General features: G+C 64.8%; 49 protein-coding genes and 1 tRNA gene (2 of these 50 only partly in view). 28 read left to right on the forward strand and 22 right to left on the reverse strand.

Going from position 1 to position 57,671, the window contains the following annotated elements; all coding sequences use genetic code 11:
• The 6 genes from ACE3OV_RS13430 to ACE3OV_RS13455 all read right to left on the reverse strand — a co-directional run.
• Positions 1-1,368, reverse strand: the 5' end (the start) of a protein-coding gene (locus ACE3OV_RS13430; RefSeq protein ID WP_374327781.1) for a hypothetical protein. 1,971 nt of this gene lie to the left of the window's left edge; 1,368 of the gene's 3,339 nt are visible here — the first part of the coding sequence; it begins with the start codon at positions 1,366-1,368; the stop codon falls past the left edge of the window.
• A 15-nt stretch (positions 1,369-1,383) separates the two neighbouring features.
• Positions 1,384-2,064, reverse strand: a complete 681-nt coding sequence (locus ACE3OV_RS13435; RefSeq protein WP_374327782.1) for a hypothetical protein — start codon at positions 2,062-2,064, stop codon at positions 1,384-1,386.
• A 124-nt stretch (positions 2,065-2,188) separates the two neighbouring features.
• Entirely contained in the window at positions 2,189-3,505 is a 1,317-nt protein-coding gene (locus ACE3OV_RS13440; RefSeq protein WP_374327783.1) for a hypothetical protein, read from the reverse strand.
• Positions 3,506-3,508: 3 nt separating this feature from the next.
• Positions 3,509-4,681: a hypothetical protein gene (locus ACE3OV_RS13445; protein ID WP_374327784.1), complete on the reverse strand. Its 1,173-nt coding sequence runs from the start codon at positions 4,679-4,681 to the stop codon at positions 3,509-3,511.
• Positions 4,682-4,765: 84 nt separating this feature from the next.
• On the reverse strand, positions 4,766-5,290 hold the full coding sequence (locus ACE3OV_RS13450; RefSeq protein ID WP_374327786.1) for a hypothetical protein: 525 nt from the start codon (positions 5,288-5,290) through the stop codon (positions 4,766-4,768).
• A gap of 199 nt (positions 5,291-5,489) precedes the next feature.
• Entirely contained in the window at positions 5,490-5,903 is a 414-nt protein-coding gene (locus ACE3OV_RS13455; RefSeq protein ID WP_374327787.1) for a secondary thiamine-phosphate synthase enzyme YjbQ, read from the reverse strand.
• Between the two features lie 141 nt (positions 5,904-6,044).
• Here ACE3OV_RS13455 and ACE3OV_RS13460 point away from each other — a divergent pair, with 141 nt between their 5' ends.
• Genes ACE3OV_RS13460 through ACE3OV_RS13470 form a run of 3 tightly spaced genes read left to right on the forward strand, consistent with a single transcriptional unit; the run spans position 6,045 to position 8,000 of the window.
• Positions 6,045-7,004, forward strand: coding sequence for a tRNA dihydrouridine synthase (locus tag ACE3OV_RS13460; protein ID WP_374327788.1), 960 nt, complete (start codon positions 6,045-6,047; stop codon positions 7,002-7,004).
• Between the two features lie 4 nt (positions 7,005-7,008).
• Positions 7,009-7,674, forward strand: coding sequence for a tRNA (guanosine(46)-N(7))-methyltransferase TrmB (locus tag ACE3OV_RS13465; RefSeq protein ID WP_374327789.1), 666 nt, complete (start codon positions 7,009-7,011; stop codon positions 7,672-7,674).
• Positions 7,671-8,000 carry a YkgJ family cysteine cluster protein gene (locus ACE3OV_RS13470; protein WP_374327791.1) on the forward strand — a complete coding sequence of 110 codons (330 nt, stop codon included), beginning with the start codon at positions 7,671-7,673 and terminating at the stop codon, positions 7,998-8,000. The genes ACE3OV_RS13465 and ACE3OV_RS13470 overlap by 4 nt, the downstream gene beginning before the upstream one ends.
• Here the strand turns inward: ACE3OV_RS13470 and ACE3OV_RS13475 are convergent.
• The 3 genes from ACE3OV_RS13475 to tal form a co-directional block, all read right to left on the reverse strand.
• Positions 7,997-9,622, reverse strand: coding sequence for a methyl-accepting chemotaxis protein (locus ACE3OV_RS13475; protein WP_374327792.1), 1,626 nt, complete (start codon positions 9,620-9,622; stop codon positions 7,997-7,999). The genes ACE3OV_RS13470 and ACE3OV_RS13475 overlap by 4 nt on opposite strands.
• An 84-nt stretch (positions 9,623-9,706) precedes the next feature.
• Positions 9,707-12,946: an ABC transporter substrate-binding protein gene (locus tag ACE3OV_RS13480; RefSeq protein WP_374327795.1), complete on the reverse strand. Its 3,240-nt coding sequence runs from the start codon at positions 12,944-12,946 to the stop codon at positions 9,707-9,709.
• Between the two features lie 9 nt (positions 12,947-12,955).
• Positions 12,956-13,993, reverse strand: a complete 1,038-nt coding sequence (gene tal, locus ACE3OV_RS13485) for a transaldolase (RefSeq protein ID WP_374327797.1) — start codon at positions 13,991-13,993, stop codon at positions 12,956-12,958.
• 330 nt (positions 13,994-14,323) lie between these two features.
• Here tal and acnB point away from each other — a divergent pair, with 330 nt between their 5' ends.
• The 23 genes from acnB to ACE3OV_RS13600 all read left to right on the forward strand — a co-directional run bounded on the left by acnB (position 14,324) and on the right by ACE3OV_RS13600 (position 44,287).
• Positions 14,324-16,921, forward strand: coding sequence for a bifunctional aconitate hydratase 2/2-methylisocitrate dehydratase (acnB, locus tag ACE3OV_RS13490; RefSeq protein ID WP_374327799.1), 2,598 nt, complete (start codon positions 14,324-14,326; stop codon positions 16,919-16,921).
• A gap of 442 nt (positions 16,922-17,363) precedes the next feature.
• Complete coding sequence (locus ACE3OV_RS13495) at positions 17,364-18,797, forward strand: hypothetical protein (protein ID WP_374327800.1); 1,434 nt, start codon at positions 17,364-17,366, stop codon at positions 18,795-18,797.
• 509 nt (positions 18,798-19,306) lie between these two features.
• A complete protein-coding gene (locus ACE3OV_RS13500) occupies positions 19,307-20,497 on the forward strand; it encodes an FIST N-terminal domain-containing protein (protein ID WP_374327802.1) in 1,191 nt (396 codons plus the stop codon).
• Positions 20,490-21,566 carry an ATP-binding protein gene (locus ACE3OV_RS13505; protein ID WP_374327803.1) on the forward strand — a complete coding sequence of 359 codons (1,077 nt, stop codon included), beginning with the start codon at positions 20,490-20,492 and terminating at the stop codon, positions 21,564-21,566. The genes ACE3OV_RS13500 and ACE3OV_RS13505 overlap by 8 nt, the downstream gene beginning before the upstream one ends.
• Before the next feature lie 96 nt (positions 21,567-21,662).
• Entirely contained in the window at positions 21,663-21,875 is a 213-nt protein-coding gene (locus tag ACE3OV_RS13510; protein WP_374327804.1) for a hypothetical protein, read from the forward strand.
• A gap of 46 nt (positions 21,876-21,921) precedes the next feature.
• Positions 21,922-22,302 carry a hypothetical protein gene (locus ACE3OV_RS13515; protein WP_374327805.1) on the forward strand — a complete coding sequence of 127 codons (381 nt, stop codon included), beginning with the start codon at positions 21,922-21,924 and terminating at the stop codon, positions 22,300-22,302.
• 101 nt (positions 22,303-22,403) lie between these two features.
• Positions 22,404-22,787 carry a dihydroneopterin aldolase gene (locus tag ACE3OV_RS13520; protein ID WP_374327806.1) on the forward strand — a complete coding sequence of 128 codons (384 nt, stop codon included), beginning with the start codon at positions 22,404-22,406 and terminating at the stop codon, positions 22,785-22,787.
• On the forward strand, positions 22,766-23,302 hold the full coding sequence (locus ACE3OV_RS13525) for a dihydrofolate reductase (RefSeq protein WP_374327808.1): 537 nt from the start codon (positions 22,766-22,768) through the stop codon (positions 23,300-23,302). The genes ACE3OV_RS13520 and ACE3OV_RS13525 overlap by 22 nt, the downstream gene beginning before the upstream one ends.
• A 61-nt stretch (positions 23,303-23,363) precedes the next feature.
• The gene (locus ACE3OV_RS13530; protein WP_374327810.1) at positions 23,364-25,610 is read left to right on the forward strand and encodes a putative bifunctional diguanylate cyclase/phosphodiesterase; all 2,247 of its coding nucleotides are present in this window, start codon (positions 23,364-23,366) and stop codon (positions 25,608-25,610) included.
• Positions 25,611-25,690: 80 nt separating this feature from the next.
• Positions 25,691-26,374 carry a TetR/AcrR family transcriptional regulator gene (locus tag ACE3OV_RS13535; RefSeq protein ID WP_374327811.1) on the forward strand — a complete coding sequence of 228 codons (684 nt, stop codon included), beginning with the start codon at positions 25,691-25,693 and terminating at the stop codon, positions 26,372-26,374.
• A gap of 47 nt (positions 26,375-26,421) precedes the next feature.
• Positions 26,422-28,779 (forward strand): acyl-CoA dehydrogenase, encoded by a 2,358-nt coding sequence (locus ACE3OV_RS13540; RefSeq protein WP_374327813.1) that lies wholly within the window; start codon positions 26,422-26,424, stop codon positions 28,777-28,779.
• A gap of 136 nt (positions 28,780-28,915) precedes the next feature.
• The gene (locus ACE3OV_RS13545; protein ID WP_374327814.1) at positions 28,916-30,196 is read left to right on the forward strand and encodes an acetyl-CoA C-acetyltransferase; all 1,281 of its coding nucleotides are present in this window, start codon (positions 28,916-28,918) and stop codon (positions 30,194-30,196) included.
• 2 nt (positions 30,197-30,198) lie between these two features.
• Positions 30,199-32,094 (forward strand): 3-hydroxyacyl-CoA dehydrogenase NAD-binding domain-containing protein, encoded by a 1,896-nt coding sequence (locus ACE3OV_RS13550; RefSeq protein WP_374327815.1) that lies wholly within the window; start codon positions 30,199-30,201, stop codon positions 32,092-32,094.
• Positions 32,095-32,237: 143 nt separating this feature from the next.
• Positions 32,238-33,524, forward strand: coding sequence for an OmpP1/FadL family transporter (locus tag ACE3OV_RS13555; protein WP_374327816.1), 1,287 nt, complete (start codon positions 32,238-32,240; stop codon positions 33,522-33,524).
• A gap of 159 nt (positions 33,525-33,683) precedes the next feature.
• Entirely contained in the window at positions 33,684-36,083 is a 2,400-nt protein-coding gene (locus ACE3OV_RS13560) for a 3-hydroxyacyl-CoA dehydrogenase/enoyl-CoA hydratase family protein (RefSeq protein WP_374327817.1), read from the forward strand.
• A gap of 21 nt (positions 36,084-36,104) precedes the next feature.
• On the forward strand, positions 36,105-37,301 hold the full coding sequence (locus tag ACE3OV_RS13565) for an acetyl-CoA C-acyltransferase (RefSeq protein ID WP_374327818.1): 1,197 nt from the start codon (positions 36,105-36,107) through the stop codon (positions 37,299-37,301).
• A 54-nt stretch (positions 37,302-37,355) separates the two neighbouring features.
• Positions 37,356-37,982, forward strand: a complete 627-nt coding sequence (locus ACE3OV_RS13570; protein WP_374327820.1) for a DUF4442 domain-containing protein — start codon at positions 37,356-37,358, stop codon at positions 37,980-37,982.
• On the forward strand, positions 37,924-38,499 hold the full coding sequence (locus ACE3OV_RS13575) for a chalcone isomerase family protein (RefSeq protein ID WP_374327821.1): 576 nt from the start codon (positions 37,924-37,926) through the stop codon (positions 38,497-38,499). The genes ACE3OV_RS13570 and ACE3OV_RS13575 overlap by 59 nt, the downstream gene beginning before the upstream one ends.
• Positions 38,500-38,536: 37 nt before the next feature.
• A complete protein-coding gene (locus tag ACE3OV_RS13580; protein ID WP_374327823.1) occupies positions 38,537-40,195 on the forward strand; it encodes a long-chain-fatty-acid--CoA ligase in 1,659 nt (552 codons plus the stop codon).
• Between the two features lies 1 nt (position 40,196).
• Complete coding sequence (locus ACE3OV_RS13585) at positions 40,197-41,150, forward strand: NAD(P)H-dependent flavin oxidoreductase (RefSeq protein ID WP_374327824.1); 954 nt, start codon at positions 40,197-40,199, stop codon at positions 41,148-41,150.
• Between the two features lie 28 nt (positions 41,151-41,178).
• The gene (locus ACE3OV_RS13590; protein ID WP_374327825.1) at positions 41,179-42,981 is read left to right on the forward strand and encodes an acyl-CoA dehydrogenase C-terminal domain-containing protein; all 1,803 of its coding nucleotides are present in this window, start codon (positions 41,179-41,181) and stop codon (positions 42,979-42,981) included.
• Between the two features lie 71 nt (positions 42,982-43,052).
• Entirely contained in the window at positions 43,053-43,874 is an 822-nt protein-coding gene (locus ACE3OV_RS13595; RefSeq protein WP_374327827.1) for a crotonase/enoyl-CoA hydratase family protein, read from the forward strand.
• Positions 43,875-43,933: 59 nt separating this feature from the next.
• On the forward strand, positions 43,934-44,287 hold the full coding sequence (locus ACE3OV_RS13600) for a hypothetical protein (protein ID WP_374327828.1): 354 nt from the start codon (positions 43,934-43,936) through the stop codon (positions 44,285-44,287).
• A 154-nt stretch (positions 44,288-44,441) separates the two neighbouring features.
• Here the strand turns inward: ACE3OV_RS13600 and ACE3OV_RS13605 are convergent, their stop codons facing one another.
• The 12 genes from ACE3OV_RS13605 to ACE3OV_RS13660 form a co-directional block, all read right to left on the reverse strand.
• Positions 44,442-45,149, reverse strand: coding sequence for a hypothetical protein (locus ACE3OV_RS13605; RefSeq protein WP_374327829.1), 708 nt, complete (start codon positions 45,147-45,149; stop codon positions 44,442-44,444).
• Positions 45,149-46,342 (reverse strand): acetylornithine transaminase, encoded by a 1,194-nt coding sequence (locus tag ACE3OV_RS13610; protein ID WP_374327831.1) that lies wholly within the window; start codon positions 46,340-46,342, stop codon positions 45,149-45,151. The genes ACE3OV_RS13605 and ACE3OV_RS13610 overlap by 1 nt, the downstream gene beginning before the upstream one ends.
• A 264-nt stretch (positions 46,343-46,606) precedes the next feature.
• Positions 46,607-47,179 carry a mechanosensitive ion channel domain-containing protein gene (locus ACE3OV_RS13615; protein ID WP_374327832.1) on the reverse strand — a complete coding sequence of 191 codons (573 nt, stop codon included), beginning with the start codon at positions 47,177-47,179 and terminating at the stop codon, positions 46,607-46,609.
• Positions 47,180-47,287: 108 nt separating this feature from the next.
• Positions 47,288-47,941 (reverse strand): two-component system response regulator NarL, encoded by a 654-nt coding sequence (gene narL, locus ACE3OV_RS13620; protein ID WP_374327833.1) that lies wholly within the window; start codon positions 47,939-47,941, stop codon positions 47,288-47,290.
• Entirely contained in the window at positions 47,938-49,803 is a 1,866-nt protein-coding gene (locus ACE3OV_RS13625; RefSeq protein ID WP_374327834.1) for a histidine kinase, read from the reverse strand. Before ACE3OV_RS13625 ends, narL begins: the two co-directional genes overlap by 4 nt.
• 98 nt (positions 49,804-49,901) lie before the next feature.
• Positions 49,902-50,525 carry a NapC/NirT family cytochrome c gene (locus ACE3OV_RS13630; protein ID WP_374327931.1) on the reverse strand — a complete coding sequence of 208 codons (624 nt, stop codon included), beginning with the start codon at positions 50,523-50,525 and terminating at the stop codon, positions 49,902-49,904.
• 70 nt (positions 50,526-50,595) lie between these two features.
• Positions 50,596-51,054: a nitrate reductase cytochrome c-type subunit gene (locus ACE3OV_RS13635; RefSeq protein ID WP_374327835.1), complete on the reverse strand. Its 459-nt coding sequence runs from the start codon at positions 51,052-51,054 to the stop codon at positions 50,596-50,598.
• Positions 51,051-51,935: a quinol dehydrogenase ferredoxin subunit NapH gene (gene napH, locus ACE3OV_RS13640; RefSeq protein WP_374327836.1), complete on the reverse strand. Its 885-nt coding sequence runs from the start codon at positions 51,933-51,935 to the stop codon at positions 51,051-51,053. The genes ACE3OV_RS13635 and napH overlap by 4 nt, the downstream gene beginning before the upstream one ends.
• On the reverse strand, positions 51,923-52,741 hold the full coding sequence (gene napG / locus ACE3OV_RS13645) for a ferredoxin-type protein NapG (RefSeq protein WP_374327837.1): 819 nt from the start codon (positions 52,739-52,741) through the stop codon (positions 51,923-51,925). The genes napH and napG overlap by 13 nt, the downstream gene beginning before the upstream one ends.
• A 25-nt stretch (positions 52,742-52,766) precedes the next feature.
• Positions 52,767-55,343: a nitrate reductase catalytic subunit NapA gene (gene napA, locus ACE3OV_RS13650; protein WP_374327838.1), complete on the reverse strand. Its 2,577-nt coding sequence runs from the start codon at positions 55,341-55,343 to the stop codon at positions 52,767-52,769.
• Positions 55,344-55,345: 2 nt separating this feature from the next.
• Positions 55,346-55,597: a chaperone NapD gene (locus ACE3OV_RS13655; protein ID WP_374327839.1), complete on the reverse strand. Its 252-nt coding sequence runs from the start codon at positions 55,595-55,597 to the stop codon at positions 55,346-55,348.
• The gene (locus ACE3OV_RS13660; protein WP_374327840.1) at positions 55,594-55,899 is read right to left on the reverse strand and encodes a 4Fe-4S dicluster domain-containing protein; all 306 of its coding nucleotides are present in this window, start codon (positions 55,897-55,899) and stop codon (positions 55,594-55,596) included. Before ACE3OV_RS13660 ends, ACE3OV_RS13655 begins: the two co-directional genes overlap by 4 nt.
• 408 nt (positions 55,900-56,307) lie before the next feature.
• Here ACE3OV_RS13660 and moaA point away from each other — a divergent pair, with 408 nt between their 5' ends.
• Together moaA and ACE3OV_RS13670 are read left to right on the forward strand one after the other, a co-directional pair.
• A complete protein-coding gene (moaA, locus tag ACE3OV_RS13665; RefSeq protein ID WP_374327842.1) occupies positions 56,308-57,282 on the forward strand; it encodes a GTP 3',8-cyclase MoaA in 975 nt (324 codons plus the stop codon).
• A gap of 101 nt (positions 57,283-57,383) precedes the next feature.
• Positions 57,384-57,459: transfer RNA gene (locus ACE3OV_RS13670), tRNA-Asn, on the forward strand.
• An 83-nt stretch (positions 57,460-57,542) separates the two neighbouring features.
• Here ACE3OV_RS13670 and ACE3OV_RS13675 read toward each other — a convergent pair.
• Positions 57,543-57,671: the final stretch of a hypothetical protein gene (locus tag ACE3OV_RS13675; RefSeq protein WP_374327843.1), read on the reverse strand. Its footprint extends 282 nt past the window's final position; the window shows 129 of its 411 coding nt (coding positions 283-411); its start codon lies off the right edge, out of view; the stop codon is at positions 57,543-57,545.

The following is a 57,671-nucleotide window of genomic DNA, read 5'->3' on the forward strand; positions in this document are numbered from 1 at the left end:
GCGTATCGTTGTCTGCCGCGGGTCGAGTTTCCTCTCCCAGGGGTAGGCCCAGCTGATTTCGACGGTTTCGCGGCGGAAGGTATCGAAGCGGCGGTAGAAGGCGGTACGTCGCTCGCTTTCGGCCTTTTCTTCCTCGCCAAGTTTCTGTACCGGTTCGTAATAGCCGCTGCGCATCGCCTGCGATTCCTTTTCAGCGGCCTGGCGATAGGCGTCCGCTGCCTTGTACAGGCGATCCAGGGCCGCCCGGTACATGCTGTTACGGGTTTCGGCGTCCTCGACACCACGCAGGCGTTCCCTCAGTTCATTCCAGAAATAGTTGCTGGCCGCCGAGTAAGCCTCGGAAAACGGCTTCATCTGCTGCCAGTGGTAAGCATTGGCGTCGTTGCTGCTCTTGAGGCCGACCAGGCGGAAGGTGCCACCGTTGATCGTTCCCGACTTCAGGTTGTTCCAGGCTGCCCGGTACTCACCGGCAGCTGCGCTGTATTGCTTCGGCTCGCCCGGGTAGAGATTGATGTTCTGGGTCGGCGGCGGTCCGGCAACGTCGCGTGCCTTGTCCAGCGTGTCGAGGAAGGCCTTGTTGCCCTGGAGGCTGCGGATGCGCGATTCGATATTGGCGATGCGCCGCTGCAGGGCATCGATTTCCGCCTGGATCGCTGGCACCACCTGGTCGATGTCCTTGCGTGCCTCGACCAGCGCCGACTTGGCCGGACCGATCCGTTCCTGGATGAAGGTGATCTTGCCGGTGACCACCGAATCCGATTTGGCGACCTGATCGGGCGTGCTCTGCCAGCGCTGCAGCCAGGTGTTCTGTACCATGCCGCGGCTGACCAGTTGATCGGCCACCTGTTCAGGCGTCATCCGCATCGCCTGGTCGAGCAGGCGCAGGGCGGGGGCGATGCCGACCACGGAATCGGACAGTTTCTTCACCTTGGCCGGCAGGTGGCCGGCATCCCATTTCTTGTAGGCGTCGACTGCCCGGTCGTTGATGAAGTTGGCGGTGGCGACGACGATGCTGCTGCCGGGGTTGATCTTGGTGATCGAATCGTTGGCGACACCGATCACGCCGACAAAGGCATTCCACAGCTGGAAGCCGCGCAGGCGGGTTTCCAGGCTGACCAGATCGCGGTAGGTCTCGGCGAGCTTTTCGCGCGCCTGCGCCAGTTCCTGTGGCTTGCCGCGCAGTCCGGCGAGGATTTCGCTCAGTGCCTGTTTTTCCTCGGTCAGTTTGGCGATTTCCTCGTCCTCGGCGGCGGTCGCCAAGGTCACGGCGCAACAGAGGAAAGCGGCGGCGAGCAATTGCAGGAAACGCCGGCCGGCTTGCCGCGGCACACTGAGGCCCGTGCGGATCAATTCTGTCCTGGCGTTCATGGCGCCCCTCACGATTTACTGGTAGGTCCTGGGTGCTGGCGGTGGTGAAACCTTGGCTTCGATGGCCTGCATCTGCAGGCGGTCTTCGAGGCGCAGCAAGTCACGGTTGCTGTCGCCGACGATCTGTGCCAGCTGCTTCTGCAGCGGTGGCAGGCAGGCGAGGACGGCTTCGCTTTCTCTGGCCAGCCAGCCGGCGACGAGCATGGCGCGCGCCAGTTCGAGGAACTGCAGGTCGCGGCTCTCTTGCAGCAGACGGTGGTTGTCGGGGTTTTCCGTGCGCAGGCGGGTGTCGATCGCGGCGGCTTCGAGCCCCTTGGTCTGCAGCAGGCGCTGGCTGGCGGCACGGCAGTCGCGCAGGGCAGCAGTGTCGAGGCCGGCAGCGGGGTTGGCTGCCGTTTGCTTCGCCAGTTGGTCGAGCGCGGCAAAATAGGCGTCGGCCGGGATGCCCAGCGAGACCATCTGTTGCGCTTCGCCTACCGAGCGGCTGGCAGGCAGCGCCAGTGGCACGCGGTTCAGTGCCTGCACCGCCTGGTTCATCGCCTGCAGCGCCTGGCTGGCCGCTGCGTGCAGCGCATTCAGGCTTTCCCGCTGCTGGGCGACGGCCGCTGGCGTCGGGTTTTCCGCTGCCGGCTCGGCAGCGCCGCACAGGCCGGCGCTGCCCAGGATCAGAAGCATCGAGACAAGTCGCGTTTTCATGACCTCATCCTTTCCCGGGGCATCCGGTGGCGGCGGTCGGTTGCGTGGCTGCCGGAAGCCTGTTGCCGGAAGTCGCCTGACCGGTCCGGGGCGCTGAGGCCCCGGACGGCTGGCCGGCTTCCGCTTACTTGAAGTTCGGCGTGTCGCTCAGCAGGTATTCGAAGCGGCGCGAGACATGTCCATTCTGCAACGCCAGGCGGACCAGCGCATACTTGCCGTTGTCCAGCTTCATGCCGATGACCTGGCCGACCTGGAGAGGGACGAACTGCATGCCGGACAGGTTGCCGGGGTCGATATTCCGAGGCTGGCTCAGGCTGAAGCTGCCGAGGACGGCCGCCGCTTCGACCTCGTTGCCGAGGAAGATTCCATCTGGGCCATAAGCGCCGAAGGCGAAGTCGCCGTCAGGTTGGATGCCATTCACCTTGCTGCCGGTGCGTAACGAGTAGCCCTGGCCCATGTTCAGCTCGACAGTGCCTTTGCCAATGTTAATGTGGCCGCCAGAATCACCACCATCGGTGGTGCCTTCGGTGGTCAGCTTCTGCTTGTCGTCGACGACTCCTGTCTTGGGGTCGAGTGTCAGGATATTTCGGCCGACCGATTCGCCGGTGAGGTAGGTGGCGACGTTGGACGGGTCGGAGACGCCGAAGATCAGCGGGGCCGCGAGTTCCTGCAGCTTGTATCCGTCGCCGTCGCGGATCAGGGTGACCGAGGTCATCGCCTGGTCCTTGAACATCGTGCCGCTACGTACCGAGCGGACCTGGCGCCGGAAGTTGAAATAGATCGTCCACCGGTTGTCGCTGGCCGCCATGCGCTGGATCGTCGGTTCGATGCGGATCGAGTCGAAGAAGCGGAAGTCGTTACTGATCGCGCTGTCGAGGGCCGTCTCGTTGCCGAGGAATTCACGCGATACCAGGCCCATGAAGCCGCTGCGGTCGCGTGCCATGTAACGCTCGAGCAATTGCTGGAAGGCGGCCTTGGCCAGTGCACGGTTGTCTTCCTTGACCACCTTGAACTCGAAGGCGTGTTCGGCTTCGTCGCTCGATTGGCCGGTGGTGGACAGGGCGCGGATCTTGAAACGGTAGGCGCGTTCGATTTCGGGAACGAACTCGAAGGCGAACAGGCCGCGTTCGCCGACCGGGATCGCCGTCCAGTTGGCGCCGTCGTCGAGGCTGGCCTCGACCCGGCCGATCTTGCCCTGGCCGACTTCGGCCCGGCCGCGGACGGCGATCTTGTGCTGGTCGAGGTCTTCCGGCGAGAACTGCAGGCTGCGGTCGACGCGCAAGGCGCTGACGTTGTTGAACAGCAGATCGGAGAACACCGGCTGCCCGGAATCGCTGCCGAAACGCCACCACTGGGCGGAAGCCGACTGGGCGAGGGCGAACAGCAGGAGGGCGAGGATGCCGTGCAGGAATTGACGGTAGCGATTGACGGACGGGGTCATGATTTATTTCTCCAGAGAGAACGGGATGTCCAGCATCACGCGGACATAGCGCTCCCGGTAATCCTTGGTGTTGTCGCTGAAGTTGTAGTGGGTCTTGCCGGCTTCGGCGCGGATGCTGCTACCCGGGAACTGAGCGGGACGATAGGCGACGCTGACGGCGTAGCGCAGCAGGCTGTTGTCGTTGTCGATGCCGGTGCCGTTGTTGACGTTGCGATGTTCGAAATTCATCGCGTAGGTCAGGTTGCCGGGGGCGACCAGGCGGAGGTCGAGCAGGGCGCCGTCGGTGAGGACCGATTTGCCGGTCAGCGGGTCCTGGACGATCTGGTGTTCCAGCGTCAGGTAGGGGCGGAAGTCATAACGGCCCTCGGCGAACAGGTGCCGCGAATCGATGGCGAAACGGTACAGGAAGTCGTCGGTGTCGGTCCGGTTTTTGGTGGTGTCCTTACGCTTGTTGAGCAGGGCTTCGACTTCGCCGCGCACCGAGACTTCCTGGAAACGGTCGCTCATGCTGACGTAGAGACGGTCGGAAATGTTGCGGTCGTATAGCGGCGCTTCGGTCTTCACCTGGCGCTGGCGCAGTGAGGTGGTCAGCGTCAGGTTGCGGCGGTCGAACAGGCCGCGCGCGGTGACGCCAGCTTCGGGAATGTGGGTACGGGTCGTCGCGCCGATCTGGTCGTCGAGGTTGTCGCGGTACCAGTCGTCGGCGAGGAAGACGCTCCAGGTCTTGTTCAAGCGGTAATCGCCGCGCAGGTAGTAGCGCAGGCGGTCGATCGCGGCACCGCCACCCAGGGTGACGAAGTCGGACGAGACGCGTTCGGTGCGCAGGCGCCAGCGCAGGTCGCCGAGGCTGCCGTCGGCATTGATGCGGTGCGCAGTGCCGGCCATGTCGTGATTGACCCGATCCTGGTCTTGTTTCCGGGTATTGGCCATGGCATGCTCGCCACTCAGGCGGATGCCGCTGGCGGTCCGGTATTCCCAGTCGAAGGCCGGCAGCACCTGGCGGTAGGTGCTGTCAAAAGAGGTACGTGCCGAGTCGTTGTCATGGTCGGCGGCGGACACCAGGTTGAGGCCGACCCGGTAATTGTCGCCGGCGTTCTGGGCGCGCAGGCCGACGACGTCGCGCTGGATGGTTTCGTTGTGCGGTTCCCCGAACAGGTGGTCCCAGCGTGGCGCCATGGTGCCGGCGACGACGCGCAGGTAGGTCGATTCGCCGAAGTTGCGCTGGTAACCGATGCCCTTGATCGCCTGGTTCAGCGAATATTACGATAGCGTCGCGTAGTAGTCGCCCAGCGTCAGGTGATTGACCTGGTCGCGGGCGATGAACTGCACGCGTTGCAGGCTCCAGACCGCGGGGTCGTGGCGCTTGCTGTCGGTATAGCGGACGATGGCGTTGAACTCGGTTTTCAGTTCCTCGCCGATCGGCTGGCGGGCGGTGAGTTCAACGTCGTGCAGCCAGTGCGAACCCGGGTCATAGAAGCTCTGTCCCCGGCCCGGGCCGCTCAGACGGTAATCCTCGAACATGCTGCGCACGGTGACGTCGAGGGATTTTTCCGGCAGGCCGCTGTCGTACTGGAAGTTGCCGAATACCGGCTTTTTCTCGATTTGCGGGCCGTTCAGGGTTTCCGGTGGTGACAGCGGAACGATGACGCCCGGGCTGGCAGCGCTGGCCGATGCGGCCTTGGCTGGTGGCGTCGGGGTCGGCACGCTTTCCTGAGCGTTGGCGTGGCCGGTCGGCCAGGCGTTGAGGGCGCAGATCACCCCGGCTGCGATTAGAGTATGTTTCATCGTGCAACTCTTATTGGTTGTGTGCTGAGCGGGCTCTCCCCCGGTTAGCACTCTGGAACGATCTCTGTGACGAGCGACTGTAACGGATATTAACATTCCTTAACAAATCGTTTTGTCGCGGCCGTGATGAAACTGCTCAGAAAATGAACACTGTTGTTTTGCCGATGCAGTGGCTGGCGCCCCGGCCGGGGCGCGCCGGTCAGCCGAGCACGCTGACGACGATCTCGCGCTGGTGGGCCTGCGCCCGGTGTTCCCACAGGTAGATGCCTTGCAGTCTGCCGAGCAGCATGCGGCCGTTGGCGCAGGGGACGTTGAGGGAAACGCCGGTGAGCACGCTGCGGGCCAGCGAGGCCATGTCGTCCTGGCCTTCCGTATCGCGCCGATAGGCCGGATCGCCGTCGGGAGCCCAGCGTCTGGCGAGGGTTTCCAGATCGCCGCGAATGTCGGCGTCGGCCTTTTCCGTGATGGTCAGCGAGCAGGAAGTATGGCGCACGAAAATATTGACCAGGCCGCTGGGAACGCCGGATGTGGCGACGATATGCGCAATTTCGCTGGTGATTTCCGTCATCATGCGCGGCAGCGTTTCAACAAGAATGCTTTTCTGATGTTTCATCGCCAGGTCTCACGCGGCAGGAGTAATTGCGGGAATTGCGGTCGGGGCCGTAAACGGTTGTCTGGCATTATCGCGGCTCGCACGGCATTGCGCAATCCGCGATAATGCGCGCCATTTCAAGTGTTTGCCGAAAGGTTGCGGATGTCACGAATTGCTCTTGCCCCGATGGAAGGCCTCGCCGATCCGCTGATGCGCGACGTGCTGACGGCGATCGGGGGGTATGACTGGGGCATCTGCGAATTCGTTCGGGTGACCGAGAGCGTGCTGCCCAACCGGACCTTCCTGCGCACCTGCCCGGAACTGAGGAATGGCAGCCGGACGCCGGCCGGGACGCCGATGCGCGTTCAGCTGCTCGGTTCCGACCCGCATTTCATGGCCGGCAACGCGCGCCGCCTGGTGAAACACAATCCGGCCGGCATCGACATCAACTTCGGCTGTCCGGCGCCGACGGTATTCCGCCATCGCGGCGGTTCGGCGCTGCTCGGCGAGCCGCAACTCCTGCATGACATCGTCGCCGCGGTGCGCGCCGAAGTGCCGGCGGCGATTCCCTTCACTGCCAAGATGCGGCTCGGCATCGACGATACCTGCCTGGCCGTCGATTGCGCGCAGGCCATCGAGGCTGGCGGCGCCGACGCGCTGATCGTGCACGGCCGGACCAAGGCCGACGGCTACCGGCCGCCGGCGCGTTGGGCGCAGATCGATCGGGTGCGGGCGGCGATCGACATCCCGGTGATCGCCAACGGCGAGGTGTGGACCGTTGACGACTGGCGACGCATCCGTGAGCAGAGCGGCTGCGCCGACGTCATGATCGGCCGCGGCGCGCTGGCCGACCCCTTCCTGGCCCGGCGCATCCGCGGCGAGACGGTGGGCGGCTGGGAAGAACTGCAGCCATGGCTGGCAATGTTCTGGCGCGGTGTGCGCGTGCGCGTGCTGCCGGTGCATGCTGGCGGTCGCCTCAAGCAGTGGCTGATGCTGTTGCGCCGCAACTATCCAGAAGCCGAGGCGCTCTACCAGCAGCTACGGCCGGTCAAGGCGGCCGAGGACATCGACCGCCTGCTGCTCGCTGCCGGCATCCTTGGCGAACTGCCGCTGGCGGCCTGAGACCATGGACGGCAACTCGCGCTTCATCGCCAGCGCCCAGGACGGCCCGCACGCCGACCTGGAGACGCTTTTCCGCCGCCACCTGGTGCAGCCTTTCCGCAAGCCGTTGCTCGATTACAACCGCGCCGCCTGCGACCGGGCGCTTGCCGCGCACGCTGCCTGGAAGCCGGCGGCGCCGCTGATCCTCGATGCCGGCTGCGGCGTCGGCTGGAGCACGCTGCGCCTGGCGGCCGAATTCCCGGATCATTTCGTGATCGGCGTCGACCAGTCGAGCGACCGTCTGGAACGCGGCAAACCCTTGCCGCTGCCGGCCAACGCCTTGCTGCTGCGCGCCGATCTGGTCGATTTCTGGCGCCTGCTTGCCGAGCGCGGCGTCCGCCTGACGCGCCATTACAACCTCTATCCGAATCCCTGGCCGAAGATCGGCCACCTCGCCCGGCGCTGGCACGGCCACGCCGTTTTCCCGGTCTGGCGCGAACTGGGCGGCATCGTCGAATGCCGCAGCAACTGGCGCATCTACATCGAGGAAATGGCGCTGGCGCTGGGCTGGCTGGGCGATTGTCCAGTCGCCGCCGAGCCCTATACGACGGCCGATCCACTGACACCATTCGAGAAGAAGTACCTCGCTTCCGGCCACGACTTGTGGCGCTGCCGGGCGGACCTGGGATGAGCGTCTGCCAGAGCTGCGGCGCCTGCTGTGCCAGCCTGCGCGTCGATTTTCATCCGGCCGAACTGGCCGGCGGCGCCTACGCCTGGGCGGACGGCGTGCCCTTGGCGATGACGGTGCCGGTGACGGCGAAGATCGTCCGTCTGCGCGGTACCGACGAAGCGCCGCCGCGTTGCGTCGCGCTCGCCGGCGAGGTCGGCGTTGCCGTGCGCTGCACGATCTACGACGCCCGGCCGTCGCCCTGTCGTGAATTCGATGTCGAGCACGCGGCCTGCGCCCGGGCGCGCCGTCAGTGCGGCTTGCCGCCGCTTGCTGTGGAAGCGGATTAAACCCGAAAGCGGCGCACGTTTTCCTTGAGTCGGCGGGAGAGATTGACCAGGGTTTCGGCGCGCTGGCTGGACTCGCTCGCGGCGGCGTGGGTCTGGTCGATGCCCTGGGCAATCAGTTCCACCCGCTGCGCGATGTCGGTACTGGCCGACGACTGCTCGCGCAGCGATGCGGCAATGGCGTCGATCGCCTGGCTGACCCGGGCCGACGACTGATCCATGTTGGCGACGACCTGACGGACTTCCTCGGTGCGACCGGCGCTCGACAGCGCGAGATCCTTGGCCTGGGTCATCGTGGCGAAAGCCTTGTCGGTACTCTGCCGGACGCCGTTGACGATGGCGGAGATTTCCTGGGTCGATTTGGTCGTCGACTCCGCCAGCTTGCGCACCTCGTCGGCAACGACGGCGAAGCCCCGGCCCTGTTCGCCGGCGCGGGCGGCTTCGATGGCGGCATTGAGGGCGAGCAGGTTGGTCTGGTCGGCAATGTCGCGGATCGTCTGGACGATGCCGGTGATCGCTGCCACCTTGGCGGAAAGCTCGTCCATGGTGCCGGCTGCGTCGGACATTCCGGTCGCCACCCGCTGGATGATTCCGGTGGCATCGGAGACCACGCCCAGGCTCTCGTGGGCATGGTTTTCGGATTCTCCGGAGAGGCGCCCGGCCTCGCCGGCGTTATCCGACATGACGCCGATGCTGACGGTGAACTCCTCGACGGCTGCGGCAATGGCTGCCGTCGCGTTGCTCTGTTCTTCTGCCGTCTTGTCCAGTTGCGCGGCTTCGGCGAGCACCGCCTCGCTTTCCTTGACCACGGAATCGGCGCTATTGACGGTGTCGGCAATCAGTTGGCGGATCTGTCCCTGCATGCGCTGCATGGCAGCGACGACGCTGCTTTCGTCGCCGGGGATCAGGGTCAGGGATTCGCTCAGGTCACCCTGGGCGATCCTTTGCAGGGCGACGGCGGCGACCGCGGGTTCGCCGCCGATCTGCCGGTAGATGCTGCGGCCAACCAGGACGATGATGCTGGCCACCAGCAGCAGGCTGAGCGAGCCGATGATGAGCGACAGCTTGCGCAGCCATTCGAGGCCGTCGATCAGTTCAGCGCGCTCGCTTGCCGCAGCAGTCTCGGCGAGCTTGCCGATTTCCAGCAGATCGTCGCGCACCTGACGCCAGGCCGGGGTTTCCTGGCTCACCAGCAATGCCTTGGCAGCCTCGCCGTTGCCTGCCCGGACCAGATCGATGACTTCCTTCTGCAAAGGTTGCCAGCGCTCGAGATTGGCCTTCAGGCGAGGGGCGATGTCACGGGCGGTGGCATCGTTGGCCAGGGCGGGCAGCAGTTTTTCGGTTTCCTGCAGGAAAACCGCATGCGCCTTGTCAAAGTTGTCGTAAGCCGTCTGTTTGCCAGGGTCGAGCAGGATGTTGCGGATGGCCTGACCCTTCTGCAGGCCGTTGGCGTAGGCCAGCGTCGCCATGTGGCGAACGGCAATCCGCTCATCGACGAAGGAGGTGAACAGGGCTTCGCTGCGTCCGGTGAAGATCAGGGACGAGACGGCAAGCAACAGCATGCCCAGCGCAGCGACGATACCGAGCAGCCAGAGACGGGTCTTGAGCGAAAGATGGTTCAACATGTTTCCTCCTCGTGCGATGGTCGGGATTTTTCCCTGTTTTCGACATCCTAATCCAGCTTGGAAACATGGTGGAAGCGGTGTTGCTCAGAGCGCTCCGGCAGTTTCTCCGTTTCTTTCGTCGGCGATGGCCAGCCAGCGGTAGAGCGTCGCGAACAGGCGTTCCGGGTCGACCGGCTTGGTGATGTGGTCGTCCATGCCGGCGTCCAGGCAGCGCTGGCGATCCTCGCTGAAGGCGTTGGCGGTCAGCGCGATGATCGGCAGCCGGCTGCCGCCAGGCTGGGCGCGGATCGCCTGGCTGGCGGCGACGCCGTCGATGCCGGGCATCTGGATGTCCATCAGGATCAGCACGTAATCGTTGTCGGCCGCCATGGCGATCGCCGCTTCGCCATTGTTCGCGGTATCCACCAGCAGTCCGGCGTCGCCGAGCAGTTCGCGGAAGACCTCGCGGTTCACCGGCTCGTCTTCGACGAGCAGGATGCGTTTGCCGGCAAAGCGGCGCTCCAGGGCGGCGACGGCGTCCAGCGTGGTGTTGCGGGCCGGGGCCGGCATCGCGTCGCTGCTGCTGAGGCAGACTTCGAACCAGAAGCGGCTGCCGCGGCCGGGCTGGCTGTCGAGGCCGATGCGGCCGTCCATCATCTCCACCAGCCGCTTGCAGATCGCCAGCCCGAGGCCGGAGCCGCCGTAGCGGCGGGTCATCGAACCGTCGGCCTGGACAAAGGGTTCGAACAGGCGCTGCTGGATTTCCGGCGTGACGCCGATCCCGGTGTCCTCGACCGCGCAGTGCAGGACGAAATGCGGCGCCTCGCCGCTCAGCGCGAGATGCACGGTGACGCCGCCGCAGTCGGTGAACTTGATCGCGTTGATGCACAGGTTGAGCAGCACCTGCTTGAGCCGGTGCGGGTCGCCGCTGACCTGGGTGCGGGCGAGCGCTTCCGGCACCTCGAAAACCAGGTAGAGGCCCTTCTCGGCGGCCAGGTGTTCGAGCAGGCGCTGCACCGGGGCGACGATCTCGGTCAACTGGAAGGGAATGTGCTCCAGCGTCAGGCGGTCGGCCTCGATGCGCGACAGGTCGAGGATGTCGTTGATCACCGCCAGCAGGTGGCGGGCGGCGTCGGCGACCTTGCCCAGTTGATCCTTCTGCTTGGCGTCGCTGGCGCGACGCAGCGCCAGGTCGGTCATGCCGAGGATGGCGTTCATCGGCGTCCGCAGTTCGTGGCTCATCGTTGCCAGGAAGGTGCTTTTTGCCCGGCTTGCCGCTTCCGCCGCCTCCTTGGCGACCGACAACGCCACCGTGCGCTCTTCGACGCGTTGCTCCAGTTCGGCCTGGTGGCGGGCGAGGGCCGCTTCGTTGCGACGGCGTTCGGCAATGTCGCGGCTGATGCCGAGGATGCGTACCGCCTGACCGCGGTCGTCGAGCAGGACGGTGGTGACGACTTCGGTCGGCACGATGCTGCCGTCGCGGTGCGGCTGGTCGACTTCCAGCGTCCGCGCATGCGGGCCTGGGGCGCCGGCGGCAATGTCGGTCAGTGTTTCGGCCAGCGCCTGTTCGACGCGCGCCGCCGATGCCGGTGTCAGCGCGGCGCTGAGCGGTTGCGCCATGATTTCCTCGGCGCTCCACCCGCGCAGGCGCTCGACCGACGGGCTGATGTAGCTGAAGCGCAAGGTCGGCAGTTCGAGTAGCCAGATGACGTCGTTGGCGTTTTCCGAGATCAGCCGGTAACGGCTTTCGGCGAGCCGTAGCGCTTCGTCGGAACGGCTGCGCTCGACCGCCAGTTCGGCCAGTTGCGCATAGCCTTCGATCAGCGCGATGTCGCGCTGGTCGGGCGTGGCGGGCTGGCGGTGGTAGAGGGCAAAGGTGCCGCGCACCTTGCCGTCGCGCCCGTGGAAGGGCTGCGACCAGCAGGCGCGCAGGCCGGCGCGCGCCGCCAGTGGGCGGTAGTCGGTCCGGTAGGGATGGCGTTCGATGTCGTCGACGATCACCCGTTCGTCGCGCCAGGCGGCGCTGCCGCAGGAACCGACGCCTTCGCCGATGGTGGTGCCGTCGATCGCCTGGTTGTAGAAATCGGGCAGGCTGGGCGCCGAGCCGTGGCGCAGGTGGCTGCCGTCGGCGTCAAGCAGGAGGATGGAGCAGAGCACGCCGGGGCGCTGTGCCTCCACCTCGCGGGTCAGGCTGTCGAGCACTTCGCCAAGCGGGGCGCCGTGGTTGAGCTGGCGCAGTACCCGGTTCTGCAGCGCCAGTTCCTGGCTGCTTTCGGCCAGCTGGCCCTGGCTCTGGCGCAACTGCCGGTTGAGCCGACGCATGTTGAGGGCGACGCCGGACAGGACAGTGAGTGCGAGCAGGGCGGCGATCAGCGGCAGTAGCAGGCGCTTCCAGGCGTCGCTCGACTCGTCGGCGGGCAGGAAACCGGTGAGCGGAAAGTCGGCCGGCAGCATGCCGAGTTCGGCATAGGTGTCGGCGATGTGGCGCCAGCGGCCGGCATTCATGTAACCGACCGGGACCAGGTCGGCGCGCACCAGCGGTGCCGTCTGCGCGGCTTCGAATTCGAGGTGTTCGCGGCTCAGGCGGTCGGGGTAGCGCTCGCGGATCAAGGCGATGATCTCGTCCGGATGGGCCATCGCGTACTGCCAGCCGCGCAGGCTGGCCAGCAGGAAGGCGCGCGTGCGTTCGGGTTGTTCGCGCAGTTCGCGTTCGCTGGTGAACAGGACGTCGCCGTAGAAGTCGATGCCCGCCGAGCGCGGCGTCAGCAGCAGATAGGGAAAATTCTGCTGCTGCAGCAGGAAGGGTTCGAAGGTCTGGTAGGCCGACATGGCGTCGGTGTGGCCTGCGATCAGGTCGGTGACGTTGAAGCTGTGCTTGAGGCGTTGCAGCTTGTCCGGTCCGAGGCCTTCGTATTTCAGGTAGGCGCTCAGTTCATCGGACTGGCCTTCGAGCATCAAGCGCTTGCCGGCCAGGTCGTGGATGCTTTCCAGGTTGCTGCCGCGGCGGGCGATGATCGCCACCGGCGAATGCTGGAAAATGGCGGCCAGCGCCACCACCGGCTTGCCGGCGTGGCGTTCGAGGATCAGGTTGCTGCCGCCGACGCCGAACTGCGCTTCGCCGCTCATGACCCGGCTGACGACATCGGTTTCAGGCGCCGCTTCGTCAATGCGCACGGTAATCCCGGCGTCGCGGTAATAGCCCTTGGCGTCCGCCGCGTAGTAGCCGGCGAACTGGAAGGCGTGCGTCCATTTCAGCTGCAGGGTCAGTGTCTCGCCGGCCTGGGCGACGAGCGTCGCCGCCAGCAGCGCGGCGGTCAGCAGCCAGTGGCGAGGCCGGAGCGTCACGCGCCGCCTTCAGCGCACCAGGTCGAGCAGCTTGCCGAAGGCCTCGTCGAACTGCTTGAGGCCGGCCGCCTGCAATTCGTCGCCGACGGTGTCGAGGTCGATGCCGAGTGCAGCGACCCCCGCCAGTTGCGCCGCCGTGCCGGCCGCATCGGCGGCCAGCGTGGCGGCGGCTTCACCGTGGTCGCGGAAGGCGACTAGCGTCGCGTCGGGCACCGTGTTGACGGTGCCGTCGCCGATCAGTTGCTCGACGTAGATGACGTCGCGGTAGGCCGGGTTCTTGGTCGAGGTCGAGGCCCACAACAGCATCTGCTGGCGGGCGTTGCCGGGCAGCGCGGGCAGCGCCTGCCAGTCGGCGTAGGCCTGGCGCGCCATGGCGATGGCGGTCTTGCCCTGCAGTTCGGCGGGGAGTTTTGGGTCGAGCAGGCTGTCGAGGCGGCTGATGAAGACGCTGGCCACCGAGGCGATGCGGTCGACCGGCTGGCCGGCGGCAAAGCGCCGCTCGATGCCGGTGCGGTAAGCGGCCTGGACGTCGGCCAGTTGGCCGGGCGAGAAGATCAGCGTCACGTTGACGTTGATGCCGGCGGCGATGCTGTCGGCGATCGCGATCATGCCGGCCGGCGTCGCCGGAATCTTGATCATCGCGTTCGGGCGGGCGATTTCCGCCCACAGCCGGCGCGCCGCGGCGGCGGTGCCGGCGGCGTCGTTGGCCAGGCTGGGCGAGACCTCGAAGCTGACGAAGCCGGCGCGGCCGTCGCTGCTTTCATGCAGCGGCGCGAACAGGTCGCAGGCCTTCTGCACGTCGGGCAGGGCCAGGTTTTCGAAACGCTGTTCGGCGTCCAGCGCACTGTCCTTGAGTTGGGCGACGGCTTGCTGATAGGCCGGGTCGGTGCGGATCGCGTTGTAGAAGATGGCCGGGTTCGAGGTGACACCGGCGACCGCGTCGTCGGCGATCCAGGTGGACAGTTCGCCCGATTCGAGCAGTTGGCGGGAGAGGTTGTCGAGCCAGACCTGCTGGCCCAGGCGGGAAATCGCGGCGATGCGGGACATGGAATTTCAGGAGTCGTGGAAAAGCCCTCAGTCTAGCAGCCTGTTGGCGGAAGCGCATTTATCCCCGTCCGGGTCGGACAAGGCTGTGGATAAGCTCGGGATAGCGGCGGCAAATGCCTGAGCCGCAAGGGACTTGCGGCCCTTGCCTGTTTTTTGGGCGAATTCGTCCTTGCACTGCAGCAGGCAGTGGCGTCGTGGTGAACTAACATATAAAATATATAAGACCTGCGGGTGCCGGCGGGGAAGGTTTTCCAGAACCATCAGGCCGTCGCCGTTGTCGTAAAATTCGTCCTTTACCCCTAGAGCAACCCTTTACGAAAGGAAGTCGCCGTGCTTGAAGCCTATCGCGCCCACGTTGCAGAGCGTGCAGCCCTCGGTATCCCCCCGCTGCCCCTGTCCAAGCAACAGACCACCGAACTGGTCGGCCTGCTGAAGAATCCGCCGGCCGGCGAAGAAGCCGCCCTGGTCGAACTGATCACCTATCGCGTGCCGGCTGGCGTTGATGATGCCGCCAAGGTCAAGGCCGAGTTCCTGGCCAAGGTTGCCAAGGGCGAAGAAGCCTGTGCGCTGATTTCCCGCGAGAAGGCCGCCGAACTGCTCGGCACCATGCTCGGTGGCTACAACGTCAAGCCGCTGATCGATCTGCTCGCCTGTCCGACCTGCGGCGCCGTCGCCGCCGAAGGCCTGAAGAAGACCCTGCTGGTTTTCGACTTCTTCCACGATGTCGCCGAACTGGCCAAGGCCGGCAACGCCAACGCCAAGAACGTCATGCAATCCTGGGCCGACGGCGAGTGGTTCACCTCCCGCCCGGCCGTGCCGGCTTCGCAGAAGCTGACCGTCTTCAAGGTCACCGGCGAAACCAACACCGACGATCTGTCGCCGGCCCCGGATGCCTGGTCGCGTCCCGACATCCCGCTGCACGCGCTGGCCATGCTGAAGAACCCGCGTCCGGGTATCGAAGCCGACGAGCCGGGCTCGCGCGGCCCGATCAAGCAACTGGAAGCACTGGCTGCCAAGGGCAACCTGATCGCCTACGTCGGTGACGTGGTCGGTACCGGTTCCTCGCGCAAGTCCGCCACCAACTCGGTGCTGTGGTTCACCGGCGAAGACATTCCGTTCGTGCCGAACAAGCGCTTCGGCGGCGTCTGCCTGGGTTCCAAGATCGCCCCGATCTTCTTCAACACGATGGAAGATGCCGGCGCCCTGCCGATCGAAATCGACGCCGGTCAGATGGACATGGGCGACGAGATCGAACTGAAGGTCGATGGCGCCACCGGCAAGGTCACCGCCACCAAGAACGGTGCCGTAATCGCCGAATCCCAGCTGAAGACCCTCGTCATCCTCGACGAAGTCCGCGCTGGCGGTCGTATTCCGCTGATAATCGGTCGCGGCCTGACCACCAAGGCCCGTGAATTCCTCGGCCTGCCGGCCTCGACCCTGTTCCGTCTGCCGCAACAGCCGAACGATCCGGGCACCGGCTACTCGCTGGCCCAGAAGATGGTCGGCCGCGCCTGTGGCCTGCCGGAAGGCAAGGGCATTCTGCCGGGTACCTACTGCGAACCGAAGATGACCACCGTCGGCTCGCAAGACACCACCGGCCCGATGACCCGCGACGAACTCAAGGACCTGGCCTGCCTCGGCTTCTCCGCCGACCTCGTCATGCAGTCCTTCTGCCACACCGCCGCCTATCCGAAACTGGTCGACGTCAAGATGCACCGCGAACTGCCGTCCTTCATCAGCACCCGCGGCGGCGTCTCGCTGCGTCCGGGCGACGGCGTCATCCACTCTTGGCTGAACCGCCTACTGCTGCCGGATACCGTCGGTACCGGCGGTGACTCGCACACCCGCTTCCCGATCGGCATCTCCTTCCCGGCCGGTTCCGGTCTGGTTGCCTTTGCCGCCGCCACCGGCGTCATGCCGCTGGACATGCCGGAATCCGTGCTGGTCCGCTTCAAGGGCAAGATGCAGGACGGCATCACCCTGCGTGACCTGGTCAACGCGATTCCGCTCTACGCCATCAAGGCCGGCCTGCTGACCGTCGAGAAGAAGGGCAAGAAGAACGTCTTCTCCGGCCGCATCCTGGAAATCGAAGGCCTGCCGGACCTCAAGGTCGAACAAGCCTTCGAGCTTTCCGACGCCGCCGCCGAGCGTTCCGCTGCTGCTTGCGCCATCGCCCTGAACAAGGAACCGGTGGTCGAGTACATGCGTTCGAACATCACCCTGATGAAGTGGATGATCGCCGAAGGCTACCAGGACGCCCGCACCCTGAAGCGCCGCATCGCCGCGATGGAAGAGTGGATCGCCAACGGCACGCTGTTGAAGGGCGACGCCAATGCCCAGTACGCTGCGGTCATCGAAATCGACCTGGCTGAAGTCACCGAGCCGATCCTGGCCTGCCCGAACGATCCGGACGACGTTAAGCTGCTGTCCGAAGTCGCCGGCGACAAGATCGACGAAGTTTTCATCGGCTCGTGCATGACCAACATCGGCCACTTCCGTGCCGCCGGCAAGGTCCTCGAAGGCAAGGCCGACATCCCGACCCGCCTGTGGATCGCTCCGCCGACCAAGATGGACGCGCTGATCCTGACCGAAGAAGGCTACTACGGCATCCTCGGCAAGTCCGGCGCGCGCATGGAAATGCCGGGCTGCTCGCTGTGCATGGGCAACCAGGCGCAGATCCGCAAGGGTTCGACGGCGATTTCCACCTCCACCCGCAACTTCCCGAACCGTCTGGGCATCGACACCCGCGTCTACCTCGGCTCCGCCGAACTCGCCGCGATGTGCGCCCTGGCCGGCCGGATCGTCACGGTGGCCGAGTACATGGAGCAGATCAAGTTGGTCAACGCCAAGGCGGCTGATGTCTATCGCTACATGAACTTCGATCAGATTCCGGCGTTTGTGGAAGTGGCTGAGACGGTCGAGATGTAAGTTCGCGAAATCGACCAGTTTTTACCGGTCGAGTGCAGGAAATTGAAAAGCCCCCGTCGGGAAACTGGCGGGGGCTTTGTATTTGGCATCAAGCCGAAACCGCTTGTCTTGGTTGAATTATGCGATTGGATTAGTATCCGTCTGCGTTTTTGTCGCCAGCAAGATCCATGGTCGCGAATTACACGAATATTTCCTTTTTTCCTGTGCCAGAAGCGTCAGGATTTTGCTTGGCCACAGGCCCGTTGCTCCTGCTGGGCCTTGATCGAATCTTACGATCTGGCTGCCTGGGTGGCAGCGGTACTGGAAAAAGCGACGGCAACGGCATAAAAGCGGGTGCTTTTTCCCTGAAGGGGAATACACGCCAGCGAAGCTCGAGGTCGAGGTTCTGCTCCCTGCCTGGTCAGCGCTGGTTTTGTTCGGTATGCAGCGCCAAATACAATTCATGAAAAAAAATACCGCTCCGGTTCAATCAATCTCCAGTACTTTTCTCGCTTGGGCTATCCCGGCTTGGTGGCCTTGGGTCTTTGTGCTCGCCGGACTGGACATCTTCTGGTTCACCCATCTGGACCTGGTTGATGGCAAACTGAACGAACTTGCCGATACCTTGATCCCCGGCCTGGAGCTTCCGGGTGGCGAAGAAATCACTTTTCTACCCTTCATGCTGGGTGTCTGTTGTTTGTTGTTGCTTGCCTTCACGATGCTGGCTTCGCGTCGGCTGCCGCCGCCAAGAACGGCAGTTTTCCCGGATAGGCTGGAATTGTTCGATGGCAAGACGCTGACAAGCGTGTACTGGAAGGACATCATCGTCCAGGATCAGGGAGACCTCGATGTCTGGTCGGAAACCATCGGCTCGGGAAAGGGGGCGCATTCCGTTATCCGCATGGACCTGAGAGAAGGGGAGCGACGCGTTCCACTACGCCTCTACTATCATTTCAACCCAGGCGGTCGCATTGCGCCCGACTATCGCAACAAGGCAGCGCTCAGGCGAGCGTGGCTGCTCGCCATGCTGCGCGCCCGGCCAGAACTGCGGGTCGATCTGGGTATTTATGCCGCCTGCAAGATCAGCCCGGCAACCCTGAGATATTCCCTGCGCAACACGGTCATGCTCTGGGCTGGTGGGGTCATCGGCCTGCTGACCTTGGTTGCAACCGGCTATGCACTCTCCGATTTCCTGAGTCTGAGCTCCTTGAGCCTATGGCGTTTCCTGGCGGCGATCATGATCAGCATCGCCGCCAGCATCTTGGTCCTGATATTGCTGGACAAGATGCTTGGAAAATACCTTTTCATTCTGCCTGAGTCGCCTGCTGTCCGTGCCGCCCGTCGCCGCCTGCTCGGGCCCGACACGGCGGGAGCACCGCAAGCCTCCGCCTATCCGCTCGTCGACCCGGACGCATTCGCTTTGTCCGCCATGCCTACCGTGCCGACGCCCCGGCAACAGCGTTACGAAAAATTGATTACCAACCCGGGGGTACCCGTCGATTATCCTTGGGAGGAACTGGATGGCGACGACTGGTTCCTGATTCTCGACAAACGTCCTGATTTCGCCCCGCATTGCCGCTGGCATTTGCTCAACGGTGAAGCCTGGGCGTTGCTGCTTCCCGAGCACCCGGACTGGGCCGAACATTGCGATTGGAGCATATTCGAAACCAACGACTGGGCCATGCTCATCGCCTCGGCTCCGCAATTCGACAAAATCTGCCTGCAACACATCGGCTGGGATGATTTTGACGGTACCGACTGGGCCGGACTGCTCGCCAGCCGCCCGGAGCTGCTTGCGCATTGCAATCTGCAATTGCTCGATGCCGATAATTGGTCTTACCTGTTACTGTTTCAGCCAGGTTTGATCCGGCACTGTCCGACCAGCATTTTGCCGTAGGGCCATACCTGAGCTCATCGAATCCCGCCAGATGGAGATCGGCGACGAGATCGAATTGAAAGCTGCTACGACATCCTTGGCAACTCCGGTGCGTGCGCGGAAATGCCGGGCTCTTCGCTGCGCCTGGGCAAGCAGGCGTAGATTGGCAAAGCTGTCACGGCGATTTCCGTCTCGACCCGCAATATCCTGCCGCCTCGCCAGCGACACCATGAACTTGCACCAGATCCCGGGCTGCGTGGCACTGGCTGAGATGGTCGTTGCAGACGGTACAGTACTCGGCATCGTTGTGCGCGTGGCGGTTCTGACACAGCCAGAGATGGGGCGTAAGTGATATGGAAAATGGTGGCTTGTTGATCGGGTACGGGATTATCTGTCCATGACATGCGATTTGTCTTTGCTGTTCCTTGTTTGAGGTGAGGGCTGGGTTATATGTTGATGTATTAAGGTATATTTGACGTTTTTGTTGTTTTGGAAGAACATTGATCTGGAGATTATTTGTAGCGCGCTGAATGGATGGTTCGGCCGCAAGTTATCGAGGACAGGTTATGAAACACGAACGAGCGCTACGTATCGGACAGTCGCTGGCGATGGAGGCTGATGTTGCTGTCGCGGAACTCAGTCAGCAGTTGGCAGGTGAGCCGCCGGCGCTGGTCGTTTTTTTCTGTTCGGCGAGCTATGACCTCGAACTGCTGGCAGGCGAAATCAACCGCCGCTTTGCCGGAATTCCGGTGATCGGTTGTACCGCGGCCGGGACCATCGGGCCGCAGGGCTATGGCGAGAGCGGCTTGTCGGGGATCGCCTTTGCAGCGGCTGAGTTCAGCGTGGAATGTGGCTGTTTCGAGCATTTGCAGGTATTCGACGTCGACGCCGGGCGTGATCGGGCGCTTGAGCTGATGTTGCGTCTGCGCGAGCGCCTGGGGGCGAAGTCGGGCTGCGGCTATTTCGCGCTGTCGCTGATCGACGGCCTGTCGATGCGTGAGGAGCAGGTGGCGATGGCCTTGCAGGACGGCCTCGGCGGCATCCATGTGATCGGTGCGTCGGCGGGTGACGATCTGCGCTTTCAGCGTACGCGCGTTTTCCACGATGGCCGCTTTCACGACGACGCGGCGGTTTATGCCGTGCTGGCGACGCGTCTGCCGTTCCGGCCGTTGCGTACACAGCATTTTGTCGCTGACGGCGAGCGTCTGGTCGTCACCGATGTTGATAGCGAACGCCGGGTGGTGCGCGAAATCAACGGTTTGCCGGCGGCCGACGAGTATGCCCGCTTGATCGGCGTCAAGCCGGCCCAGCTGACCGCGGTGAAATTTGCTGCCCGACCGGTCGTGGTGAAGATCGACGGTCAGGACTACGTGCGCTCGATCCGCAGTGCCAATCGCGATGGCAGCCTGACCTTCTACTGCGCGCTCGATGAAGGGGTTGTGCTGCGCGTTGCCCGCGGCGATGATCTGGTCGGCAAGCTGGCCAGGGCGCTGGACGAGGCGCAGGCGGAGGTCGGCGCGGTGTCAGGGGTGCTGCTCTGCGACTGTGTGCTACGTTCCCTCGAGATCGCCAGCACCGGCCAGCAGGCGGCGGTCGGGGCGATGCTGCGGGCACGTTCGGCCGTCGGCCTCAGCACTTACGGCGAGCAATGTGACGGTGTGCATATCAATCAGACCTTGACCGGTCTGGTCTTCGGCGAGCGGGAGTCGGACGATGAATGAAAGCCATCCGGCATCAGGCGAAGCCGCCCTGCAGGCGGAAATCGATCGCCTGAACAAGGTGGTCAAGGCCTTGCTGCACCGGGTCGAGCGGGATGCCGGGGTGCGCCGCGGCAATTACGGCATGTTTCGCGATTCCGTGGCGCTGGAAAGCCAGGTGCGACGGCGCACTGCCGAACTGGAGGCGGCGTTACGCGAAAACGAGCGGATCAACCGCGATCTGACCCGCGAGCGCGAGGAACAGCGCCAGCTGATTCGTCAGCTGGAGGATGCGCACAAGCAGTTGCTGCAATCGGAGAAGCTTGCGTCAATCGGTCAGTTGGCGGCCGGTGTCGCCCACGAAATCAATAATCCGATCGGTTTCGTCAGTTCCAACCTGGGTACCCTGAAGGCTTATGTCGAGGATCTGCTGGCGGTGCTTGACGCCCATCTGGCAGTTGAGGGAGAGTTGGCGCCGGCGTCGCGGCAGTCTCTGGAGGTGCTGCGGCGGCGCGTCGATATCGACTACCTGCGGCGCGACATCGCCGACCTGATCGGCGAATCGATCGACGGTACCCAGCGGGTGCGCAAGATTGTCCAGGATCTGCGCGACTTCTCGCGTACCGGTGACGCCGAATGGCAGCTGGCGGACATCCATGCCGGTCTCGAGAGTACCCTCAACGTGGTCTGGAACGAGATCAAGTACAAGGCTGACGTGGAGCGTGATTTCGGCGAACTGCCGAAAATCGAATGTCTGCCGTCGCAACTGAACCAGGTCTTCCTGAACCTGCTGGTCAATGCGGCGCAGTCGATTGCCGATCACGGCCGGATCACCATTCGTACCCGTTGCCTCGGCGAATTCGTCAGCATCGCGGTGGCCGATACCGGTGCCGGCATCGGGCCGGAAATCCGCGACCGCATCTTTGATCCCTTCTTCACCACCAAGCCGGTCGGCAAGGGAACCGGACTCGGCTTGTCGGTGACTTACGGGATCGTCGAGCGTCACGCTGGGCATATCGAGGTCGACAGTGAACCCGGGCGGGGCAGTGTGTTTACGGTGTTCCTGCCCTTGCGTCGGACAGAACGTCAATGACAATGGTAATGTCTGTTTTTAAACGGAAATTTTCGCTGGCGAATGCTGGCGAATGGTGTAAAGTGAGTTTGTGGCAACACTAGTCAGGAGATGAACATGGAACTTGCATCCGTCGGCGCATCCGGTGCGTATAGCAACACCGCCGTCCAGTCGGCGCGTCCGCAACCGGCCCAGGAACAGCAACAGGTCGAGCAGCGTCAGCAGCAGTTGCGGCCGGAACAACAGGTCCAGCAGGTCGAGGAAACGGCACGGCCGGTGGTCAATGCCCAGGGGCAGGAGACCGGCAGGCTGATCAACACCACGGCCTGATCTTGAGGCGTGCCGCCAGCGACAGTCTGGCGGCGGGGAGAAAAAAATGATCTCCGGTGCACAGGGCAGTGCATCAAGCGCGCTGGGTCAGCTGCAGATGCAGCAGGCCCAACGCAACGCCGAACAGGCGGAGCAAAAGGCGCGTGCCCTGCAGGCGCAGGCAAGAACCGCCCAGACAGAAGCCGACCGGGCCCAGGAAAACGCCAGCCGGTTGCAGGGCAGTTCGTCGCAAGCCAGCAACGACGCCGCCAGCGCAAGGCGGAACCTGTCTTCCATGGAAGCCTTCGGCAGCATCAATGCCAGTCTGAGCGATTTGAGTTCGCAGATCGCAGCCGCTCTGGTGCCGCCTGAAACGCCGGCGCCGAGCGCGGGCTTCATCAACAGCGAAGGGCAGGCGACCGGTACCCTGATCAACGTGACCGCCTGAGTTTCTCCTTCCACCTTCGGGCGTCGGCGGACGCCTTTTTTGTGCGCATTTGCCGGCGCTCTGGTATTTTTCGTTTCCCCATCATTGCAAGGAATGCCATCGTGCTCGCCAATCACTGGTGTGCCTCGGTCGACGCAACGATACAGTTGCGCACCGGGTGCAATCCGCTGGAAAAACATGGCCCGCAGGCCGTCGTGGTGCATGCCGACGCCTGGGCGCCGGTCGATGCCATCGCCAACCCCCACGACATCCGTCAGGTTGTCGACTACGAAGTCATCTACCTGGCGATCCTGCGCCTCGAGGAAAACGCCCACTGCGAGTGCCTGGAGTCGAGCATCCTGGAAGTCATGGATGCGATCTTCTCGATTCCGGTGGTGGCGTCGGCGCTGGTTTCGATGCACAAGCCGCATGTTTACAACGGGCGGGCGACGCCGGCCATCACCCTGACGCTGAGTCGCGAGCAATGGCTGAAGACGCGGGGGTGATCGCGGCGATCGGTGCCGTTGCCGCCAACGGCATGCTCGGCCTGGACAACTGGCTGCCCTGGGACATTCCCGAGGAACTCGCCTATTTCGAGCGGACCGTCGCCGGAGCGGCGTTGCTTGTCGGCCGCGCCACCTACGAGTCAATGGCCGAGGTGCCGCCGGATACCTTCGTCCTCAGCCGCGATCCGGCTTTCGTGCCGCGCCCCGGCTGCTACCGGGTCGGCTCGGTCGAAGAAGGCCTGCGCCGCGCGCTGGCGACCGGCAAGCCGGTCTTCGTCATTGGCGGGGCCTCGGTCTATGCGGCGGCCTGGCCCTACTGCCGCTATTTCCACCTGACCCGCATCGAGCGGGAGTTTGCCGGCGACGTGCGTTTTCCCGACGAAATTCCGCTGTCCGCCTGGTCGCTGCGATCGGAACGCTGCGAACGCTATGTCGAACGCAAGTCCGGTGAGCCGGTCGACTGCCGTTTTCAGGTGTTCGAGCAGGCGCAACCCCGTCCATTACCGCTTTCCTGATTGATGTTTGCGCGTCAACTGCGCAAAATGGCGCAAAGAACCAGATAAAGGGCCGCATGTCATGAGCGGGCGCCAGATCATCAAGCCGGGGAGGGGCTACGCGCTGTTGGCGCTGGCCTTGCTTGTCAGCGGCCTGCTTTCCATGCATCTCGATTATTTCGTTGCCTGGCTGCTGGTGGTCGCCGGCCTGGCCGTCGTTGCCTGGATGCTGTGGAGCCGGCAGCGCAACAACCAGCGGGTGATCGCCGAGTTGCGGCAGGGGCGCCAGCAGTTGCGCGAGGCGCAGCGACTGGCGCAGATCGGCAGCTGGGAACTTGATATTCCGAGCGGCCGCCTGACCTGGTCGGAAGAGCTTTACCGGATTTTCGGCATCGATCCGCAGGCGGGACCGGTCGATTATCAGCGTTTCCTGCAGATGATCCCGAGCGATGACCGCGAACGCGTCGATCATGCCTACCGAGCTTCCTACCGCGAGCGCGCGCCGCACGAGGTTGAACATCGTCTGCTCACCGGCAGCGCTCAGGTCAAGCAGATCCGCTCACGCTGGGAAACCCACTTCGATGAACAGGGCAATGCGCTGCGCACGATCGGTACCGCGCAGGACATCACCGACCTGCGCCGCATGGAATCGCAGATGCAGTTGCTGGGGACGGCTTTTCACCACAGCGGCGAAGCGATCCTGATCACCGATCACGAAAACCGCATCGTCACCGTCAATCCGGCATTCACCACCCTGACCGGCTACACGCTGGACGAGGTGGCCGGGAAGAATCCCAGCCTGCTGTCGGCCGGCCGCACCTCGCCCGATGAGTACGAGCGGATGTGGACGTCGATCAAGCAGAAGGGCTACTGGCAGGGCGAGGTCTGGGACCGGCGCAAGGATGGCGGGGTCTATCCGAAGTGGCTGTCGATCTCGGTGATGCGCGACGACAACGGCGAAATCCGTTATTACATCGCCCACTTCACCGATGTCTCGGCCGAGCGTGCCGCCGAAGCGCGCCTCCACCACATGGCGCACCACGACATGCTGACCGGGCTGGCCAACCGCTTCAGCCTGAAGGAGCGTCTCGAGCATGCGCTGGCGGTGGCGCGTCGGGAAAGCTCGCGGGTGGCGCTGCTGTTCATCGACCTCGACCGCTTCAAGGTGATCAACGATACGCTGGGGCACCACATCGGTGACGAACTGCTGATCCAGGTCAGCCAGCGCCTGCGCGGCGCGGTGCGCGACAGCGATCTGGTCGCTCGCCTCGGCGGCGACGAATTCGTCGTCATGGCGAGCGGCGTAGAGCAGATGAGCTCGGTGGCGACGGTCGCCGAGAAACTGGTCAAGGTGGTCGGCGAACCGTATGCGATCGGTCCGCACACGCTGTATACGACGCCCAGCATCGGCATTGCCGTCTATCCGATGGACGGCGAGAACGGCGAAGCCTTGATGAAGAACGCCGACGCCGCGATGTACCACGCCAAGGCGGCAGGCCGGAACAACTTCCAGTTCTTCGATGCGCGGATGAACGAGGCGGCGATCGAACGCCTGAACATCGAACATGCCCTGCATCAGGCGCTCGAGCGCGAGGAATTCGTCCTCCACTACCAGCCGGTGATCGACCTGCAGAGCGGCAAGGTGTCCAGCGTCGAAGCGCTGATCCGCTGGCAGCATCCGGAGCGCGGCATGGTTTCCCCGGTGCTTTTCATCGGCGTCGCCGAAGAAACCGGCCTCATCCAGCCGATTGGCGACTGGGTGGTGTGGACTGCCTGCCGGCAGCTGGCGGCATTCCGCGCGGCGGGCATCGCCGACGTCAAGATGGCGATCAACATCTCGGCCGTGCAGATGCGCAACAGCAGCCTGCCCATCGTCGCCCGCGGCGTCATCGACGCCTACTCGCTGGCGCCGGGCGACCTCATTTTCGAGATCACCGAATCGGTGGCGATGGAGCAGCCGGATGAAACCATCCGTGTCCTCGACATCCTGCGCAACATGGGGGTGACGCTGGCGCTCGACGATTTCGGCACCGGCTATTCCTCGCTCAGCTACCTGCGCATGTTCGCGCTGGACAAGCTGAAGCTGGACCGTTCCTTCGTCGAGGAGATCGGCGAGGACATCGACGGCCAGGTCATCTGCGATGCGACGATCGGCCTCGCCCACGCCCTGGGCCTGACACTGGTCGCCGAAGGCGTCGAGACCGAGGACCAGCTTGAATACCTGCGGGCGCGCGGCTGCGACCTGGTGCAGGGCTACCTGTTCAGCAAACCATTGCCAGCGCTCGAGGCGGAAGCTTTCATCCGCCAGCGTAACGGCCTGCCCGGCTAACTTTAGTAAGAGAAAAGGCTTGCCAAGGCGAGCGCCTTTTCCTATGATTCAAACGAACGTATGAATCATAGGAAGCAACAATGCCTGAAGTTCGCAACGCCGATACGCGGGAACGCATCCTCGATGCCGCCGAGCGCCTGTTCATGGCCTACGGCTACGACGGTACCTCAATGCGCCAGATCACGGGCGAGGCCGGCGTCAATCTGGCCGCCGTCAACTACCATTTCGGCTCCAAGGAAGCGCTGATTCAGGAGGTCTTCCGGCGTCGCCTCGACTGGCTGAACGAGGAGCGCATGCGCGTCCTCGACCGCCTCGAGATGGAGGCCGGCGGGCAACCGGTCAAGCCGTCGCTGATCGTCGATGCCTTCTTCGGCACGCTGCTGCGTATGGCCGACGATGACGCGCGCGGCGGCATGACCTTCCTGCGTCTGCTCGGCCGGACGCTGACCGAACCTTCCGAGTTCATCCGCGCCTTTCTCGCCCACGAGTACAAGGCGGTGATGGACCGGTTCAAGGAGGCGCTGTTCCGGGCCTTGCCCGACGTGCCGAAGGCCGAGATCGTCTGGCGCTTCCACTTCATGCTCGGCGCCACTTCCTACGCCATCGCCGGAACCGATGCGCTGCGCTTGGTCACCGACTGGCAGATCGAGGAAGAAGATTCGGTCGACCGCCTCGACCGCCTGGTGCCGCGCCTGATGTCTTTTCTGATCGGCGGCCTGCGCGCGCCGTTGCCGAACTTCGACCCACCCGCTGCGGTCGACTGAACAAAAATCACAAAAACCATACCGATAAAAACCCCACGGAGACAGGCATGAACGCAATCCCCCTTTTTCCTCTGCTTGGCGCCCTTGTCTTGGCGCTTGCGGCCGGTGTGTTGCTGGTGCGGCCCTTACGCCGTACCGTGCTTACCCGGCCGATTTTTTCCGCGTACCGCAAGGTCCTGCCGCAGATGTCCGATACCGAGCGCGAAGCGCTTGAAGCCGGCACCGTCTGGTGGGAGGGCGAACTGTTTCGCGGCCAGCCCGACTGGCAGAAGCTGCACGCCTACCCGGTGCCCAAGCTGACCGCTGAGGAGCAATCCTTCCTCGACAAGGAATGCGAGGAGGCCTGCCGCCTGGTCGACGACTGGAAAGTGACGCACGAACTCTACGACCTGCCCAATGAAGCCTGGCGTTACATAAAGGACAAGGGCTTCCTCGGCATGATCATCCCGAAGAAGTACGGCGGCCTGGAGTTTTCCGCCTATGCCCACTCGCAGGTGGTGACCAAGCTGTCGACGCGCTCCTCCGCCTTGTCGGTGTCGGTGATGGTGCCGAATTCGCTCGGCCCGGCCGAATTGCTGCTGCACTACGGCACCGAGGAACAGAAGAACCACTACCTGCCGCGCCTGGCCAAGGGCATCGAGGTACCGGCCTTCGCGCTGACCAGCCCGTGGGCCGGTTCCGACGCGGCGTCGATTCCGGATTCCGGCGTCGTCTGCAAGGGCATCTACCAGGGCAAGGAAGTGCTCGGCATGCGCGTCTCCTGGGACAAGCGCTACATCACGCTGGCGCCGGTGTGCACGGTGTTCGGCCTGGCCTTCCACCTCTACGATCCGGACGGCTTGCTCGGCGACAAGAAGCATATCGGCATCACCTGCGCGCTGGTCCCCTACGATCATCCGGGCGTCGATACCGGTCGCCGCCACTTCCCGCTCAACGCCATGTTTATGAACGGGCCGACGCGCGGCAAGGACGTCTTCATGCCGCTCGACTTCATCATCGGCGGGCCGAAGATGGCCGGGCAGGGCTGGCGCATGCTGATGGAGTGCCTGGCGGCCGGGCGCTCGATCTCGCTACCGTCGTCGAACACCGGCATGGCGCAGATGACGGCGCGCGCCGTCGGCGGCTACGCCCGGGTCCGTTCGCAATTCAAGATGGCGGTCGGCAAGTTCGAAGGCGTCGAGGAGGCGCTGACCCGCATCGGCGCCTACACCTACCTGATGGACGCGGTGCGCAAGATGACGGCCGGTGCCATCGATCTTGGCGAGAAGCCGTCGGTGGTCTCCGCGATCGCCAAATACCACGTCACCGAACGGGCCCGCCAGGTGGTCAATGACGGCATGGACGTCATCGGCGGCAAGGGCATCTGCCTTGGCCCGTCGAATTTCCTCGGCCGCGCCTATCAGCAGATTCCGGTGGCGATCACCGTCGAAGGCGCCAACATCCTGACCCGCTCGCTGATCATCTTCGGTCAGGGTGCGATCCGTTGCCATCCCTACCTGCTGCCGGAAATGCGCGCCGCGCAGAATCCGGATGTCCGCCAGGGGCTGGTCGATTTCGACCGGGCGCTGTTCGGCCACATCGGCTTCACCATGAAGAACGGCTGGCGCGCTTTCCGCCAGGGCCTGACCGGCTCGCACTTCGTCACGGTCAACACCGACGTGGCGCCGGAAATGCACCGCTACTACCAGCAATTGACGCGCTTCTCGGCGGCTTTTGCCTTCCTCTCCGACGTCTCGCTGCTGGTCCTCGGCGGCAGCGTCAAGCGTCGCGAAAAACTGTCGGCCCGCCTCGGCGACATCCTGGCGCAGATGTACCTGATCTCCTGTACGCTCAAGCGTTACGAAGCGGAAGGGCGGAAGCAGGAAGACGCAGCGCTAGCCCACTGGGCGATCTGGGACGCGATGTACAAGACCCAGCAGGCTTTCGACGGCGTCATCGCCAACTTCCCGGCGCGCTTCATCGCCGCCGCGGTCAATCGCATCATCTTCCCCTGGGGCCATCCCTACGTCGTGCCGTCCGACGCGGTCGGCCACCAGGTGGCGAAGGCGCTGATCGCGCCGTCGGCGACGCGCGATCGGCTGACCGCCGAATGCTTCCTGCCGCTGCACGAGAACGAACCGGTCGGCGCCATCGAGCTGGCGCTGAAGGCGACGCTGGAAGCCGAGCTGATCGAGGCCAAGATTCGCGCTGCCGAGAAGGACGGCCGCTTCGACGGCAATCCGCGGGCCAATGTGCGCGACATCGCCATCGTCGCCTTCGAGGCCGGCGTCATCAGCGCCGCCGAGTACGAGGTGATGAAACGGCGCAACCACCTGCGTGACATCGTCGTCCACGTCGACGACTTCCCCTTCGACTACGGCGTGGCGACGGCCAACAAGCCGGCCGATAACCGGATGGCGGCTTGATTGATGTTGTGTTTACCGCAGAGGCGCAGAGGGCGCGGAGTTTCGCAGAGGAAAGGCAAAGCTTTGTCGCGTTGCTTTGGAATTTCTCCGCGCGCCTCTGCGTTCTCCGCGCCTCTGCGGTGAAAAAGGATTCCAGATGAAACCGATCTACGTGATAGACGGCGCCCGCACGCCCTTCCTGAAAGCGCAAAAAGGGCCGGGGCCGTTCGCGGCTTCCGACCTGGCGACCCAGGCCGGGCGCGCCTTGCTGCTGCGCCAGCCTTTCGCGCCGAGCGATCTCGACGAGGTCATCCTCGGCTGCGCGGCGCCGTCGCCGGACGAGACCAACATCGGCCGCATGGTCGCGCTGCGCCTGGGTTGCGGCAAGAAGGTGCCGGGCTGGACGGTGATGCGGAATTGCGCCTCCGGCATGCAGGCCATCGACTCGGCCATCGCCAACATCCAGCTCGGTCGCTCGCAACTGGTACTGGCCGGTGGCGTCGATGCTTTGTCGCGGGCGCCGCTGCTTTATTCGGAGGCGATGGTGCGCTGGTTCGCCGGCATGATGTCCATGCGCACGCTGGGCCAGAAGGTCGGCCATTTCCTCAAGTTGCGCCCGGCCGCCTTGCTGACGCCGGTGATCGGCCTGATGAAAGGACTCACCGACCCGGTCGTCGGCCTGCTGATGGGGCAGACCGCCGAGAACCTGGCCTGGAAGTTCGGCATCAGCCGCCAGCAGATGGATGAATTTGCCGTGCGCAGCCACCAGCGTGCCATCGCCGCACGCCAGGCCGGGCACCTGGACGAAATCGTTCCGCTGGTCGATGGCGACGGCAAGGTCTACGCCGAGGACGACGGCGTGCGGCCCGACGCCGACCTCGCCGGCATGGCCAAGCCCAAGCCTTTCTTCGACAAGAAATACGGCAACATCACCGCCGCCAACAGCTCGCAGATCACCGACGGTGCCGCCTGGCTGCTGCTGGCCTCGGCAGAGGCGGTAGAGAAATGGGGCCTCAAACCCATCGGCAGGATTGTGGACAGCCAGTGGTCGGGGCTGGAACCGGAACAGATGGGTCTCGGCCCGGTGCATGCCTCGACGCCGATCCTGCAACGCCACGGCCTGCAACTGGCCGACATCGACTACTGGGAACTGAACGAAGCCTTCGCCGCGCAGGTGCTCGGCTGCCAGGCCGCCTGGCAGGACGAGGCCTATTGCCGCGAACAGCTGGACCTACCCGGCGCCTTCGGCAAGATTGCAGACGATCGGCTCAACGTCGACGGCGGTGCGGTGGCCATCGGCCACCCGGTCGGCGCTTCCGGCGCGCGCATCGTCCTGCATCTGCTGCATGTGCTGCGGCGGAATCAGGCCAAGCGAGGCGTCGCGACCATCTGCATCGGCGGTGGTCTCGGCGGTGCCATGCTCGTGGAGGCCTGCTGACCATGAAACACTGGCAACTCAACAAGGAAGAATGTGGCATCGCCGTCGCCGTGCTCGATCGCGCCGGAGAAAGCACCAATTCGCTGTCGGCCGAAGTGATGGCCGAGTTCGCGCAGATCCTCGACCAGCTTGAACTGTATCCGCCCAAGGGGCTGATCGTACGTTCGGCCAAGGCCGCCGGTTTCATCGCCGGCGCCGACATCGGCGAATTCTCGCAGCTCGATACGCCGGAGAAGGGCCGGGCGCTCGTCGCCCGTGGCTGGGACCTGTTCAACCGGCTGGCGGCTGTGAAATACTCGACACTGGCGCTGGTGCGCGGCCACTGCCTGGGCGGCGGCCTGGAACTGGCGCTGGCTTGCCGTTACATCCTGGCGGTCGACGAGCCGGGCACCAAAATGGCGCTGCCGGAAGTCATGCTCGGCATCTTCCCCGGCTGGGGCGGCATGCTGCGCCTGCCGCAGCGCGTCGGCCCGGCGGCGGCGCTGGACATGATGCTGACCGGCAAGGGCATCGACGCCAAGCGGGCGAAGAAGATGGGGCTGGCCGACGATTGCGTGCCGCCGCGCGTGATGGAAATGGCAGCGCGGCAACTGTTGTTGTCGAAGCAGCCGCGTCGGCCGCTGCCTTTTGTCCAGAAGCTGCTCGCCGGGCCGCTGAAAGGCGTCGTCGCCAACGGTGCGCGCAAGCAGGTGGCGAAGAAGGCGCGCCCCGAGCATTACCCGGCGCCTTACGCGATCATCGACCTGTGGCAGAAGCACGACGGCAACGCGCTGGCAGCGCCGGCCGTCGTCGACCGCATCATCCAGTCGCCAACGGCGAAGAACCTGCTGCGCGTCTTCCGCCTGCAGGAGCGACTGAAGGGCTTCGGCAAGGACAGTGATTTCGCGGCGAAGCACGTGCACGTCATCGGCGCCGGCGTCATGGGCGGCGACATCGCCGCCTGGTGCGCGCTGCGCGGCCTGACGGTGACGCTGCAGGACCAGAATCTGGAACGCATCGCCCCGGCGATCAAACGTGCCGACGCGCTGTTCAGGAAGAAGCTGCGCGAACCCTTGAAAGTACGCGCCGCCTTCGACCGCCTGATTCCCGACCCCACCGGTGCCGGCGTTGCCCACGCCGATGTCGTCATCGAAGCCATCTTCGAGAATGTCGAGGCCAAGCACGCGCTGTTCCGCTCGCTGGAACCGCGGATGAAGCCGGGCGCCATCCTCGCCAGCAACACCTCCAGCCTCAAGCTCGAAGACCTGCGCACGGTGCTCGCCCAGCCGCAACGCCTGGTCGGCATCCACTTCTTCAACCCGGTGGCGATGATGCCGCTGGTCGAGGTGATCGAAGCCGACCGCGCCGATCCGGCTGTCGTGCGCGCGGCCTGCGCCTTCGTCAAACAGATCGACAAGCTGCCGCTGCCGGTGAAGAGCGCGCCGGGTTTCCTGGTCAATGCCGTGCTGGCGCCCTACATGCTGGCCGCGATGCGCGCCGTAGACGAAGGCATCGCGCCGGAAACGGTGGATGAAGCCATGCTCGCCTTCGGCATGCCGATGGGGCCGATCGAACTGGCCGACACCGTCGGCCTCGACATCGCCATGGCCGCCGGCAAGCAACTCGCCGATGGCGCCGAGGCGCCGCGCTGCCTGTTGCAACGGGTCGAGCAAGGCCAATTGGGCAAGAAGAGCGGTCAGGGCTTCTACGCCTGGGCGCAGGGCAGGGCGCAGAAGGGCAGCGCTGGCGCGGTCCCGGCGGGCCTGGCGGAGAAACTGGTGCAGCCGCTGATCGCGCGCACGCAGGCGCTGGTCGACGGCGGCGTCGTCGCCGATGGCGAACTGGCTGACGCCGGCGTGATCTTCGGTACCGGCTTCGCGCCATTCACCGGCGGGCCACTGCATTACCGGGAGAAGTAACAATCGCGAAATAGTGTTGTTTATTTCCAACGAGCGTTTGAATTTCCCGGATTAAAACGGGGTTTCAAACGCTGTATGGGGATTTAATCGCAGTACCAATCGGGTCAACGCCCACCACAATCAAAACGACAGGAGACAAACCAATGCATACTCGCCTCGCCCCGCGCCTGATCCCGGCGCTCATTGCCCTGGCCTTTTCCGGAACCGCCGCGGCTTCCGGCTTCCAGTTGCAGAACCAGACCGGTTCCGGCAATGGCAATGCCTTCGCCGGTGCCGCTGCGACCGCTGAAGACGCTGGCACCGTGATGTGGAATCCGGCCGGCATGACCTATCTGCCGAAGGGCCACAATATTTCTGCGGCGGCAACCGCGCTGGTGCGGACGATCGATTACAAGGACAAGGGATCGGTTGCTACCCCCGGTTTTCCCATTGGCACCACTGACGGCGGCAATGCCGGTGGTACCTCGCTGGTACCAGCCTTCTACTGGGCCTATGCGCTGAACGACCGCCTGTCGCTCGGTCTGGGCGTTTCGCCGACTTTCGGCAACGTCACTGAATACGATTTCGACTTCGTCGGCCGTAACGCTGGTTATTTTGCCGAAATCAAACAGATCAACATCAACCCGTCGGTCGCCTGGAAGGTCAATGAGCGTTTCTCGATTGGTGGTGGCCTGAACTTTGCGCATAACGAAACCCACTTCAGGCAAGGTCTTGCTTTCCTGGGCGCAGCAGCAACCACAAATCACCTCGACGTCAAAGGTGATGACTGGGCGCTGGGGTATAACTTCGGTGCGATGTTTCAGGTGGCGCCAACGACTCGTATCGGTGTGACTTATCGCTCCGAACTGGAGTTTGATCTGGAAGGGAAGCAGAAAACCACGGTTACCAATTTTGGCAGTCCTTTGCTGGCCAACCAGAAAATCGACGCCAAGCTGAAGACGCCGGCCAGTGCATCGCTGGCGCTTTCGCACATGGCCAGCGACCGCCTGGAGCTGCTGGCTGACGTGACCTGGACCGACTGGAGCGTGGTCGATACCATCCAGTTGAAAAGCAAGGCGAGCGGGGCGAACCTCAGTGCGCTCAGCTACAACTTCAAGGACACCTGGCGCGTCGGCATCGGTGCCAACTACCAGTTGAACGACGCCTGGAAATTGCGTTTCGGTGTTGCTTACGACAAGTCGCCGGTCAAATCGGCGGCCGACCGGACGATGACTCTGCCGGATTCCGATCGCACCTGGCTGTCTTTCGGTGCCAAGTACCGCATTTCGCCGAAGATGTCGCTGGACCTGGGTTATACCTACCTGATGTTTGCCCACGCAAAAACAGCTCGTGCGGTTGAATTTCCCAGTGGTGTCACCCGCCAGACCATCAATGGCGAATGGGATAACGACGTGCATATCATCGCGACGCAGTTGAACTACAACTTCTGATTCGCGCACGCCAAAAGCGACACAGGATCCCCGGGCTGGCCCCGGGGTTTTTTTTGCAAAATTCTTGTGCCAAGGCGTTGACCGGGCGAGCTTGAAGCCTATAATTCAAACGTTCGTTTTATCCAACGACAACGATAAGATCACGAAAGGAGACTGGCTTTGAACAAGCTGATCGTTAAACAGGCTGCCGTCCTCGGCGCCGGGGTGATGGGGGCGCAGATTGCGGCGCACCTGGCGAATGCCGGCGTGCCGGTGGTGCTGTTCGACCTCCCGGCCAGGGAAGGCGAGCGCAACGGCATCGTCAACAAGGCGCTCGACGGCCTGAAAAAACTCGACCCGGCGCCGCTGGCCAGCCGCGATGCGCTGCAACTGATCAGCGCCGCCAACTACGACGAGCACCTGCCGCTGCTCGCTGGCTGCGATCTGGTGATCGAGGCCATTGCCGAGCGCATGGACTGGAAGAACGAGCTCTACGCGAAGATCGCGCCGCACCTATCGGCTACCGCGATCGTCGCTTCCAACACCTCAGGCCTGTCGATGACGGCGCTGGCGCAGGGGCTGCCGGAAAACGTCCGGCCGCGTTTCTGCGGCATCCATTTTTTCAACCCGCCGCGCTACATGCATCTGGTTGAAGTGATCGCCACGCCAGGCACTGACGCCGCCACCCTCGATGCGTTGGAAACCTGGCTGACTTCGCGTCTGGGCAAGGGCGTCATCCGCGCGCTCGATACGCCGAACTTCGTCGCCAACCGCATCGGTGTCTTTTCCATCCTGGCGGTCATGCACCACACACAGGCCTTCGGCCTCGGCTTCGACGAAGTCGATGCGCTGACCGGCCCGAAGATCGGTCGCCCGAAGAGCGCCACCTATCGCACCGCCGATGTCGTCGGCCTCGACACCCTGGCGCATGTCGTCAAGACCATGCAGGACACGCTGCCCGATGACCCGTGGCATGCCCATTTCGTCACGCCGGCCTGGCTGCAGGCGCTGATCGCCCAGGGCGCGCTCGGCCAGAAGACGCGTTGCGGCATCTTCCGCAAGCAGGGCAAGGAAATCCAGGTGCTTGATCTGGCGGCGCAGGATTACCGGACCTCGGCCGGCGAGATCGCCGACGAAGTCGCCGCCATCCTGAAACTGCGCAACCCGGCCGAACAGTTCGCCGCGCTGCGCGCCAGCAGCCACCCGCAGGCGCAATTCCTGTGGGCGATCTTCCGTGACGTCTTCCATTACTGCGCGGTGCAGCTGGAAAACGTTGCCGACAACGCGCGCGACCTTGATCTGGCGATGCGCTGGGGCTTCGGCTGGGTGCAGGGACCGTTCGAGACCTGGCAGGCCGCCGGCTGGGCGGAGATTGCCGCTGCCGTCGCTGCCGACGTCGCTGCCGGCAAGACCATGGCCGCCGTGCCACTGCCGGCCTGGGTGACCGAAAGCGGGCGTGCCGGCGTGCATACGCCGTTCGGCTCCTGGTCGGCGCGCGCCAAGCGCTATGTCGATCGTTCGCGTTTGCCGGTCTATCAACGCCAGTTGTTCCCGGAAAACGTGCTCGGCGAAGGGGCGTCGCGTCCGGAAAAATCCGGCGAGACACTGTTCGAGAACGACGGTGTGCGCCTCTGGTGCCTGCCAGCAGTCGATCGCCAGATCGGCATCCTGTCGTTCAAGTCGAAGATGCACACGATCGGCGACGAGGTGCTGGACGGCGTCATCGCTGCCGTCCGCCAGGCCGAGTCGACGCTGGACGGCGTCGTTGTCTGGCACGAGGCGCCGTTCGCCGTCGGCGCCAATCTGGCGCAGGTCAGCGAAGCGATCGCCGCCGGCCAGTTCGACATGCTGGAAAAGACCGTCGAGAAATTCCAGCGCGCCTCGCAGACGCTGAAATATGCGCAGGTGCCGGTGGTCGCCGCGGTGCAGGGCATGGCGCTGGGCGGCGGTTGCGAATTCGTCATGCACGCGACGAAGCGGGTCATGGCGCTGGAAAGCTACGTCGGCCTGGTCGAAGCCGGTGTCGGCCTGATTCCGGCCGGTGGCGGCTGCAAGGAGTTCGCCGTACGGGCCGCGCAGTGGGCGGCGCAATCGGCAACGCCGACCGAGCTGTTCAATTTCCTGCAGCCGGTGTTCACCACCATCGCCATGGCCAAGGTCGCCAAGAGCGCCCAGGAATCCGTCGCTTACGGTTTCGCCCGGCCCACCGACACTATCCTCTTCAACGCCCACGAACTGCTCTGGGTGGCGATTCGCGAAGCCCGTGCGCTGGCCGACGCCGGCTACGCGCCGCCGGCGATGGCGCGCGACATTCCGGTCGCCGGCAAGACCGGCATCGCCACCTTCGAGATGATGCTGGTCAACATGAAGGAGGGCGGCATGATCTCGGCGCACGACTACAAGGTTGCCCGTTCGGCCGCCGTCGCACTGTGCGGTGGCGAGATCGAAGCCGGCAGCCGGGTCGATGAGGAATGGCTGATCACCGTCGAACGCCGCCTGTTCGTCGAGCTATTGAAAAACCCGCTGACCCAGGCCCGCATCAAGCACATGCTGGAAACCGGCAAGCCGCTCCGTAATTGAGACGGCAAGGAGACAAAGACAATGAGCAAACAGATTCAGGACGCCTACATCGTTGCCGCCACCCGTTTGCCGGTGGCCAAGAAGAACGGCATGTTCAGGAACGTGCGGCCGGACGACATGCTGGCCCACGCCATCCGGGCTGTCGTCGCCCAGGTACCGGGCATCGACCCGGCGCGCATCGGCGACGTCATCGTCGGCTGCGCCATGCCGGAAGCCGAGCAGGGCATGAACGTCGCCCGCATCGGCGCGCTGCTCGCCGGCCTGCCGATCACCGTGCCGGGCATCACGATCAACCGCTTCTGCTCGTCCGGCGTGCAGGCGGTGGCTGACGCCGCCAACCAGATCCGCCTCGGCCTTGCCGATGTGATGATCGCCGCCGGCACCGAGTCGATGAGCATCATGCCGCAGATCATGGGCAACAAGATGGCGATGAACCCCGCCATCTTCACTGACGAGAACGTCGGCATCGCCTACGGCATGGGGCTGACCGCCGAGAAGGTCGCCAGCCAGTGGAAGATCGGCCGCGAGGCGCAGGACGCCTTCGCCGTCGAATCGCACAGGAAGGCCTGCGCGGCAATCGCCGCCGGCCACTTCAAGGCGGAAATTAGTCCCTACGCGATCCACGAGCATCTGCCGGACCTCGCCAGCGGCGAAATCCGCGAGCGCGTGCGCATCGCCGAAAACGACGAAGGTCCGCGCCCGGACTCCAGCGTCGATCGGCTGGGCAAGCTGAAGCCGGTCTTCCATGCGCGCGGCTCGGTCACTGCCGGCAATTCCTCGCAGATGTCGGACGGCGCCGGCGCGGTGATGCTGGTCTCGGAACAGGTGCTGAAAGAGCACAACCTGACGCCGCTCGCCCGCTTTGCCGGTTACGCGGTCGGCGGCGTGGCCCCGGAGATCATGGGCATCGGCCCGGTGGCGGCGATTCCCAAGGTGCTGGCGCAGGTCGGCATTGGCCTCGCCGACCTCGACTGGATCGAACTCAACGAAGCCTTTGCCGCGCAATCGCTGGCGGTGATGCAGGAACTCGGCATCGATCCGGCCAAGGTCAATCCGCTTGGCGGCGCCATCGCCCTCGGCCACCCGCTCGGCGCCACCGGCGCCATCCGCACGGCGACCGTGGTGCACGGCCTGCAGCGCACCGGCGGCAAGTACGGCATGGTGACCATGTGCATCGGCACCGGCATGGGCGCGGCGGGCATCTTCGAGCGGGTGTGATGAAAAACGCTTTCACCGCAAAGGCGCCAAGAGGCGAAGTTTTCGCAAAGGAGTTTGCTGTTTCTTGGCGTTTCTTTGCGCCTTTGCGTCTTTACGGTGGGGTTTGATACAGCCATGAAACCCGCCTGGCTTGCCAGACTGTCGCCGGCCTGGCGGGCGCGCATGGTGCGTCTCGGCTTCAACTTCCACCCGGCGTTTCGCGGGACTGGCGGGCGGGTCGTGCATGTGGCGCGCGACCTGCGCCACATCCGCGTCTGCCTGCCGCTCAACTGGAAGACGAGGAACATCGTCGGCTCGCTCTACGGCGGTTCGCTTTTTGCGATCACCGACGGCGCGCATCCGATGATGCTGATGGCGGCGCTCGGCGACTCCGTCATCGTCTGGGACAAGGCGGCCAGCATCCGCTACCGCAAGCCGGGCTACACCACGCTGTACGCCGATTTCGTCATCGACGAAACGGAAGTCGCATTCATTCGCGCCTGTCTCGCGGAAAACCCGGAGCTTGAGCGGACTTACACGGTCGAATTGAAGGATGCACACGGCACGGTCCATACCGTCGTCGAGCGCACCGTCTATATCGCCGACAAAAACCACTATCGGAAAAAAACCGGAGGAGACAAAAATGAAGACAATCAAAAGGCTGCGCCAGGGGCTGTTGATCGTCGCGCTGGCCACCGCTAGCGGGCTGCAGGCGGCGGAAGTCGCCGAGGTGCGGATCGCCGACCAGGTCAAGGTCGGCGACAGCGAACTGGTGCTCAACGGCGCCGGCCTGCGCAGCAAGCTGTTCTTCAAGGTCTATGTCGGCGCGCTCTACGTCGGCCAGAAGGCGAGTGACGCGCAGGCGCTGATCGACAGCACACAGCCGCGTCGCATGCGCCTGCGCCTGATGCGCGACGTCGATGCCGACAGCTTCTACGCGGCGCTCGACGAAGGCCTGCGCAACAATCATACGGCGGCCCAGTTCGCCGAGATCAAGGCGCAAGCCGAACAGCTTGGCGCCTTGATGCGGGCCTTTGGCAAGGTGCGCGAGGGCGAGGTGATCGACATTGACTTCACGGCCGATGGCGTCACCCTGACGCGCAACGGCGAAGCCGCCGGCAAGGTCGCCGGGGCGGCTTTCGCCAAGGGTCTGCTGCGGGTCTGGCTGGGCGACAAGCCGGCCGACGCCGGGCTGAAAAAGTCGCTGCTCGGCGGCTGAGCCGGCACCAAGAGAATAGGCAAAGGAGGAGCGCATCATGGAAAGAATCTGGTTGCAGAGCTATCCCGAAGGCATCCCGGCCGATATCGACATCGACCACATCCCCTCGCTCGTCGCGCTGTTCGAGGACGCCTGCCGCAAGTACGCGGACAAGGTGGCCTACATCAGCATGGGCAAGGAAATGACCTACGGCGAACTGGACGCGGCGACGCGCGATTTCGCCGGCTGGTTGCAGTCGCGCGGGCTGAAGAAGGGCGAGCGCGTCGCGCTGATGATGCCCAACCTGCTGCAATACCCGGTGGCGCTGTTCGGCACGCTGCGCGCCGGTTGCGTCGTGGTCAATTGCAATCCGCTGTACACGCCGCACGAACTCGAACACCAGTTGAAGGATTCGGGGGCGGTGGCCATCGTCATCGTCGAGAACTTCGCGCATACGCTGCAGCGGGCGATCGCGCAGACCGCCATTCGCCATGTGATCGTCACGCCGCTCGGCGAGATGCTCGGCGCCAAGGGCATCCTGGTCAATTTCGTGATCCGCCACGTCAAGAAGATGGTGCCGGCCTGGCAACTGCCGGGCAGCATCGGCTTCAAGGCGGCGCTGGCGGCCGGGCAGCGGCACGGCTACCAGCCGGTACCGCTGGCGCACGAAGATATCGCCTTCCTGCAATATACCGGCGGCACGACCGGGATTTCCAAGGGGGCGATGCTGACCCATGCCAACATCGCCTCCAACGTGACCCAGGCCTACAACTGGATTCACCCGGTGGTGCATGAGGGCAAGGAATTCATCATCACCGCCTTGCCGCTGTATCACATCTTCGCGCTGACCGCGAACTGCCTGACCTTCCTGATGATCGGCGCGCGCAACCTGCTGATCGCCAACCCGCGCGACATTCCCAACTTCGTCAAGGAATGGGGCAAGTACCCGGTCACCGTCGTCACTGGCGTCAATACGCTGTTCAACGCGCTGCTCAACCACCCGGATTTCGCCAAGCTCGATTTCTCGACGATGAATGTCACGCTGGGCGGCGGCATGGCGGTTCAGGCACCGGTTGCCGAGCGCTGGCTGAAGGTGGTCGGCGTGCCGCTGCTGCAGGCTTACGGTCTGACCGAGACGAGCCCGGCGGCGACGATCAACCCGCTAGACATGCACGAGTTCAACGGCGCCATCGGCCTGCCGATCTCGTCGACCGAAGTGTCGATCCGCGACGACAGCGGCAGGGAAGTCCCGGTCAAGCAGGTCGGCGAAATCTGCATCCGCGGCCCGCAGGTGATGAAGGGCTACTGGCAGCGCCCGGACGAAACCGAGCACGTCTTCTACCCGGACCGTTTCCTGCGCACCGGCGACATGGGCTATGTCGACCCCCAGGGTTTCGTTTTCCTGGTCGATCGCAAGAAGGACATGATCCTGGTCTCCGGCTTCAACGTCTATCCGAACGAGGTCGAGGAAGCCGTCGCCATGCACCCGGGGGTCATCGACGTGGCGGCCATCGGCGTTGCCGACGAGCATTCCGGCGAGGCGGTGAAGATCTTCGTCGTGCGCAAGGACCCCAACCTCACCGAACGCGCGCTGATCGAGCACTGCCGCACGCTGCTCACCGGCTACAAGATTCCCAAGCATGTCGAATTCCGCGACGACCTGCCGCGTACCAACGTCGGCAAGATCCTGCGTCGCGCCCTGAAAGAAGGAGCCTGAGTTGCCCATTCCCGATTCCCTGAACAAGAACCTGACGCTGCCGGTCATCTGCGCGCCGATGTTCATCGTCTCCAACCCGGACCTGGTGATCGCCCAGTGCAGGAGCGGCGTCATCGGTTCCTTTCCGGCGCTCAACGCCCGCCCGCAGGAAGTGCTCGACGACTGGCTGCTGCGCATCAAGCGCGAACTGGCTGCCGATCCGCAGGCGGCGCCGTTCGCGGTCAACCAGATCATCCATCCGTCGAACACCCGCCTCGAACACGACATGGCGCTGTGCGTGAAGCATGAGGTGCCGCTGATCATCACCAGCCTGTCGGCGCCGACGCAGATCGTGCCGCCCGTTCATGCTTACGGAGGCAAGGTCTTCCACGACGTGATCAGCGTGCGCCACGCCGAGAAGGCGCTGGAAGCCGGCGTCGACGGCCTGATCCTGGTCTGCGCCGGGGCCGGCGGCCATGCCGGCACGCTCAGCCCGTTCGCGCTGGTCGGCGAAATCCGCAAGTTCTACGACGGCCCGATCGCACTCTCCGGTTCGATCACCAACGGTTCGGCGGTTCTCGCCGCGCAGGCGATGGGCGCCGACTTCGCCTACATCGGCACGCGCTTCATCGCCACCAGCGAAGCCAACGCGGTCGACGCCTACAAGCAGGCGATCGTCGATTCGGCGGCCAAGGACGTCGTCTATACGCCGTACTTTACCGGCGTGCATGGCAACTACCTGAAGAAGAGCATCGTCGCTGCCGGCCTCGACCCGGACAACCTGCCCGACAAGGACAAGACGGCGATGAATTTCGGCGCCGCCGCCGCGGCCGGGCCGAAGGCCTGGAAGGAAATCTGGGGCGCCGGGCAGGGCGTCGGCACGATCGACCAGGTGCGTCCCGCCGCCGAGGTGATCGCCAGCATGCGCGAGGAATACCGGCGCGCCAAGGCGGCGCTGTGCAGCAACCCGTTCTGAACAAGACCATCAAAAGGAGATACAGACAATGAGCGACTACCGCGCCCCGATCAAGGACATGCGCTTCGTCATGGATGAACTGGCCGGCTTCAAGGAACTGAGCAGCCTGCCCGGACTCGAAGAGGCGACGCCGGACCTGGCCGATGCCATTCTCGACGAAGCGGCGAAGTTTTCCGGCGAAGTCATCGCCCCGTTGAACCGCGTCGGCGACCAGCAAGGCTGCCAGCTCGGCGCCGACGGCGTGAGCACGCCGGCCGGCTGGAAGGAAGCCTACGCCCAGTACCGCGACGCGGGCTGGAACGGCATCACGCTGCCGCCCGAGTTCGGCGGCCAGGGGCTGCCCGACACGCTCGGCATCGCCGCCAAGGAAATGCTCTGCTCGGCCAACATGGCCTTCAGCCTCGGTCCCTTGCTCACCACCGGCGCTGTCGAAGCGCTACTCACCTGTGCCAGCGACGAACTGAAGGCGATGTTCCTGGAAAAAATGGTGTCGGGCGAGTGGACCGGGACGATGAACCTGACCGAACCGCAGGCCGGCTCCGACCTGGCGCTGATCCGCTCGCGCGCCGAACCGCAGGGCGACGGCAGCTACCGCGTCTTCGGCCAGAAGATCTTCATCACCTACGGCGACCACGACATGACCGAGAACATCGTCCATCTCGTGCTCGCCCGCCTGCCCGACGCGCCGGCCGGGATCAAGGGCATCTCGATGTTCCTGGTCCCCAAGTTCCTGGTCAACGCGGACGGCAGCCTCGGCGCGCGCAACGACGCCTGGTGCATCTCGCTCGAACACAAGCTTGGCATCCATGCCAGCCCGACCTGCGTCATGGCCTACGGTGACAAGGGCGAGGGCGCCATCGGCTACCTGCTCGGCGAAGCCAATCGCGGCCTCGAATACATGTTCATCATGATGAACGAAGCCCGTCTCGGCGTCGGCCTGCAAGGCGTCGCCATCGGCGAGCGCGCCTACCAGCAGGCGCTGGCCTACGCCCGCGACCGCAAGCAGGGGCGCGACGCGCTGACCGGCGAAATGCTGGTGACCATCGACAAGCACCCGGACATCCGGCGCATGCTGATGCTCATGAAGTCGCGCGTCGAAGCGGCCCGCGCGCTGACTTACTACACCTCCGGCCTGCTCGACCGTGCCCGCCACTTGGCCGACGCCGAAGAACGCAAGAAGGCGCTGTGGCTGGCCGAATTCATGATTCCCATCGTCAAGGGTGGCGGTACCGAAATGGGCATCGAGGTCACCTCGCTCGGCATCCAGATTCACGGCGGCATGGGCTTCATCGAAGAAACCGGCGCCGCCCAGCACTTCCGCGACGCCCGCATCACGACGATCTACGAAGGCACCACCGGCATCCAGGCCAACGACCTCCTGTTCCGTAAGCTGATGCGCGACCAGGGCGCCACCGCGAAGCTCGTCTTCGGCGAAATCTACGCCACGGTCAAGACGCTGACCGCGAGCGGCAAGCCGGAACTGGCGGCGATCGCCCAGAAACTCGGCATCGCGCTGAAGATGTGGACCGACACCACCGAATGGCTGGCGGCCAACGCCAAAACCGGCCTCGGCGGCGTGCTGACCGCCGCCGTCCCCTACCTGAGCCTGGCCGTCGTCGTCTGCAACGGCTGGATGATGGCCAAGGCCGCACTGGCCGCTGCCGGCTATCTGGACAAGGGCGAGGGCGACCTGCCGTTCTACCGCGCCAAGCTGGCCAGCGCCCGCTTCTACGCCGACCAGATGCTGCCGCAGGCGATTGCCTTCGCCGAAACGGTCAAAGCCGGCGACGCGGCAATTGCCGGTCTCGGCGACGAACTGTTCGACGCCTGATTCTCCCGATTATCTCTGCGACCTCGCGTCTTTCGCCCCCGCCCGCCGGGGGCTTTTTTTTGGAGACCATCATGACTTTCCCCGAACTCAGCGCGATCGGACTCGAATTTGCCGACGGCGTCCTCGAAGCGACGCTGAACCGGCCGGACAAGGCCAACGCGCTCGACGATGCGCTGTGGCAGGAACTGCGCAGCCTCTTCGACTGGGCCGACGCGACGCCGTCGGTGCGCGTCGTCATCCTCGCCGGCGCCGGCCGCCACTTCTGCGCCGGCATCGACCTCGCCATGCTGGGCGGCGTCATGGCGCGCATCGCGCAAACTGACGAGGCGCGCAGCCGCGAAGCCTTGCGCCGCCTGATCGTCGACCTGCAGGATTGCCTGACGGCGGCCGAGCGCTGCCGCAAACCGGTCATCGCCGCGATCCAGGGCGCCTGCCTGGGCGGCGGTCTCGACCTCGCCTGCTGCTGCGACCTGCGCTACGCCAGCGCCGACGCGCGCTTCGCGGTGCGCGAGATCGACCTCGGCATGGTCGCCGACGTCGGCACGCTGCAGCGGCTGCCGCGCCTGATTCCGCCCGGCATCGCCCGCGAACTCGCCTACACCGGGCGCGAGTTCGCCGCCGACGAGGCGCTGCGCCATGGTTTCGTCAATGCCGTCAGCCCGGATGTCGACAGCCTGCTGGCCGACGTGCGCGAAACCGCCCGCGTCATTGCGAGCAAGTCGCCGCTCGCCATCCGCGGCAGCAAGGAAGTCCTCAACTACAGCCGCGATCATTCGGTTGCCGACGGCCTCGCTCACGTCGCAACCTGGAACGCCGCCATGCTGCTTTCAGCCGACCTGCGCGAGGCCGGCGCGGCGATGCGCGCCGGTCGCCCGCCGCTTTTCGCCGACTGAATGCAGGCGCGGCCAGCGCCTGTTATGCTGACCGGCCGCGCAGCAATCAAGGAGCAAGCATGGCCATCGGCTGGCTGACGATACTTTCCAACGTCCCCTGGTCCGACGTGATCAAGAACGCCCCGGCCGTCGCCGAAGGTGCCAGGAAACTCTGGCAGAAGGTCGGCAGCCGCAGTCCGGCCGCCGCCCCCGGCGCGCCTGTCGCGACCCCGGAAGACCAACTGGCCGCGCTGCAGCTCCGGGTCGACGAAATGCATGCGCAGTTGCAGAACGCCGGCGAGGTGATCCAGTCGCTCGCCGAGCAGAACGCGCAACTGATCGCCCGCGTCGAGAAGACCCGCCGCCGCCTGTTGCTGCTTGCGCTCGCCAACCTCGTCACCGCCGCCGTCGCGCTCGCCGCCTGGCTGCGCTGAGCTCTCTGGCAAAATCCGGATCGGGCATTTCGCCCTCTCCTTGAAGGCAGCAATCGTCAGTTCTTCCGCAGCTTACAACGCGGCGGCGAATTGCCGAGGCGCAACCCAATAGTCGGATTTTCCAGCAGTCCCGCCAGGCGGCAACGGCTTCGAATCACTGCTCGCTGGCGGAGGTTGGCCCAGCTTGCTTCGCCGCTTGAGGCTGATTTTCCATGTTGCCGACGACTGTCAAGTTACGTTTGTGAAGAACTTCGCCAATGCCTGAGAAATACGTGCGTGGATCGGTCGTCTTGTTTTCAAGGAGTGCATAGCCCATGCGCTCAAGCTCGGAAGCAGCGACCCGGTTGGCTTGCCATTTGCGCTGGAAATCTCCGCTTGTCGACAAGGTGATCAACAGTGCGGCGCCCACGGAGAGCAGGGCGGCAATATCTTTCTTTGTTTCGCCGTTCCTGATGATCGACTCGAATTTGAGAATGAGCCCGGCAAGGGTACTGCACAGGGCGGCACAGAATGTGAACCCCCAATACACACCACTCCATTTTGCGGCGTTGGACCTGGTTTCGACGTAGTTGTCCAGGATCGCCCGGGCGACGCGGGATTGATCGGTATTCTGCTGGCTGATCAGCGGCTGCAGCGCAGCGGTCAAGGCGTCGGCACGTGGCCAGTTCAGGGCTACGGCCAGGGAAATGGCGGCGATGGTGATGGCGACAAAAAACAGCTTTCGTTTGGAGGCGGCAGTGATCATTGCGGTGTCCTTGATGCCCAATGGTGCCATGGAAAAACGTCTGCTTGAGTTTTGGATCGTGCCGTGAATCATCTGGAATATCAAGGCGCCAAAACACATCGAAGGCAATCGACTCATCACTGCACCTCCTGGGCATCGGCGATGGCGCGGCGGAGCAGGGCGATGCCTGCGGCGATTTCCGCTTCGCTGGTGTTCAGTGCCGGCATCAGCCGCAGGCAGTGCGGGCGCGGCGCGTTGACCAGCAGGCCGCGGTCGCGGGCGTGGGCGACGATGGCCGGGCCGAGGTCGGCGCCGAGTTCGAGCGCGAGCAGGAAACCTTCACCGCGCACTGCGCCGAGGTCGAGTTCGGCGGACAGCACGCGCAGCGCCTCGGCAAGCTGCTCAGCGCGCTGCCGGCTGGCGGCGAGGAAGCCGTCGGCGAGCAGGGTGTCGAGTACGGCCAGCCCGGCGGCGCAGACCAGCGGGTTGCCGCAGTAGGTGCCGCCCTGGTCGCCTGGCGCGAAGCAGGAAGCGGCGCGGGTGGCGAGCAGGGCCGAGATCGGCAGGCCGCCGCCGAGGCCCTTGCCGAGCGTCATGATGTCCGGCTGGATGCCGTGCGCGCTATGGGCGAACAGGTGGCCGGTGCGACCGACGCCGGTCTGCACTTCGTCGACGATCAGCAGCAGTTGCCGCTCGTCGCACAACTGCCGCAACTGGCGCAGGAAGTCGCCGCTGGCCGGGATGACGCCGGCTTCGCCCTGGATCGGTTCGAGCATGACGGCGACGGTTTTTGGCCCGATCAGCCGCTCGACGGTGGCGATGTCGTTCAGCTGCGCTTTCGGAAAGCCCGCCACCTGTGGCGCGAACAGCGTATCCCAGCCGGGCTTGCCGCTCGCCGACATGGTCGCCAGCGTGCGCCCGTGGAAGCCGTCGACGAAGGTGACGATCTCGTGCGCGCCGCCCTTGTGCAACTGCCCCCACTTGCGCGCCAGCTTGATCGCGCCTTCGTTGGCCTCGGCGCCGGAGCTAGCGAAGAAGACGTGGTCGAAGCCGCTGTGCGCGGTCAGTTTTTCGGCCAAGCGCATCGCTGGCAGGTTGTGGAAGGCCGGGCCGGGGTTGAGCAGCGTCGCCGCCTGTTGCGCGACGGCATCGACGATCACCTGCGGCGAATGGCCCAGGCAATTGACCGCCCAGCCTTGCATCCAGTCGAGGTAGCGGCGGCCTTCGGCATCGAACAGCCAGGCGCCTTCACCGCGGACGAAGAGGGCGTCCGGGCGGGCGGCGATCGGCATCAGGCTGGCGGGAGTGGGAAGGGATGCGGGATGGTTCACGGACGACTCCTTGCGTTGAGAAAAACACGGGGAAAACAAAAAGGCCACGGGGTGAGCCGTGGCCTGGTGCGAAAAAGCGGGGGGTGACGCTAGGGTTGCGTCGGCGCCGTTGGTTGGCGCGCTGCCATCCGCCGTCGCTGCGCGTACGCGCGGCCCGGCTCGCCCGATTGACGTCGGGCGGCGCTGTGGCGTCGGCGGAGTGCGTTGGCGGTGAAGTTCATGGGGGCAGTGTCGGCGAGCGGCCGGCCGCCTGTCAAGCGCCGATCAGTCGTGCAGCGACGGCAGTTCGTCGTCGACGATGCGGACCCGCAACAGGCGCTGGAAGAACAGGCTGTTGGGCACCTGCAGCAAGGTCGGTTCGCGGTCGGGCAGGGTTTCGCGGATGGTCGTGTAGATCAGCCGGATGTCCAGCACCTCGCCGCCGAGGCCGGGCTTGTCGCCGTTCTCCAGGATCTCGATGTGGTCGTGCAGGCGAAAGGGCCGGGTGGTGTAGATCAGCACCGCGCAGAAGATGTTGGAAAGCACGCTCCAGGCGGCGAAGAAGGCCACCGCGGCGACCGTCGCGAAGCCGGTGATGGCGGTCCACAGCACCGCGCCGGAGACGTTGAAGCGGTCGAGCACGAGCAGGACGACGCCGAAGAAGATGACGATGCTGGCGAAGCGTCGGCCGCCGACGATCAACTCGAGCGGGAGGTTGTGGCTGCGCACCAGGCGGGTGATGATGCGCACGACGAGGCTGCGCAGCAGCAGCGCGGCGGCGACGATGAGGACGATCTGCAGGCCGAGCGTGATGACGTCCAGCCAGGGATGCGCCCAGTCGGGGAGGTAGTCCTTCATGGCGTGGCAGCCGGCTTGCCGGCGTTGTTCGTAGAGGGCATGGGCATTCCAGCGGCGTCGGGAAGACCGATTATCCGGTCAGCCCGGCGGGCGATCAAGGCTGGTCGCTCAGGTGATCTGCTTGTTCACCGCCCACACCGCGGCTTCGACGCGGGAGCGGAACTTGAGTTTCTTCAGCAGGTTGCGGATGTGCACCTTGACCGTGCTTTCCATGATGTCGAGCTCGCGGGCGATCAGCTTGTTCGACTTGCCGGCGGCCAGGCAGCGCAGGATTGCCGTTTCGCGCTCGGTCAGGCTGGCCTGGCTACGCGTCTCGCCGAGGCTTTCCTGGCGCAGCGCCAGGGTCAGCAGGCCGATCAGCTCCGGGCTGATCGCGTCCTGGCCGTCCATCGCGCTGCGGATCAGGCGCAGCATGTCGTTGGGGTCGGCGTCCTTCAGCACGTAGCCGTCGGAGCCGGCGCGGATGGCGGCGATCAGGTCTTCGGCGGCGTTGGAGACGGTGAGGATGAGGATGCGGGCAGCGATGTCGGCATCGCGCATGGCGCGCAGCGTTTCGATGCCGCCCAGTCCCTTCATGTTGAGGTCGAGCAGGATCAGGTCGGGGTCAAGCTGGCGGGCAAGTTCCAGCCCTTCCTCGCCGCTCGCCGCCTCGCCGACGATCTCGAAGCCGGGTTCGAGGCTGAGCAGCTGGCAGACGCCGCGCCGGAACAGCGGGTGGTCGTCGATGACCAGGGTGCGGGTGAGCGGGGCAGTGGCGTTCATCGGTTTTCCTTGGCGCTGAATTGTTCGGGGCGAAAGCCCAGGCAGACGAGGGTGCCGCCTTCCGGCGGGCTGACGACCTCGACGCTGCCGTCGAGGATCTGCGCCCGGTCGCGCATGATGATCAGCCCGTAGTGGTTGCGCGGCGGCGTCTCCGGGTTGAAGCCGCGGCCGTTGTCGCGGACGCAGACGCGGACGCGGCGGTCGTCGTCGAGGCCGATCTCGATGCCGGCGCTGCTCGCCTTGGCGTGCTTCTCGATGTTGGCGAGCGCTTCGCGGATGATGCGGATGACGTGCATCTCCTCGTTGGCGGTGAGGACGATGCCGGACAGCCGGTTGTCGAGGGCGATGGCGAAACCGCACTTGCGCGAGAATTCCTCGACGGTTTCCTGCAGCGCGGCGCTGAAGCCGCGCTCGTCGAGGCGCAGGCGGAAGGTGGTGATCAGCTCGCGCAGTTCGCGGTAGGCGGCGTTGAGGCCGACCTTCAGCTCTTCGGCAATCGGCGTTGCCTGCGGGTTGTCGCCGAGATGCTTCTCCAGCCGGGTGACCTGGATCTTCAGGTAGCTCAGCGACTGGGCGATCGAATCGTGCAGTTCGCGGGCGATCACCGCGCGTTCCTCGAGTACCGCCAGACGGTGGCGTTCCTCGGTGCGCCGCATGTTGACCAGGGCGTTCGAAATCTGCCGGCTGACGGTTTCCAGCGTGCGCAGCTTGTCGCGCGGCAGCGGCATGGCGCTGTCGAGCATGACCGGCATCACGCCGTGCAGCGATTCGTTGCCGCCGAGCGGGAAGACGATCATCTGCCGGCCGTCGGCGGTGCGCCCGGTCTGCTGTTCCGGCGCCAGGGTGGCCTGGTGGAAGCAGGTGGCGCAGTCGCGTTCGGCGCGCAGCCGGAGGTTTTCGCCGGGGCTCAGGCTGCCGACCACCTGCTGCGCCGGAAACTGCCCGTGTTCGCTGATGCAGATCGCGTTGTGGCCAAGTTCGAGCGCTTCCTCGATCTCGCGCAGCACCTGGTGGATGGTTTCCAGGCCGAGGTCGCCGGAAGACAACTGCTGGCTGGTCCGGTACAGGAGTTCGAGCGACTGGTTGGTGCGCGTCAGCGCCTCGGTCTTCTGCGCCACCTTGGCTTCGAGCTGGCCGTACATGCTGGTGATCTCGTCCATCATGGTGTTGAAGGCCTGGCCGAGCTGGCCGAGTTCGTCGGGGGCGGTGTGGCGGACGCGGGCGCCGAAGGAGCCGGCGGTGACGCTGCGCGCCGCCTTCAGCAGGTCGGCGAGCGGCCGGAACAGCAGCTTGCGCAGCATCCAGGAGGTGATCAGGCTGACCACGATCAACAAGCCGAAGAGTGCGAATTGTGTGGCGCGCAGCAGGCGGATGCGCTCCTCGAGGTCGAGTTCGATCAGTTGCACGACCTCGTCGATGCGGTTGACGAAACCGGGAATGTCCTGCGCCAGTTGCTGGATCGCTTCCGGGCTGGCGCTGCCTTCCGGCGCGGTGGCGACGCGCGCCAGCGGGCGGATTTCCTCTTCCCAGCGCTGGCGCACCTGCGCCAGCAACTGGTCGAGCGCCGAACCGGTATGGCCGGCGACCGCGCGTTCCAGCGTTTCCAGGCGGCGCTCGAACTGCTCCAGCGTTTGTCCGGCGAACGGCCGGCGGTCGGCCTGCTGCAGTTCGCTGAGCAGGCGGTAGCTGGTCATGCGCAGCGAACCGGAAAGGTTGATCGCGCTTGCCTTGCCGACGCTGCTGTCGGCGATCACCGTCGAGATCAGTACGGAGAGGAAGGAGAGGGTGGCCAGGACGACCATGGCCAGGCCAATGCGGGCCAGGATGGAATGGCGCAGGGTGTTGAGCAGGGCGGGGATCACGGGCGGCGCGGGCGAAGACTCGGGCATCGGGCGGTCCATTATCGAAGATCGGCTGGCCAAAAGCGACAGGGGGGCGCTCCGGCCCCCCGCTGTCCCCGCTATCTGGCCGCGGGCGGCGCTTCCGGCTTGGCCGGTTGCGGCGGATGGAACTGCTCGGGCGTGGCGCCTTCCGCATTGGCTGCGCCGATCGACTGATTAACCTCGGGCAGCGAGTGGGCGATGCCCTTGTGGCAGTCGATGCAGGTCTTGCCCTCGTTGAGTCCGGTCTGGTGCATGCGTGCCGAGCGGCTGCCCTGGACGCCGTAGTCGAAGTACTCGAAATTGTGACAGTTGCGGCATTCGCGCGAGTCGGTCGACTTCATCCGGTCCCATTCATGCTGGGCCAGGGTGAGACGCTTGGCGTTGAACTTCTCCGGCGTGTCGATCGAGCCCAGGACCTTGTGCAGCACTTCATTCGAGGCCTGGATCTTGCGCCAGATCTTCGGTCCCCATTCCTTCGGCACGTGGCAGTCCGGGCAGGTGGCGCGGACGCCGGAACGGTTCGAGTAATGGACCGTGTTGCGGTACTCCCGATAGACGTTTTCCTCCATCTCGTGACAGGAGATGCAGAAGGCTTCGCGGTTGGTCCATTCCATCGCCGTGTTGAAGGCGCCCCAGAAAACGATGCCGGCGACGAAGATGCCAGCCAGCGCCAGCGGGCCGATCACGTTGACGCGGGCCATCGCCCAGCTACCGATGGCCTTGAGACGGGATATGAGTGCTTGCATGATGATCTTCCTCCCTGGTCGGCGCTCAGTGGCCGATGCCTTCGGCGGCCTGGAAACGGTTGCCGACCAGCGGCTTGGCGTCGGCCTGCGGGACGTGGCACTGCAGGCAGAAGTAGCGGCGCGGCGAGATGTTGGAGAGTTCCTGGCCGTCGCGCGTCTTGAAGTGGGTCAGCGAGACCTTGGTCGCGCCGGTTTCCTTGTAGCGGGTCCAGGCGTGGCAATCCATGCACTTGTTGAAGTTCTTGGTCACCGTGTAGGTCTCGACCTTGTGCGGGATCAGCGGCGGCTGCTGGACGTAGTTGCGTTCGATCGGCGCCCGGTCCTTCTCGGATTTGAAGGGGTCGGCGGACTCCGTGTCGGCGCCCTGGATTTCGCTGCCGCGCAGCGATTTCAGCTTCGGTTCGGCAACTGCCGAGGTCAGCGAGGTGAGGGCCAGGAAAACCGCCAGGACGGCGGAGGAAAACAGGCGGCTCGTAGTGTTCATGAATCGCTCCTTTGGTCGAACCGATGAGTAAAGTTGAAGACGTTCTTGGCGCAGACGTCGATGCAACGTCCGCAGGCAGTGCAGTCCCGGTCGAGAATCACCGGGGAAACCTGGCCGTCCTGCTTGAGTGCGGGACGGATCACCTGCGGCTCGGGGCAGACGGCGAAACAGTCCATGCAGTCGTTGCAGGCGGCGCGCTGGCTGGCCGCCACGCGGAGCAGCCCCTTGGGCCCGAGCAGGCCGTAGAAGGCGCCCATCGGACAGAGGTGGCCGCACCAGCCGCGGCTGGCGACCAGCAGGTCGTAGAGAAAAACCAGTAGAAGCACGCTCAGGGTCATCGTCATGCCGCCGGCGAGGGCGCCGGCCAGCCCCTGGATCAGGCTGCGCTGCATCAGGTGCACCGGGTTGACGGTTTCCCAGACCAGGCTGCCGCTCAGCGCGGCAAGCCCGAAGACGGCGCCGAGCAGCCAGTAGCGGGTGGCGGCATCGGGCACACGGCCGGTCTTGATGGCGAGCCGGCGGCGCAGCCAGGCCGCGCTGTCGGTCACTGCGTTGACCGGGCAGACCCAGGCGCAGAAGACGCGGCCGCCGATCAGGTTGTAGGCGACGAGAACCAGCGCTGCACCGAGCAGCCCGCTCAGCGCCGGCATGAAACCGGCGGCCAGCGACTGCAGCAGGACGAAGGGGTCGCTCAGCGGCAGCAGGTCGAAGGTCAGCGACGAGGCCAGGTTGCCCTTGGCGATCCACAGGCCGAACCACGGCCCGCTGAGGAACAGCGAGAGCACCAGCAACTGGCTGGCGCGGCGCAACAGCAACCAGCGCTGGGCGGCCCACCAGCCCTTGCTGCGGATGGCTTCGCGTCCGGCGCTCATGGCTTCCATTCCGAGTTGAGGCGAGTGTCGCCGGGAGCCTTGTCTTCCAGGCCGCGTACCGGCATCTGCATTTGTTCGCCGATTAGCGATCCGCCGTGGCGTTCCTTCTCTTCCCAGCCCTTGCGGTAATGTTCGGGCAGCGCGCCCTGGGCGAGCGGCCTGGGCAGTACCTTGATCGCCGGCGTCGGCAGCACGCAGGCCTTTTCGCACTTGCCGCAGCCGGTGCAATGATCGGCGTGTACCGTCGGCAGGAGCAGCGCGTGGCGGTCGGAGCGCGGGTTGTGCAGCTTTTCCAGGGTGATCGCCTGGTCGATCACCGGGCACACCCGGTAACAGACGTCGCAACGCAGGCCCAGGAAGTTGAGGCAGGATTCATGGTCGATCAGCACCGCCAGACCCATCCGGGCGTTGTTGATCTCGGTCAGCCGATGGTCGAGCGCCGACGACGGGCAGGCCTTGATGCAGGGAATGTCCTCGCACATCTCGCACGGCACATTACGCGCCGTGAACACCGGCGTGCCGGTGGCCAGGCCGTCGCCCGGCGTGGCCAGGCGCAAGGTGCCGTAGGGGCAGGCCTGGACGCACAGCCCGCAACGCAGGCAGGCGCCGGCGAAGTCGGCTTCCGGCAGGGCGCCGGGCGGGCGCAGCGCCTGCGCCGGACGGGCCGCCGCCGGCGGCATGGCGAACAGCGAACCCAGCGCCAGCGCACCGGCGCCGCCGGCTGCGGCGGCGATGCGATTGAGGAATTTCCGGCGCGCCTGGGAGGCAAGCGCGCCGGCTTCCTTTCTCTGCTGGTGGGTGGGTTCGGGTTTCACGGTGGTTTACCGGTGGCTTCTTGACTCAGGCGCGGACGATCTTGACGGCGCACTTCTTGTAGTCCGTTTCCTTGGAAATCGGACAGGTGGCGTCGAGCGTCAGCTTGTTGACCAGCTTGCCTTCGTCGAAGAAGGGGATGAAGACAAGGCCCAGCGGCGGCTTGTTGCGGCCCTTGGTCTCGACGCGCAGCTGGATTTCGCCGCGCCGCGAGGCGACCTTGACCTTCATGCCGCGCTGGATGCCGCGCTTCTTGGCGTCGTCCGGGTGCATGAAGACGACGGCTTCGGGCACCGAGCGGTGCAGTTCGGGAACGCGCCGGGTCATCGTGCCGGTGTGCCAGTGTTCGAGAACGCGGCCGGTACACAACCAGAGGTCGAACTCGTTGTCCGGCTTTTCCGGCGGGTCCTGGTAGGGCAGGGCGAAGATCACCGCCTTGCCGTCCTTGTGCCCGTAGAAGCGGATGCCTTCGCCGGCCTTGACGTAGGGGTCGTAGCCTTCACGGAAGCGCCACAGCGTTTCCTTGCCGCCGACCACCGGCCAGCGCAGGCCGCGCGCCTTGTGATAGAGGTCGAAGTCGGCGAGGTCGTGGCCGTGGCCGCGACCGAACATCGCGTATTCCTCGAACAGGCCCTTCTGCAGGTAGAAGCCGAGTTCCTTCGACTCCTCGTTGCTATAGCCCTTGATCGCGTGGCCGTTGGCCTTTTCCAGATCGGCGAGCGGGAACTTGTTGACCTGGCCGTTCTTGTAGAGCACGTCGAACAGCGTCTTGCCCTTCAGTTGCGGCGCCTTGGCGATCAGGTCGGCCGGCCAGACTTCCTCGACCTTGAAACGCTTGGAGAATTCGATGTACTGCCAGAGGTCGGACCTGGCGTCGCCCGGTGCCTTGACCTGCTGCCGCCAGAACTGGGTGCGCCGCTCGGCGTTGCCGAAGGCGCCTTCCTTTTCGGTCCACATTGCGGACGGCAGGACGAGGTCGGCGGCCATCGCCGAAACCGTCGGGTAGCAGTCGGAAACGACGACGAAGGCTTCCGGATTGCGCCAGCCCGGGTAGATTTCCCCGTTGATGTTGGGGCCGGCCTGCATGTTGTTGGTCGTTGACGTCCAGTAGCACTTGATCTTGCCGTCCTTCAGCGCGCGGCTCTGGGCCACGGCGTGGTAGCCGACCTTGGCGCTGATCGTGCCGTCCGGCAGCTTCCAGATTTCCTCGCTGTGCTTGCGGTGCTCGGGGTTCGTCACCACCAGGTCGGCCGGCAGGCGGTGGGCGAAGGTGCCCACTTCGCGCGCCGTGCCGCAGGCGGAGGGCTGGCCGGTCAGCGAGAACGGTCCGTTGCCCGGTTCGGAAATCTTGCCGACCAGCAGGTGCACGTTGTAGATCATGTTGTTCACCCAGGTGCCGCGGGTGTGCTGGTTGAAGCCCATGGTCCAGAAACTGACCACCTTCTTCTTCGGGTCGGCGTAGATTTCCGCCAGCTTCTTCAGGCGGTCGGCGGGGACGCCGGAGATCTTGCTGACCTTTTCCAGCGTGTAGTCGGCGACGAACTTCTTGAATTCCTCGAAGCTGATCGGCTTGGCGGCGCCGGTATCGCCCTTCGGCTTGCCGTCGGCACCGGGGTAGCCGTTCGACTTGGCGTCCTTTTCCAGCGCGTGCGCCGGACGCAGGCCGAAGCCGATGTCGGTTTCGCCCATCTTGAAATTGACGTGCTTGTCGACGAAGGCCTTGTTGACCTTGCCCGACTGGATGATGTGGTTGCAGATGTAGTTGAGGATGGCGAGGTCGGTCTGCGGCACGAAGATCATGCCGTTGTCGGCCAGTTCGAAGCTGCGGTGCTCGAAGGTGGACAGCACGTGGACCTGGGCGTCGGTGTGGGTCAGCCGGCGGTCGGTGATGCGCGACCAGAGGATCGGGTGCATCTCCGCCATGTTCGAGCCCCAGAGCACGAAGGCGTCGGCGTTCTCGATGTCGTCGTAGCAGCCCATCGGCTCGTCGATGCCGAAGGTGCGCATGAAGCCGGCGACGGCCGAAGCCATGCAGTGGCGGGCGTTGGGGTCGAGGTTGTTGGAGCGGAAACCGGCCTTCCACAGCTTGCTGGCGGCGTAGCCTTCCCAGATCGTCCATTGCCCGGAGCCGAACATGGCGACGGTCGATACCATCTCGTTCAGCGGCTTGCCGGCGTTGGCCTTCAAGTCGGCGGCGAGTGCCGCCTTCCACTTCTGTTCCATGATGTCGAAGGCCTGCTTCCAGGTGATCGGCTGGAAGTCGCCGTCCTTGTCGAACTTGCCATTCTTCATCCGCAGCAGCGGCTGGGTCAGGCGATCCTCGCCGTACATGATCTTCGACAGGAAGTAGCCCTTGATGCAGTTGAGGCCACGGTTGACCGGCGCGTCCGGGTCGCCCTGGGTGGCGACGATACGTCCCTTCTGCACGCCGACCAGCACCGAGCAGCCGGTGCCGCAGAAGCGGCAGGCCGCCTTGTCCCAGCGGATGTCGGTGGACGCGGCAGCGGCTTGCGGCGCGGCGATGCCGGCCAGCGGCATCCCGGCGGTTGCCGCGGCGGCGGCGACGGCCTGTGTCTTCAGGAACTCACGTCGATTCATGCTCATGGTCAAACCTCCTCAGTAGCGAACACTTCGTCGCTGTATTCGTAAGCAAGCGTCACCGACATCACGTGCGGCACCTGATGTACGGCAATGATCGAGTCGGAGACGGCGTAGCCTTCGCCGTCTTCGATCAGGGCAATCAGCTGCCCCTTGCCGTCGTTCTGCGCGACGGCGGCGCCCGGGATGCGTTCGATCCCGGCCTGGACGTCGGCGAGGTGTTCCGGCAGGTACTTGAGAACCAGGCTGACGATTTTCATGAGCAATCCCCTGTCAAAGTGGGCGAGGTGGGTACGGCCTGCAGCACCAGCGCCCGGGTCGGGCAGGCGGGCAGGCATTCGGCGCAGCCGGTACAGCGCGTGGCATCGAGTTCCGGCAAGGCGATGCCGCCCAGTTGCAGGCGGAAGCGGATGGCGCCGGCATCGCAGGATTCGGCGCAGCTGCGGCAGACGACACCGTTGGCGGCCAGGCAGCCCGGCCCGATCAGCACGACCTGCGGCCCCGGCTCGGCGGTGCGGCGGCCGAGGAGGAAGTTGCGTCGCGACAGGGTGGTGGGTTGCATGGTCTGGAATCGGTCCGGCATGGATGGCAAGCGCATCTTAGGAAGTGCGCGGCGCCACCGACAGGGGGGGTGAAACGCCGCTGGCACTGGCGCCTACGCCGAAAGAGGTAGCTGCGGGTTTTTTGGAAATGACGCAAAAACAAGGGCTTGTGTTCTTGGGCCGGTCGGCCGGCGCGGGCGGGCGCTACCGCCTCGCGCAATGGTGGTACGCCGCAATCGATGTCAGGAGCGTTGGCGGCCGGGCATCGGCAGAGAGCTGCGCCGGGAAAACCACGGTTTTGCGGGCCTGGCGGCGGTTTTTCCGGCGCTTTCGGCGAGGTGGCCGGCAATTAAGGGGTAGGGCGGCTTGTCTGGCTCCGGAAACTCGCATAATCGGCGCATCTCAGAAGCGCCGGGAGCGATTCCACCATGCTTGTTGACCGCCACAATCGCGTCGTCGATTACCTCCGTCTCTCGGTGACGGACCGCTGCGACCTGCGCTGCTCCTACTGCATGCCGGAAAGCTCCGCCTGCTACTCGGCCGCCGGCGACTGGCTGAGCTTCGACGAAATCGTCCGCATGGCCGAAGCCTTCGCCCGCCTCGGCGTGCGCCGCATCCGGGTGACCGGCGGCGAACCGCTGACCCGTGCCCGCCTGCCCGAACTGATCGGCCGCCTGCATGCCATCGACGGCATCGACGACCTCTCGCTGAGCACCAACGGCACCCGCCTGGCGGCGCAGGCTGCGGAACTGAAGCGGGCCGGCGTCGCCCGCCTCAACGTCAGCCTGGACACGCTGGATCGTCGCGAATTCGCCCGCATCACCGGCCGCGACTGTCTGGACGACGTGCTCGCCGGGCTCGATGCGGCGGCGGCCCTCGATTTCCGGCTGATCAAGATCAACCAGGTCTGGCTGCCCGACTCCTCGCTAGCCGAACTCGACCGCATGATCGACTACTGCCGTCAGCGCGGCTTCATCCTGCGCCTGATCGAAAACATGCCGATGGGCACCGCCGCGCAGGCGATCGGCAGCCGTTCGCTGCAATCGGTGATCCGCACGCTGCAGGCACGCCACGGCCTGATCGACCACGTCCTGCCCGGCGGCGGCCCGGCCCGCTACCTGTGCTCGCCCGACCGGCAGTTCTCGATCGGCTTCATCACGCCGATCTCGCAGCACTTCTGCGACCGTTGCAACCGGGTCCGGGTCACCGCCGCCGGCCAGCTCCAGCTCTGCCTCGGCCAGGAAAACCAGGTCGACCTGCGGCCGCTGCTGCGCGACCCGAATACCTCGCTCGATGCGATCGAGGCACTGATCCGCGACGCCATCGACCGCAAACCGCTGCAGCACGACTTCACCACCGCACCGCACAAGGTCGTCCGCCTGATGTCGGCCACCGGCGGCTGAAAGCCGCTCAGGCAGCAAACGGAAAAATCCCCGAAAAAACGCTAGGCTGGCGCCTGCCTTTGCGTCTATAATCCGCGCCGCCGTCGCAACGACGGCAAGATTCCCCGATAGCTCAGTCGGTAGAGCGCCGGACTGTTAATCCGTAGGTCCCTGGTTCGAGCCCAGGTCGGGGAGCCAAGAGATTCAAGCACTTAGCCCGCAACCTTGCGGGCTTTTTGCTATCTGGAGGCATTGTTGCTGCATTTTTGCTGCAAAGCCAATTAGAAAAGCCTGCAGATAAAATACATGCCAGAGGCGCTGAACGCTATAGCCCAGACGATCACGCCGATTATTGTGGAAGTGATGGAAGCGACGAGGCGTGCAACCCCACTGTACCTCGGACCAAAAAC

The sequence above is a fragment of the Azonexus sp. genome (assembly GCF_041909095.1).
Classification (GTDB): domain Bacteria; phylum Pseudomonadota; class Gammaproteobacteria; order Burkholderiales; family Rhodocyclaceae; genus Azonexus.

Bases quoted from the DNA above. Each gene is read 5' to 3' on its own strand.
- ACE3OV_RS13660 (WP_374327840.1), bottom strand. From the start codon at position 55,899: ATGCAACCCACCACCCTGTCGCGACGCAACTTCCTCCTCGGCCGCCGC.
- ACE3OV_RS13580 (WP_374327823.1), top strand. From the start codon at position 38,537: ATGGAAAGAATCTGGTTGCAGAGCTATCCCGAAGGCATCCCGGCCGAT.
- napA (WP_374327838.1), bottom strand. From the start codon at position 55,343: ATGAGCATGAATCGACGTGAGTTCCTGAAGACACAGGCCGTCGCCGCC.
- ACE3OV_RS13635 (WP_374327835.1), bottom strand. From the start codon at position 51,054: ATGAACACTACGAGCCGCCTGTTTTCCTCCGCCGTCCTGGCGGTTTTC.
- ACE3OV_RS13475 (WP_374327792.1), bottom strand. From the start codon at position 9,622: ATGTTGAACCATCTTTCGCTCAAGACCCGTCTCTGGCTGCTCGGTATC.
- ACE3OV_RS13465 (WP_374327789.1), top strand. From the start codon at position 7,009: ATGGACGGCAACTCGCGCTTCATCGCCAGCGCCCAGGACGGCCCGCAC.
- ACE3OV_RS13590 (WP_374327825.1), top strand. From the start codon at position 41,179: ATGAGCGACTACCGCGCCCCGATCAAGGACATGCGCTTCGTCATGGAT.
- ACE3OV_RS13515 (WP_374327805.1), top strand. From the start codon at position 21,922: ATGATCTCCGGTGCACAGGGCAGTGCATCAAGCGCGCTGGGTCAGCTG.
- ACE3OV_RS13575 (WP_374327821.1), top strand. From the start codon at position 37,924: ATGAAGACAATCAAAAGGCTGCGCCAGGGGCTGTTGATCGTCGCGCTG.
- narL (WP_374327833.1), bottom strand. From the start codon at position 47,941: ATGAACGCCACTGCCCCGCTCACCCGCACCCTGGTCATCGACGACCAC.
- ACE3OV_RS13450 (WP_374327786.1), bottom strand. From the start codon at position 5,290: ATGAAACATACTCTAATCGCAGCCGGGGTGATCTGCGCCCTCAACGCC.
- ACE3OV_RS13460 (WP_374327788.1), top strand. From the start codon at position 6,045: ATGTCACGAATTGCTCTTGCCCCGATGGAAGGCCTCGCCGATCCGCTG.
- ACE3OV_RS13510 (WP_374327804.1), top strand. From the start codon at position 21,663: ATGGAACTTGCATCCGTCGGCGCATCCGGTGCGTATAGCAACACCGCC.
- ACE3OV_RS13530 (WP_374327810.1), top strand. From the start codon at position 23,364: ATGAGCGGGCGCCAGATCATCAAGCCGGGGAGGGGCTACGCGCTGTTG.
- ACE3OV_RS13615 (WP_374327832.1), bottom strand. From the start codon at position 47,179: ATGAAGGACTACCTCCCCGACTGGGCGCATCCCTGGCTGGACGTCATC.
- ACE3OV_RS13630 (WP_374327931.1), bottom strand. From the start codon at position 50,525: ATGGCCCGCGTCAACGTGATCGGCCCGCTGGCGCTGGCTGGCATCTTC.
- napH (WP_374327836.1), bottom strand. From the start codon at position 51,935: ATGGAAGCCATGAGCGCCGGACGCGAAGCCATCCGCAGCAAGGGCTGG.
- ACE3OV_RS13500 (WP_374327802.1), top strand. From the start codon at position 19,307: ATGGATGGTTCGGCCGCAAGTTATCGAGGACAGGTTATGAAACACGAA.
- ACE3OV_RS13505 (WP_374327803.1), top strand. From the start codon at position 20,490: ATGAATGAAAGCCATCCGGCATCAGGCGAAGCCGCCCTGCAGGCGGAA.
- tal (WP_374327797.1), bottom strand. From the start codon at position 13,993: ATGTCCCGCATCGCCGCGATTTCCCGCCTGGGCCAGCAGGTCTGGCTC.
- ACE3OV_RS13545 (WP_374327814.1), top strand. From the start codon at position 28,916: ATGAAACCGATCTACGTGATAGACGGCGCCCGCACGCCCTTCCTGAAA.
- ACE3OV_RS13445 (WP_374327784.1), bottom strand. From the start codon at position 4,681: ATGGCGCCACGCTGGGACCACCTGTTCGGGGAACCGCACAACGAAACC.
- ACE3OV_RS13565 (WP_374327818.1), top strand. From the start codon at position 36,105: ATGAGCAAACAGATTCAGGACGCCTACATCGTTGCCGCCACCCGTTTG.
- ACE3OV_RS13600 (WP_374327828.1), top strand. From the start codon at position 43,934: ATGGCCATCGGCTGGCTGACGATACTTTCCAACGTCCCCTGGTCCGAC.
- ACE3OV_RS13595 (WP_374327827.1), top strand. From the start codon at position 43,053: ATGACTTTCCCCGAACTCAGCGCGATCGGACTCGAATTTGCCGACGGC.
- ACE3OV_RS13470 (WP_374327791.1), top strand. From the start codon at position 7,671: ATGAGCGTCTGCCAGAGCTGCGGCGCCTGCTGTGCCAGCCTGCGCGTC.
- ACE3OV_RS13655 (WP_374327839.1), bottom strand. From the start codon at position 55,597: ATGAAAATCGTCAGCCTGGTTCTCAAGTACCTGCCGGAACACCTCGCC.
- ACE3OV_RS13605 (WP_374327829.1), bottom strand. From the start codon at position 45,149: ATGAGTCGATTGCCTTCGATGTGTTTTGGCGCCTTGATATTCCAGATG.
- ACE3OV_RS13540 (WP_374327813.1), top strand. From the start codon at position 26,422: ATGAACGCAATCCCCCTTTTTCCTCTGCTTGGCGCCCTTGTCTTGGCG.
- ACE3OV_RS13495 (WP_374327800.1), top strand. From the start codon at position 17,364: ATGAAAAAAAATACCGCTCCGGTTCAATCAATCTCCAGTACTTTTCTC.
- ACE3OV_RS13435 (WP_374327782.1), bottom strand. From the start codon at position 2,064: ATGAAAACGCGACTTGTCTCGATGCTTCTGATCCTGGGCAGCGCCGGC.
- ACE3OV_RS13455 (WP_374327787.1), bottom strand. From the start codon at position 5,903: ATGAAACATCAGAAAAGCATTCTTGTTGAAACGCTGCCGCGCATGATG.
- ACE3OV_RS13440 (WP_374327783.1), bottom strand. From the start codon at position 3,505: ATGACCCCGTCCGTCAATCGCTACCGTCAATTCCTGCACGGCATCCTC.
- ACE3OV_RS13525 (WP_374327808.1), top strand. From the start codon at position 22,766: ATGGCTGAAGACGCGGGGGTGATCGCGGCGATCGGTGCCGTTGCCGCC.
- moaA (WP_374327842.1), top strand. From the start codon at position 56,308: ATGCTTGTTGACCGCCACAATCGCGTCGTCGATTACCTCCGTCTCTCG.
- ACE3OV_RS13550 (WP_374327815.1), top strand. From the start codon at position 30,199: ATGAAACACTGGCAACTCAACAAGGAAGAATGTGGCATCGCCGTCGCC.
- ACE3OV_RS13535 (WP_374327811.1), top strand. From the start codon at position 25,691: ATGCCTGAAGTTCGCAACGCCGATACGCGGGAACGCATCCTCGATGCC.
- ACE3OV_RS13555 (WP_374327816.1), top strand. From the start codon at position 32,238: ATGCATACTCGCCTCGCCCCGCGCCTGATCCCGGCGCTCATTGCCCTG.